The following is a 57,671-nucleotide window of genomic DNA, read 5'->3' on the forward strand; positions in this document are numbered from 1 at the left end:
GAACTGGAAGAAAATTATATTCTGAAGACTTTTCAATGGCTGGTAAAACGGGTACGGCTCGTGTGAAATATGGGAATTATCAAGAGTGGTTAAAAGATAAAAAATACATTTCTTCATTTACAGGTTATTTCCCGGCTGAAAATCCAAAATACTCATGTATTGTAGTAATTCATGAACCTAATACAAAAACAGGTTTTTATGGAGCAGATGTTTCAGGTCCAGTGTTTAAAGATATAGCTCAAAAAATTTATACTACAAATCATATTATAAACGAAATTGAGAATAAAACTCCAGATTTTGAAAATGTTAAAAATGATTTTGAAAAATATTATGCCATTTCTAATAAGGAAATAAAATCAATTCCAAATGTAAAAGGAATGGCGGCTATGGATGCTATTTCTTTACTTGAAAACTTAGGTTTAAAAGTGCGTTTTTCTGGAAATGGAAAAGTAGTATCGCAATCGCTTAATGAAGGAGCAAAATTAGTTAAAGGAGCAACAATCAATATAAAATTATCGTAGTTGAAAGTATTTAAAGACATATTGTACAAAGTAAGTATTAATGCAGTTCATGGAAACACTGAAGTGTTAATTAATGCAATACAATTTGATTCGCGAAAAATTCAACCAAATGATTTGTTTGTGGCTCAAAAAGGATTGGTATTCGACGGACATAAATTTATAGGTAAAGCCATTGAATTGGGAGCTAAAGTAATTGTTTGTGAAGAATTTCCTAAAGTTTTAGAAGAGGCAATAACGTATGTTAAGGTTAAAGATTCTAATGAAGCATTAGCTATAATGGCATCTAACTTTTATGGAAACCCTTCTTCAAAATTAAAATTGATAGGAGTTACGGGTACAAATGGGAAAACAACTATTGCTACTTTATTGTATAAATTATTTCAAAATGCTGGTTTTAAAACCGGATTGTTATCTACGGTAACAATTTTTGTAGACAATCAGCAATTTAATGCAACGCATACAACGCCAGATTCTTTAGCAATTAATAGCTATTTAAATAAAATGGTTGAAGCTGGTGTAGATTATTGTTTTATGGAGGTTAGTTCACATGGAATTCATCAAAAAAGAACGGCTGGTTTACATTTTACTGGTGGTGTTTATACAAACTTAACACATGATCATTTAGATTATCATAACTCGTTTAAAGAATATAGGGATGTAAAAAAATCATTTTTCGACAATTTACCAAAAACCGCATTTTCTTTGGTAAATGTAGATGATAAAAATGGTATGGTAATGCTTCAAAATACAGTATCTAAAAAATACACATATGCTTTAAAAACAATGGCAGACTATAAAGCTAAGATTTTAGAAAATCAGTTTTCTGGATTGTTTTTAAACATAAATAATAATGAAGTTTGTGCAAAATTAATAGGAAGCTTTAATGCTTATAACCTTTTAGCAGTTTATGGAGTTTCGCAATTGTTAGAGTTAGAATCCACTGAGGCATTGACTTTAATAAGTGAATTGGAAAATGTAACAGGGCGGTTTCAGCACTTTAGATCTAAAGAAGGAGTTACTGCAATAATTGATTATGCGCATACGCCTGATGCATTAAAAAATGTATTGGAAACTATTAATGATATAAGAGCAGGAAACGAGCAAGTTATTACTGTTGTAGGTTGTGGCGGAAATAGAGATAAAGCAAAACGCCCGGTTATGGGGCGCATTGCTTCGCAACTTAGTACGCAAGTAATCTTTACTTCTGACAATCCAAGAAATGAGGATTCTGAAACAATTATAAAAGAGATTGAAGAGGGAGTTGATCCTCAAAATTATAGAAAAACACTATCAATTGTAGATAGAGAACAAGCTATAAAGACAGCAACCAAACTGGCAAAAAAAGATGATATTATTTTAATTGCAGGAAAAGGTCACGAAACATATCAAGAAGTTAAAGGAGTACGTACTCATTTTGACGATTACGAAAAAATTTCACAATTATTAAAAGCTATAGAAAAATAAAACAATGTTATATTATTTATTCGAATATTTAGACAAACATTATAATTTGGCAGGGGCAGGGTTGTTTCAATACATAACTTTTCGTTCTGCATTAGCTTTTATTGGTTCATTGTTGTTTTCTACAATTTATGGAAAAAGAGTTATTAATTATTTACAACGTAAGCAAGTTGGAGAATCTGTAAGAGATTTAGGGTTAGATGGTCAAGTTGAAAAAGCTGGTACACCAACTATGGGTGGAATAATAATAATACTTGCAACTCTAATTCCTGTTTTACTATTATCTAAAGTAGACAATGTCTATATTATTATTTTAATAGTTACAACAATTTGGATGGGAACTATAGGTTTTGTTGATGACTATATTAAGATTTTTAGAAAAAATAAAGAAGGTTTAAAAGGAAGGTTTAAAGTATTAGGTCAAATTACTTTAGGAATTTTTGTAGGTGCTATGTTGTATTTTCATCCAGATGTTACTATAAAAGAGCAGTTGCCTAAGCAATATCAATACGAAACAGAAGCAGGTGTGCCGGTGTTGTTTGCTGAAGCTCATAAATCAGCAAAAACAACTATACCTTTTTTAAAAAATAACGAATTAGACTATGCAGTAGTTTTAGATCTTTTTGGTGATGGACTTAGAGATTATGCTTGGATTGTATTTATTCCAATAGTAATTTTTATTATAACTGCAGTTTCAAATGGAGCTAATTTAACAGACGGTATTGATGGATTAGCGGCTGGTTCTTCGGCTATAATTGTACTAACTCTAGGTATTTTTGCTTGGGTTTCTGGAAACATAATTTTCGCAGATTATTTAGATGTAATGTACATTCCAAATTCTGGTGAAATGACCATTTTTATAGCAGCTTTTGTAGGTGCTTTAGTTGGGTTTTTATGGTATAATACCTATCCAGCGCAGGTTTTTATGGGAGATACAGGTAGTTTAACAATAGGAGGGATAATTGCTGTTTTGGCAATTTCAGTTCGTAAAGAGTTATTAATTCCAATTTTAGCAGGCATATTTTTAATTGAAAATTTATCTGTAATAATGCAAGTTGGATTTTTTAAATACACAAAGAAAAAATACGGAGTAGGAAAACGCATATTTAAAATGTCTCCATTACACCATCATTATCAAAAATCGGGATATCATGAAAGTAAAATTGTAACTCGTTTTTGGATTGTAGGTATTATGTTGGCAGTATTAACAATAGTAACATTAAAACTAAGATAACACACATTTGTTTAAATGTAAAAAAAAACAATAGGGTAAATTAAATAATGAATACTAATAGAAATAATAACGAATTTGATGCATCTGTTTTTGGCGGGTACAAACACCTTTTGGTTGTGCTTGGAGCCGGAGAAAGTGGTGTTGGTTCTGCAATTTTAGGAAAGCAGAAGGGATATGAAGTTTTTGTTTCTGATATGGGAAAGATAGCAGGAAAATATAAAAATGTACTTATAGAAAATGAAATTTCTTTTGAAGAAGGAAATCATTCAGAGTCACGAATATTTGATGCAGATGTTGTAATTAAAAGTCCGGGAATACCAGATCATATTTCAATTGTAGCAGCATTAAAACAAAAAAATATTAAAGTTATTTCTGAAATTGAATTTGCTTCAAAATATACCACTGGAACTATAGTGGGAATTACAGGTTCTAATGGTAAAACCACTACAACAATGCTTGTAGATCATATTTTGAAAAATGCAAAATTAAATGTTGGAATGGGAGGTAATATTGGGATTAGTTTTGCGCAACAAATTGCAGAAAACAATTTTGATATACATGCATTGGAATTAAGTAGTTTTCAGTTAGATGGAATTGAGTCTTTTGCACCGCATATAGCAATAATTACAAATATTACACCAGATCATTTAGATAGGTATAATTATAAATTTGAAAACTATGTTGAATCAAAATTTAGAATTACAGAAAATCAGACAGAAAATGATTTTTTAATCTATGACGCAGATGATGAGGTGATTATAAATTGGCTTAAAAATAATAAAGTAAAAGCAACACTTCTTCCGTTTTCAGTAAAAAAGGAATTAGAACAAGGTGTTTTTATAAAAGATAATAAAATACAAATAAAATATAAAACCGAAGAAACAATAATGGAAATATCAACTTTAGCATTAAAAGGAGAACACAATACTAAAAATGCAATGGCAGCTGCCATGACGGCTACATTATTAAAGGTTAGAAAAAATACAATAAGAGAAAGTTTAGAAGATTTTGAAGGTGCTGAACATAGGTTAGAACCTGTACTTAAAATTAACGGCGTTCAATATATAAACGATTCTAAAGCTACAAATGTTAATGCAACATTTTATGCCTTAGATTGTATGCAATCACCAACAGTTTGGATTGTAGGAGGTGTAGATAAAGGAAATGATTATTTAGATTTAATGCCATTGGTTAGAGAAAAGGTTAAGGCAATTGTTTGCCTAGGAGTAGATAATCAAAAAATAAAGCAAACTTTTAATAATGTAGTAGATTTAATTGTTGAAACTGCAGGTGCAGAAGAAGCTGTAAAAGTTGCATATAAAATTGCTGAAAAAGGTGATTCAGTTTTATTATCACCGGCTTGTGCAAGTTTCGATTTATTTAAGAGTTACGAAGATAGAGGTAACCAATTTAAACAAGCGGTTAGAGAATTGTAAATGAAACAAATATTAAAAAATATCGAAGGTGATCGTGCTATTTGGGCAATTGTAGTCTTTATGGCGGTGTTGTCGTTTATGCCTGTTTATAGTGCAAGTACTAATTTGGTATATGTTGCAAACTCAGGAACTACAACGTACCATTTAGTAAAACATGTTGTTTTATTATTTTTCGGTTTTTTAATTATTTATGGAGTTCATAAAATACCATACAGGTATTTTAGTGGAGGGTCTGTTTTAATGCTTCCTTTAGTAATAGTATTGCTAATTTTTACCTTGGCTAAAGGAACTGTAATTGGAGGGGCAAATGCAAGTAGATGGATAACCATACCGTTTATAGGTGTTGGTTTTCAAACATCTACATTAGCAGGTGTTGTTTTAATGATATTTGTTGCGCGGTATTTAGCTAAAAATAAAGAGAAGGCAATTAGTTTTAAAGAGAGTCTTTGGAGATTGTGGTTGCCAGTTGCTATAACATTAGTTTTTATTTTACCTGCAAATTTTTCAACCACAGCTATTATTTTTTCTATGGTATTGCTTTTAACTTTTTTAGGAGGATATCCATTAAAATATTTGGCATCTATTGTGGGTATTGGAATAGTAGCATTTGCATTATTTGTTTTGTTTGCAAAAGCGTTTCCAAATACAATGCACAATAGGGTAGATACTTGGGTGAGTAGAATAGAGAATTTTTCTGATAAAAATGCTGAGGAAGGATACCAAGTTGAAAAAGCTAAAATTGCAATTGCAAGCGGTGGATTACAAGGAAGAGGCCCAGGGAAAAGTGTTCAAAAGAACTTTTTACCACAATCATCATCCGATTTTATATTTGCCATAATTGTTGAAGAATATGGTTTAATATTTGGCGCTCTAACAGTTATATTAATGTATTTATTATTGTTGATAAGAATTTTAGTTGCAGCTAAAAAAGCTACAACAATTTTTGCGACATTATTAATAATTGGCGTAGGTTTGCCAATTATTTTTCAAGCAATTATTAATATGGCTGTAGCTGTAAATTTATTTCCAGTTACAGGACAAACATTGCCGTTAATTAGTAGTGGAGGAACCTCTATTTGGATGACTTGTTTTGCCATTGGTATTATTTTAAGTGTAACTGCTGAAAAAGAAAAAATTATAGATAATGAAACTGAAGAAAACCCTTTAGATATTTTACATGAAGCAATCGATTAACATAATATTAAGTGGAGGTGGCACAGGTGGACATATTTATCCAGCTGTATCTATAGCAAATGAGCTAAAGGAAAAATATCCTGAGGCTAATTTTTTGTTTGTAGGTGCTAAGGATAGAATGGAAATGGAAAAAGTACCTCAAGCTGGATACAAAATAGAAGGATTGTGGATTTCGGGAATTCAAAGAAGTTTGTCTTTAAAGAATTTAGCATTTCCCTTTAAGTTAATAAGTAGTTTATGGAATGCATTTAAAATTATTAGAAAATTTAAACCAACAATTGTAATTGGTACTGGAGGTTTTGCTAGTGGTCCAACTTTATACGCGGCGAGTGTTAAAGGTGTTAAAACTGTAATTCAAGAACAAAATTCGTATCCGGGAATTACAAATAAATTATTAAGCAAAAAAGCAGACAAAATTTGTGTAGCTTATGATGGGTTAGAACGATTTTTTCTTGCTGATAAAATAGTGAAAACAGGAAATCCTGTACGTCAAGATTTATTAGATGTTACTAGCAAAAAAGAAGAAGCAATCAACTTTTTTGGATTAAAATCTAATAAAAAAATATTGGTTGTTATAGGTGGTAGTTTAGGTGCAAGAGCTTTAAACAATTTAATTGAAAAGCAAATTAATTGGTTGGTAGAAAATGAGGTTCAGGTTATATGGCAAACAGGAAAATTATATTATGAAGAATTTAAAAAGTATGACAACCTAGAAGGAGTTCAAACACATGCTTTTTTAAATAGAATGGATTTAACATATGCTGCTGCAGATTTTATTATTAGCAGAGCAGGTGCTGGTTCAATTTCAGAATTATGTATTGTAGGGAAACCGGTTATATTTATTCCTTCTCCTAATGTGGCAGAAGATCATCAAACAAAAAATGCACTTTCTGTAGTTACAAAAGATGCTGCTTTATTGTTAAAAGAATCTGAATTAAATATGTTTCAAAATATGTTTTTAGAACTTAAAAACGATGAGAAGCTACAGCAAAAGTTAAGTGAGAATATAAAAGCGTTGGCCTTGCCTAACGCTACAAAAGATATAGTAAAAGAAATAGAAAAATTAATAAATAGTTAGTTGAATTTAGACAGTATACATAACGTTTATTTTATAGGTATTGGAGGTATCGGTATGAGTGCTATTGCAATTTATTTTAAAAGCAATGGTAAAAATGTTGCTGGTTATGATAAAACACCTACTGAAATTACAAATAATCTTCAAAAAATGGAAATTAACGTTCATTTTGAAGATGCTGTAGATTTAATTGACGATGTTTATACAAACCCTAAAAATACCATTGTAGTTTATACGCCAGCTGTTCCAAAAGTGCATACAGAGTTAAGCTATTTTATAGAGCATAATTTTACCGTTCTAAAACGTTCAGAAATATTAGGAGAAATTACTAAAAATACTAATTGCTTGGCTGTTGCAGGTACGCATGGTAAAACTACAACATCAACAATTTTAGGCCATATTTTACAAGAAGCTAATGTAAGTGCAACTTCTTTTTTAGGTGGAATTTCAGAAAATTACAATTCCAATTTAATTTTAGGAGGTAATGAAGTTTCGGTTGTTGAAGCTGACGAATTTGATCGTTCATTTTTAAAATTATCTCCAAATATTGCCTGCATAACTTCAATGGATGCAGATCATTTAGATATTTATGGAGCTAATGAATCGTTAGAGAATTCATTTAAAGAATTTGCAGATAAAGTTTCAGGTACCTTGTTTGTAAGAAAAGGGATGCCAATTAAAGGGAAAACTTTTGGAATTGAAGAAGATGCAGATTATAATGCTTATAATATTAGAATTGAAAATGGAGCTTATATTTTTAATGTAAAAACACCATTTGAAACTTTTGAAAATATAAAAATATTTATACCAGGAAAACATAATGTGCTAAATGCAGTGGCAGCTTTGGCAATGGCTAATCATTTTGGAGTTTCAATTGAAGTTATTGCTAAAGCTTTACTAACTTTTAAAGGTATAAAAAGGCGTTTTTCGTATAAAATAAATACAGAAAATTTGGTGTTGATTGATGATTATGCACATCACCCAACCGAGATAAATGCAGTAGTAGATGCTGTAAAGGAAATGTATCCAAAACAAAAAGTTTTAGGGGTTTTTCAGCCACATTTATTTAGTAGAACTAGAGATTTTGCTGAGGATTTTGCACAAAGTTTAGCGCGTTTCGATGAATTGATTTTATTAGATATATATCCGGCTAGAGAATTGCCAATAGAAGGTGTTAGTTCTCAGTGGTTATTAACAAAAGTAACTAATAAAAATAAGCAGCTTTCTTCAAAAGAAAATTTAGTAAATGCTATATTAAAATCTAATGCACAAATTATCGTTGTAATTGGAGCAGGAGATATCGGACAATTAATAGAAAATATTAAAAATAGTTTAAGTGAAAATTAATTGGAATTACATAAAAGGCTTTTTACTACTTAGTTTAGTAGTGTTTTTGTATGGGTTTTCACACCATAAACACGCTACTAAAAAAGTACATGATATTGTTGTTGAATTTGAGCAAGGAGACAACCTTTTTATGAATTATGAAATGGTTGATAAATTGTTAATACAAAAAGGAAAACCTGTTCTAAATGAAGCAAAAACTGTTATAGATTTACAAAAACTGGAAACTAATGTGGCGGCACATCCTATGGTTGAAAAAGCAGCTGTTTTTTTAACAGTTGATGGTGTGCTTAAAACTAAAATAAAACAACGTACCCCAATAGCTAGAGTTATTTCTAGTACTACTAGTTATTATATTGATAAACAGGCAAAAATAATGCCTTTATCAGAGAATCATTCAGCTAGAGTTTTATTGGTTTCAGGTGATATTATAGACAAAGATATAGATGAAATTTATCTTTTAGTAACAACAATTTTGAATGATGAATTTTTAAAAAAACAAATTATTGGTGTGCAAAAAATAGAGCAACATCAGTATGTTTTAAAAAGCAGAATTGGAGAACAAGATATTGAAATAGGTACTATTGAAAATTTAGATTCAAAATTTAAAAACCTAAAGTCGTTTTTTAATAAAACAATGGCAGATAGAACAATAGATAAATACACATCAATAAATTTAAAATATAACAACCAGGTGGTTTGTACAAAAAAATAGGGTATGGAACATAACGATATTTCAGTAGGATTAGATATAGGAACAACAAAAATTGTTGCTATGATAGGTCGTAGAAATGAATATGGTAAAATAGAGTTACTTGGAGCCGGAAAAGCAAAGAGTTTAGGTGTGCACCGAGGTGTTGTAAATAACATTACACAAACAATACAATCTATTCAAATGGCTGTAGATGAAGCTATTGCTGTTTCTGGAATTAAAATTGATGAAGCAGTTGTTGGTATTGCAGGTCAACATATTAGAAGCTTGCAGCACAGTGATTATATTACTAGACCTAATGCAGAAGATGTAATAGATGAAGATGATTTAGATAAATTAGAAAAACAAGTTCATAAGCTGGTAATGTTACCAGGTGAAGAAATTATACATGTATTACCTCAAGAATTTAAAGTTGATGGTCAGCCAGAAATTACACAACCAGTTGGTATGTACGGAGGTAGGCTAGAAGCTAATTTTCATGTAGTTGTAGGTCAGGTTTCTTCAATTAGAAATGTAGGTCGTTGTATAAAAAGTGCAGGTCTAAATTTAGCAGGTATTACCTTAGAACCTTTAGCATCAGCCGAAGCTGTTTTAAGTAGTGAAGAGAAAGAAGCTGGTGTTGCGTTAATTGATATAGGAGGAGGAACAACAGATTTAGCAATATTTAAAAATGGAATTATTCGTCATACAGCGGTTATTCCATTTGGAGGTAATGTAATAACAGAAGATATTAAAGAAGGTTGTTCTATTATAGAAAAACAAGCAGAATTATTAAAAACAAAGTTTGGATCTGCTTGGCCAGGAGAAAATAAAGACAATGAAATTGTTTCAATTCCAGGCTTAAGGGGAAGAGAACCAAAAGAGATTACTCTAAAAAACTTGTCAAAAATTATTCATGCACGTGTAGTTGAAATTGTTGAACAAGTATTTTTAGAAATTAAAAATTACGGTCACGAAGAGCCAAAGAAAAAATTAATAGCAGGTATTGTTTTAACTGGTGGAGGTGCAAACCTAAAACATTTAAAACAATTGGTTGAATATATTACTGGTATGGATACCAGAATTGGATATCCTAATGAAAATTTAGCAGGAGATTCTGATGAGATTTTTTCAACACCACAATATGCAACAGCAGTTGGGTTGTTAATGAATGGTTTAAATAGGCTTGATAAAAAAAATATAAAAATAAAACAACAGCAAGCAATTGAAGAAGCAGCTGTTAATGAAGTCGAAAAACAAGAAAAGAAAGAGGTTGTTAAAGAAGTTGAAGAACCCAAAGAACCCAAAAAATCAATTTTTGATAAATGGGGAGATAAGTTTAGAGATTTTTTAGACAATGCCGAGTAACACTATAAAAAGAGTAGAAAAAGAAAAATAACACCAATAAATTAATAAGTATGAGCAGTTCAGATTTTAGCAATATTTCATTCGATTTACCGAAAAATCAATCAAACGTAATAAAAGTAATAGGAGTAGGAGGAGGAGGTAGTAATGCCGTAAACCATATGTACTCACAAGGTATTAACGGAGTTGATTTTGTTATTTGTAATACCGATGCTCAGGCATTACAAAATAGCCCAATTCCAACTAAAATTCAATTAGGTGTTTCACTAACTGAAGGTTTAGGTGCAGGAGCAAATCCAGATGTTGGAGAGCAAGCTGCTTTAGAAAGCATTCAAGAAATAAAAGATATGTTATCTTCTAATTCTAAAATGGTGTTTATTACTGTTGGAATGGGTGGTGGTACAGGAACTGGTGCCGCTCCAATTATTGCAAGAGTAGCGCGTGAATTAGATTTGTTAACTATTGGTGTGGTTACAATTCCTTTTTCTTTTGAAGGTAAAATGCGTAATGATCAAGCTCAAAAAGGTATTGAAAGATTACGTGAGTATGTAGACTCTTTAGTTGTAATAAATAACAATAAATTAAGAGAAGTATATGGAAATTTAGGCTTTAAGGCAGGTTTCTCTAAAGCAGATGAAGTACTATCAACAGCATCTAGAGGAATTGCAGAAGTTATAACACACCACTATACTCAAAATATAGATTTAAAAGATGCAAAAACAGTACTTTCTAATAGCGGTACTGCTATTATGGGATCTGCAACTGCATCTGGAGCTAATAGATCTTTAGAGGCTATTTCAAAAGCATTAGACTCTCCTTTATTAAATGATAATAAAATAACAGGAGCCAAAAATGTACTATTATTAATTGTTTCTGGTGCCGAAGAAATTACAATTGATGAAATAGGAGAAATTAACGATTATATTCAATCTGAAGCAAAATCTAATGTAAATATTATAATGGGTGTTGGTGAAGATGAAAACTTAGGTGACGCTATTGCAGTTACTATAGTTGCAACGGGTTTTAATAAAGACCAACAACATGAAATTTCAAATACAGAAGCTAAAAAAATAATTCATACCTTAGGTGATGAACAAGAAGCTTCATTCGATTTTTCAGAGGATGTAACTGTTAAAACTACCCCAAAAGCTACTGATGAGTCTTTAAATGATTCAGAAGATGTTATAGAAGATAAAGTTGTTTTTGATTTAGGTGAAGAAGATGAAGAAGATGATTTTTCAATTATTCCTACCACTGAATTTATAAAAAATATTGATGTTGTTTGCGAAGAGGTTTCTGCAGATGCAATTGATGATGAAGATTTTGTAATAACTCCTATAAATCCGATAAAAGCTGAAGTTGAAGAAGCTCCTGTAGTTGAAAAAGAACAGCAAATTGAATTTACTTTCGATATGCCAATTCCTCAAAAAACAAAAAAAACAAAAGCAGAAGAAGATCCAAATATTGCTATTAATTCTATAGAAGTTGTAGATCATAAAGTAATTGAGCCTGAGAAAAAAGTTGAAGAAGATGTTTATTTTACCCTTGAAGATTACAGTGAATTAGAGGATAATTTAACAAAAGCCTCAAAGCCAGTTGCTGAAAAAAAGAGCGAAGCAATAAGCGAAGAATTAAACTTAACATTACGCGCAAATGACAAACCTAAAATTGATGTAAACGAAGAAATTGTTGTAGATCATAAAGAAGTATCTCCTTTAGATTTAACAATTTCAGAATTACAAAAAAGAGCAGCGGATAGAAGAGAAAAAATGAAAAATTTTAACTATAAGTTTATTAATAAAGTAAATAAAAATATAGACGAAATAGAAAAAGAACCAGCTTATAAAAGAATGGGAGTTCAATTAGATAGAAGATCACATTCTTCTGAAATTAATCAATCAAGAACAACATTAGATGTTGATGGAAATGATGATTTAAAATTTAGATCTAATAACTCTTTTTTACATGATAATGTAGACTAAAATATACTGCCCAAAGACAGGAGCCCTTAGATTAATTTTCTAAGTTTTAGAACTCGAAATCTTTATAAAAATTAAAGGTTTTCGAGTTCTTTTTTTTATCTTCGTACATCAAAATTAACATTATGAGTTTACAAGAAAATTTAATGGTTAAAATTAAAGAAGCTATGAAATCTAAAGATAAAGTAGCTTTAGAATCTTTAAGAGCCATAAAATCTGAAATACTATTAGCGCAAACTAAAACTGGAGCAACTGAAGATTTAACGGAAGCAGAAGAAATAAAGTTACTTCAAAAATTAGTAAAACAACGAAAAGATAGTGCAACTTTGTACAAAGAACAAGGTAGAGATGATTTAGCAGCTCCTGAGCTAGCACAAGTTGAGATTATTGCTCAATTTTTACCAGAGCAATTAGATCAAGCTGCTTTAAGTAAAATTATTGAAGAAATTATTTCAAAAGTTGGAGCAACGTCTATGAAAGATATGGGTAAAGTAATGGGTGTGGCTTCTAAACAATTAGCAGGTAAAGCTGATGGTAAAGCAATTTCTAATGCTGTAAAACAGTTGTTAGCATAAATTATAATTAGGGCCTCGTGGCGCAACTGAATAGCGCACTGGATTTCGGCTCCAGCGGTTGTAGGTTTGAATCCTACCGAGGTCACTAGAGTTTTTATGTAGCATTATTAAAATAATGTTATAGAATAGCTAAGTTAAAGGTATTGATTTTTGTCAATACCTTTTTTATTTACGAAATAAATTATTGGTTTATTAGAATAATTATTCAATAACACTTTCAATCTTAATAACTAAAAATTTAAAAGTAGGTAGCTTAAATTTTAACAGTGGATTCTCGTATATTTAATTGTCCATTTAAAATAATAGTTTGGGGAATAAAAGTATTGGTACGGTTTTCAATTTGTTCAATTAGTAATTTTGCGGCTTCTCTACCAATATCTAGAGTTGGTTGGGAAACAGAAGTTAATGGAGGATCAATTAAATCTGCTATTTTAGATTCTGTAAAACCAACAAACGCAATGTCGTTTGGTATGTTATAACCATTTTTTTTGAATACTTTCATAGCTCCAATAGCAGATGGATCATTGCAAGCAAAAATAGCATCAGGAATGTTATTATTCTTAATCATGTTTTCAGCAACTCGCATGCCATCTTCAATATTAAAACCAGTAGGTATTATTCTATCTTTTGTAATAGCTATTTTGTGTTTTTTAAAAGCATCTATAAATCCTCTTGACCTTTCATGTGAAAGAGAAAGTGTTCCTGTACCTTTAAGGTGAACAATGTTTTTGTATCCTTGAGTTATTAAATGCTCTGTAGCAAAAAAAGCCCATTTGTAATCATTAAATAATACTTTAGAAGCCTTAAGGTTTTTATTTACACGATTAAAAAGAACAATAGGTAAACCAGATTCTATTAATTTTTGATAATATTCGGTATTACTAGTTTCACTAGAAATGGATAATAAAAGACCTTCTACCATATTATCTTCTAAAGTTTTAACGTTTTTTAGTTCGGTTTCAAAACATTCATTTGATTGAGTTATTAAAACTTGATATCCTTTTTCAAATAAAATTTCTTGAGCTCCAATAATAACTTCAGGAAAGAAATTATTTATAAATTCAGGGACAACAATACCTATATTAAACGATCTTTTTTGAATTAGTTTTTTAGCCATAGGATTAGGGCGATACCCCATTTCTATTGCAGTTTTTAATATAAGTTCTTTAGTTTCTTTTTTTATGTCATATTTATCATTAAAGGCTCTTGAAACTGTAGAAACTGAAATATTCAATCGTTTAGCAACATCTTTTATCGTTATATAGTTCATAGTTTTATTGAATATAATTTAAGAGAAAAATTGATTTTAAAATTGTAGTTTTTCTTTAAAGATATGAATCAAATATAATAAATATACCAATGTGAAAATTATTATGAAGAATTAATTTTCGGGAACACACTAAAATTTTCGGTTAAAATAACTAATAATGTTGTTGCGTTTATATCGCTCATTATAAGTGTTTTATGTGTTTTTTTCTTATTTCATAATAGTTGTTTTTAGGGGTAAATTATAAAAAAAGACGAATATACTTAATTTCCGAAAACGTTATCGGAAATCGATAACGTTTCCGAAAACGTTATCGGTTTTATTTTAAAGACTATTTAATCTTACAAAATATTTAATCTATATTTTTGATTAAACTAAATTAAACTAGACTATTTTGGGAACTATAGATTTTGGCATAATAATTATATTCACAATTCTAATTTTTATTTGTGGTCTTTCTTTTTCCAAATCTGGAAAAAATATGAAATCCTATTTTGCTGCAGGAGGTAATTTGCCTTGGTGGATGAGTGGTTTATCTTTATTTATGAGCTTTTTCTCTGCAGGTACTTTTGTTGTTTGGGGATCCATAGCATACGATAGTGGTTGGGTAGCAGTTACTATTCAGTTAACTATGGCAGCTGCTGGATTTGTAATCGGATTTTTTATTGCTCCAAAATGGCGTAAAACAAAAGCTTTAACGGCTGCAGAATTTATAACAAATAGGTTGGGTTATAATACGCAAAAAGTATATACATATTTATTTTTGGTTATTTCATTATTTACAACTGGAGCTTTTTTATATCCAGTTGCTAAGATAGTAGAAGTATCTACAGGTGTACCAATTACAACTAGTATTATAATTTTAGGTATATTAATTCTTATTTATACAGCTGTAGGTGGTTTATGGGCAGTTATAGTTACAGATGTATTACAGTTTGTTGTTCTTACTGCGGCAGTATTAATTGTGGTTCCATTGTCTTTAAACAAAATTGGAGGAATAAATGATTTTATTGCAAATGCTCCTGTTGGATTCTTTAATTTAGTAAATGAAGAATATTCTTGGGGATTTATTATTGCTTTTGGGTTTTATAATCTTTTTTTTATTGCCGGGAATTGGGCTTATGTGCAAAGATATACTAGTGTTTCAACACCTAAAGAAGCTAAAAAAGTGGGATGGCTTTTTGGAGCTTTATATCTAATAAGCCCGATTATTTGGATGTTACCTCCTATGATTTATCGAGTGTTAAATCCTGATTTAGATGGGCTTGCAAGTGAAGGCGCTTATTTGTTAATGTGTAAAGAGGTTCTGCCTGTTGGAATGTTAGGACTTATGCTTGGTGGAATGATTTTTGCAACTTCTAGTTCTGTAAATACAACTTTAAATATTTCTGCAGGTGTATTGACAAACGATGTTTATAAGCATTTTAGACCAAAAGCGACTACACAACAACTTATAAAAGTAGCAAAACTATCAACAGTAATTTTAGGTTTAATAACAATAGTTGTAGCATTATTAGTACCCTTTTTAGGAGGTGTTGTAGAATTTGTTTTGTCTTTGGCAGCTATTACTGGAGGTGCAATGTTTTTACCTCCATTATGGGCTATGTTTTCAAGCAGGCAAACAGGTAAAACTTCCTTATTTGTAACAATAACAGCATTAATTATTAATAGCTTTTTTAAGTTTATAACACCTGAATTATACAACTTTACCTTGAGTCGAACTTTAGAAATGAGTTTTGGAGTAGGCATACCTATATTATTATTAGCTCTAACAGAATTTTATTTTTTCATTAATAAAAGCGATAAGACAGATTATCTAAAATATATAAAAATTAATGAATTACGGTTGGATTCAACAGAGGAAGATTCAACAAAAGGAAATGCAAAAGGAGGCCGTGTTATTGGTATTGGTGTTGCATCCACAGGTTTATTAATCTTTTTGTTGTCTTTTTTAGCTGAAAATGGAGCATTACTTGTTGGTTGTATGGGATTTATTGTTATGGTTTTAGGGGGATTTATTATTCATAAAAATTTGAAATAAAAAAGTATTTAATAATTAAAGAAATTACTGAATAAGATATGTTAAAAAAGGACTTTGATATTAATTTAAGAAGTAATAAAACAGTTATAGTCACTTCAGATTTCGTTATAGTAGGTGGTGGAATGGCTGGTGTTTGTGCTGCTATTTCTGCTGCAAGAGAAGGTGTGTCTGTAACTTTAATACAAGATAGACCTGTTTTAGGCGGTAATGCGTCTAGTGAGGTTAGATTATGGATTTTGGGTGCAACGTCACATATGGGAAATAATAATAGATGGGCAAGGGAAGGTGGAATTATAGATGAAATACTAGTAGAAAATATGTATCGTAATAAAGAAGGTAATACTTTAATATTGGATACTATATTATTAGAAAAAGTTCTGAATGAAAAGAATATTACGTTATTATTAAATACTTCTGTATATGAGGTTTCTAAATCAAATTCAACTACAATAAGTGGGGTGTCGGCTTTTTGCAGCCAAAATTCAACAACTTATAAAATTAAGGGAAGCCTTTTTTGCGATACTTCTGGAGATGGAATTGTTGGTTTTCAAGCAGGAGCTGCATTTAGAATGGGAGCAGAAACTATAGAGGAATTTGGTGAAAAATTTGCTCCAGATGTAGCTTATGGAGAACTTTTAGGACACACCATATATTTTTATAGTAAAGACGCCGGAAAACCAATAAAATATGTGGCGCCAGAATTTGCATTAAAGGATATTACAAAAATACCAAGATATAAAGATATAAGTGCTAGTTCTCAGGGTTGTAGGTTGTGGTGGTTAGAATATGGAGGTAGAAAAGATACTGTTCATGAGTCTGAGGATATTAAAATGGAATTGTGGAAAGTTGTATATGGAGTTTGGGATTATATAAAAAATTCAGGCAATTTTCCAGATGCAGAAAATCTAACATTAGAGTGGGTTGGTACTATTCCAGGGAAAAGGGAAAGTAGACGTTTTGAAGGTTTGTATATGATGAAGCAACAAGATATTATTGAACAACGCCTTTTTAATGATGCGGTTGCTTTTGGAGGTTGGGCTGTCGATCTGCATCCTGCAGATGGTGTATATGATAGTAAACCAGGGTGTACTCAATACCATTCTAAAGGGATTTATCAAATACCACTAAGATCTCTAATTAGCAAGAATATTACAAATTTATTTATTGGAGGCCGTATTATGAGTGCAACTCATGTTGCTTTTGGTACAACTCGAGTAATGGCTACAACGGCACATAGTGGGCAATCTATTGGGTACGGTGCTGCTCAATGTATTAAAAATAAATTATTGCCTAAAGATTTAATTGAAGATAAGGAAATAGCTCAGTTACAGCAAACCTTAAATTTAAATGGGCAAAGTATTCCTGAAATCCCTATAAATCAAGAGGGTAATTTGGTTAGAAATGCAACTATAACTACATCTAGTTCTTTATGTTTGGATGGTTTTTCTGGTGATAATGGCTGGTGTACTTTAAAAACAGGAGTAGCGCAACTACTACCTTTACAGGCTGGAATCAATTATAAGTATTCATTTTATCTCGCTTCAAAAAAAAATACGTCGATACAAGTTCAACTTAGGGTTTGTAAAAATACGGGCTACTATACACCTGATGTTATTTTAAAGAATATTGAGATTCAGTTACTAGAAGGAGAGCAGGAAGTTAGTTTTTCTTTTGATACCATTTTAGAAGCAAATCAATATGGGTTTATAACTTTTTTAAAGAATGATAGTGTTTCAATACGTACTAGTAAACAGCGTGTTACAGGGGTAATGTCTTTATTTAATGGTGAAAATAAAGCAGTTAACAATAATGGTAAACAAGTACCTCCTGATAATATTGGAATTGATGCATTTGAATTTTGGATTCCACAACGTAGACCTCAGGGACAGAATTTAGCATTTTCAATAAGTCCTGCTTTAGAGGTGTTTAATAAGGATAACCTGTTTAATGGTTTTGTTAGGCCTTATCTTGGTACAAATGCTTGGGCTGCAAACTTTAATGATGAACAGCCTAAAATTACCATAAAATGGGAAAAGATTCAAAATATAAATTCAATCAAATTATTTTTTGATACTGATTATGACCACGCCATGGAGTCTTCTCTTTATGGTCATCCAGAAAATGTAATGCCTTTTTGTGTAAAACACTTTAAAATAAAAGATGAAGAAGGTAATGTAATATTTGAAAAAGTTGATAATCATCAAACAATTGTTACCGTCTTATTATCCGAAACTGTAAAAACAAGTATACTCTATATAGAATTAATTTCTTCTGAGAAAAATATACCCGTGTCATTATTTGAAGTATTTATAGCATAATATATATGAATTTAAAGGGATGTGCTTAATAATTAAAGCATTAACAAAAAATATTATTAACAACTAAATTTAAACATATGAGGAATATTAAATTATTAATCGCCACATTATTGTTTTGCACTTTTGTACGTGCTCAACAAAATACAGTTTCAGGGCTGGTGTTGGATGAATCTAACATGCCAATACCTGGCGCAAATATAATTGCAAAGGGCACAGCCACAGGTACACAAACAGATTTTGATGGAAAGTTTTCTGTAACACTTTTGGATGGTAATGAAATTATTAAAGTATCCTACATAGGATATGTAACTCAAGAAATAAATATAAAAGGAAAAAATGAAATAATAATAATTCTTAAGGAAGATGTTTCACAACTAGAAGAAGTTGTGGTAGTAGGTTATGGAACACAATCTAAAAAGGATATTACTGGATCTGTATCAGTAGTTTCTGGAGACGATATTGCTTCTAGAAGTACTTCTAACGTATCTAATGCATTACAAGGTGCTGTTGCGGGTGTTAGTGTAACCAGAAGTTCTACAGAACCTGGAGCAGGAAATACAATAAAAATTAGGGGAATAACTACTTTACAAGGAGATAGTAGTCCTTTAATTTTGGTAGATGATATCCCAGTTGCAAGTATTAATGATGTAAATGCTGCAGAAATTGAATCAATTTCAATATTAAAAGATGGTGCTGCTGCTGCTATTTATGGGTCAAGAGCAGCTGCTGGTGTTGTTATTATTACTACTAAAAAAGCAAAAACAGGGAGCTTTAAAATTGATTATACAGCTGAGTATGGTATTAATAAACCAACGGAAATTAGAAAAGGTGTTCAAGCGGTACGTTATATGGAAATGTTTAATGAATCTATTTGGAATGATAATAATAATTTGGTTAATGAATTTAGTACCTATGACCCTGAAATAATTGCTAATTATGCGAACCTTCATGCTCAAGATCCAGATAACTATCCAGATACCAATTGGAGAGAGCTAATGCTTAAAAAACAATCAGAAACTACAAGACATAATTTATCGCTTTCTGGAGGAACTGAAAAATTAAAAACGAGTGCAAATTTTGGGTATGAATATCAAAATGCATTATATGTCAATAGAGATTGGAAACGTTATACAGGAAGAATCAATAATGAACTTCAATTGTCTGATAAAATTGGAGCTGTGTTGAATATAGCATTTAAGCAGACAGATGAAGAAGAACCTCTTACGGATCCAACTAATTTAGCTATTAATTATGGTACCATTTATCCAGCATTATGGTCAGATGGAAGAATTGCTGATGGTAAAACTGGATCAAATCCTTATGCAAGTTTGTTATATGCAGGTACGAAAGAAACAAACAATACACTGGTTTATGGTAAATTTGGTTTGTTTTTTAAGCCTATTGAAGATTTGAAAATTTCTATTAATCTAGCTCCTAATTATGAGTTTACGCAATTTAAAAGTTTTCATAAATCAATTCCTTATTGGGGGGCTGATGATCCTGATAAATTACAAACGCCATCTTACATTTTTGGTAGTTCACCATCAGATAGAGATTTGATAGAGTCTAGAACTATAGAAAAAACTTTAACTACACAAGCTCTTGTTGAATATAGCAAACTATTTGGAAATCATAGTATAGAGTCAGTATTTGGTGTTGAAGAGTATTATAAAGAAACCGAAGCTTTAAAAGTAAGAGGAAATGAATTTATTAGTGATGATTATCCATATTTAAGTCAAGCTCCAGTAGACAAAGTGTTTGATAATGGATCTAGTATTTCAGAAGTGGCTTATAGTTCACTTTTTGGAAGAGTTTCTTATGACTTTAATAAAAAGTATTTTCTTCAAGGAACTTTAAGAAGAGATGGATCTTCTAGATTTGGAAAAGATTATAGATGGGGTACATTTCCATCGTTAGCTGCAAGTTGGGTAATTTCAGAAGAGGACTTTATGAAAAATGTTGCACCTGTTGATTTCTTAAAGTTAAGAACATCATATGGTACTTTAGGGAATGATAGACTAGGGAATTATTTATATGCTTCGGTATTACAGTTTTCTGATGTTTTGATTGCTAATGGTAACAATGTTGAATCTGTGCGTTCTGCTGCACAAACCTTTTTTGCTGTTGAAGATATTACTTGGGAAACCACAGTAAGTAAAAACATAGCCATAGATGCTAATATGTTTGATGATAGGCTCTCTTTAACAGCTGAATATTTTCAAAAGGAAACATCAGATATGCTTTTAAGTCTAAATATTCCATCATTAAGTGGGTTTATAGATCCTACTGTAAATGTAGGTGATATGAAAACAACAGGATGGGAAGCTTCTATTGGTTGGAATGATGTAATTGGTGATTTAAAATTTTCTGCTTCGGCCAATATATTTGATTCAAAATCAATTCTAGGTTATGTTTCAGATAAACGTTTATTTAGTAGTAATAAACTGTCTGAAGAAGGTCTAGAATTTCAATCTTGGTACGGATATGAGTCAGATGGTATATACCAAACTCAAGAAGAAGTAGATAATTCAGCGGTAACTTCAGGAGTAGTTTCCCCAGGAGATATAAAATATGTAGATCAGCTTACTGTTGATACTGACAACGATGGTATACCAGATAAAGGAGATGGTGTTATTAATACAGACGATCAAGTAGTTTTAGGAGGTTCTTTACCAAGATACCAGTATGGAGGTAATATTTCTTTAGAATATAAGGGGTTTGATTTAGGAATAATTTTTCAAGGAATAGGAAAACAAAAGTTCTACTTAAATCCAAATACTTATGTAAAAGCTTTTGACGCAGGTAATTCTCCACGTGAACTTGTAGATGGAAATTATTGGAGTGTTTATAATACCACAGAACAAAATACTACAGCAGACTATCCAAGGTTAGGTTTCAAAAACCAAAGTAACAATCTTAGATTTTCTGATTTTTGGCTTAAAAATGGAGCTTATTTAAGACTTAAAAATATTACTCTAGGCTATACTTTACCTAGTGATGTTATTAACAAAATAGGAGTTTCACGACTACGTGTTTATGTTTCAGGAAATGATTTATTTTCTTTTGATAATTTACCAAAAGGTATTGATCCAGAGCAAGTAGGTTCTTACTTGGTAACAAAAACATTTTTATTAGGCTTAAAAGTTAATTTATAAAATATATTAATTATGAAAAAACAGATAAATAATGTTGCAATGTTAATTGCAATTATATTCATAGTATCATCATGTGTTGAACTTGATTTGGATCAACAAGATGCCGCTAGTTCTGAGAATTGGTATCAAACAAGTGAACAATTTAGGCAATCTTTAAACGAAGGATATAGATCAACTTTTTTCCCTTCAGATGGAAATGATGGAGCTTACAACCCAGGTTGGGATGATGATGTAAATTACCGTACCAATTTAGGACCAATTAAATCGGGTACTGTAGATTCAAATTATAGTAGAGCTAAAAATGATTGGACTAATATGTATAAGGCAATTACAAGAATATTAACAGTTCTGGAAAAAATTAAAACTCAAAGCGGTGTTTTATCTTCTGCAGAAGAACAACAATTTGAGGGGGAAGCAAATTTTTTTCTAGGAGTATATTGGACATACTTAATTACGCATTATGGAGATGTACCTTTTTATGATACACCTATTACAATTGATGAATCATTTACAATAGCAAGAACAGATAAAGCTTTTATTCTTCAAAAAATTTATGAATATTTTGATGTGGCATCTCAAAATTTGCCGGTAAGTTATTTATCAGGTTTAGAATATGCTACAAAAGGTGCAGCACTTGCATTTAAGGCAAGAGCTGCTATATATATGGGTGATAATGCAACGGCTGCGATAGCAGCAAAGGCTTGTATGGATTTAAATGCTTACGAATTACATCCTAATTTTGAAGAATTATTTTTATCTTCCACAAAAGAGTCTAAAGAAATAATATTTAAATTACCTAGAAGTGAAGAGTTTTTACAAACTATTAATAGTAATTTTATTCTTTATATGCTTCCTAGGAATGAAGGAGGGTATGGTAGTGTTATTCCAAGTTGGGAATTATTAGCTTCTTTTGAATGTGTAGATGGTTTACCAATAGATGAATCTCCTCTTTTCGATTCCCATAATCCATTTAAAAACAGAGACCCTAGGTTGTTGGCAACTATAGTGCCTTTTGGATCGTTAAAAGATGGTGATGGTCTATCCCCAGACTCTGGAAGTAGACATATGGCTAGAGAGTATAATCCTCACCCAGAACATACTAGAGTTTTTAATTATTTAACAAGTTCTCTAGAAACAAATAAAGATACCAAATCCAATCAAAATTTTTGTAGTTTTAATGGTCTGCTTTTTAAAAAAGGAATTGACAGTGATTGGGCAGATAAAATTGCTGCGAACGATTTAATTTTAATGCGTTATGCAGATGTATTGTTAATGTATGCAGAAGCTAAAATTGAATTAAATGAGATTGATGCATCGGTTTTAAACGCTATTAATGAAGTTAGAGATCGTGCTTATGCAAATTCTAGTTTTTCAAATCCTACAGTAACAACAACAGACCAAGTAAAACTTAGGTATATTGTTAGAAATGAAAGACGTTCTGAATTAGCTGGTGAATGGCTTAGGTATATGGATTTAATACGTTGGAGATTGGCAGATGTTATTATGGATGGTGGCCATACATATGGTTTAGCTCCAATTGCTGCAAATGCAGATCCTAATGTAATACAAGAAAATAGCGATTTAATGGTTAATGTTGTTAATCCAGGTAATTGGTTTTGGGGTTTAACACCGCAAATAGATGAAAATGGGGTGGCAGATTTTATGCCTTTGGTTGATGCTGGATTAGCTCAAATATTAACAACAACATCTTTTCCTTCACATCAATATTTATGGCCAATACCAGATGATGAGAGAAGACTTAATCCTAATTTAACGCAAAATGAAGGTTATTAATTTTTATAATATATTATAGTTTGGTTTATTGAGCCTAAGGGGTTATAAGATTTTTATAACCCCTTAGGTTATTAATTTACAGCCAAATTAAAATATCGCTTATAACTAAATAAAATAAAATAAAATATGGTAAATAGTTTAGCAATTGTTAAAAAATCAATTTTAAGAACTTCTATTTTAATAGCATTTTTATGTTCTATTATAACAAATTTTAGTTATTCCCAAAGCAATCAGAAAATAGCATTAAATGGTAAATGGTCTTTTAAAACAGATCCTTATGCACAAGGAGAATCTTCTGGTTGGACAGCAAAAGAAGTAAATACTGCCTCTTGGGATACCATGGTGGTTCCTGGAAACTGGGATTTGATTAATGAGTATGCTGAATATGTTGGCGATGCATGGTATACTAGAACTTTTTCTATTGACTCATCTTTAGAAAAAGAACAAGTACGTTTGGTTTTTCAATCTGTTTATAACGATGCTAAAGTATGGGTAAATGGGCATTTAGTTGGTGAAAATAATTTAGGGTTTTTACCTTTTCATTTTGATATTACGAAGTATCTAAACCCAGGAAAAGAAAACAGGTTAACCGTATTGGTTAATAATGTTTTTAAAAGTGGAGCTATGTGGAATTGGGGAGGAATAAGAAGACCTGTTTGGTTAGAGTTAACACCTAAAACACGTATTGAATTTCAGCAGATAGATGCTATTCCAGATTTAAAAAAAGGTAATGCTGCATTAAACGTAAAAATAGTTAGTAGTAATTCTAGTGATATTTCTAAAAAGGTAATTTATAATATAAATATTAAAAGTAATGGAAAGGTTGTAGCTAATGGTAAAGTAAAAGCAACAATACCAGCAAATACAAATAAATATATTGTTAATTGGTCTTATAAGTTACCAAAATCTAAAGTGAATTTATGGCATTTTGATTTTCCTAATTTGTATGAATCTACAGTTACTTTATCTGAAAATGAAGAGATTTTACATATAAACTCTGATAGATTTGGTATTCGAAAAATAGAAATAGATGGATTACAATTACTTTTAAATGGAGAAAGTATTCGTCCTGTAGGATTTAATGTGGTTCCAGAAGATAGATTTACAGGTAATACGCTACCTATGGAACGTATTAAAGAAGATGTAGATTTAATGAAAAGTTTGGGTGCAAATATGGCTCGACTGAGTCATGTAAATTTACCAAAAGAATATATAGATTATTTGGATGAAAAAGGAATTTTGATTTTTGAAGAAGTTGGACTTTGGGGAAAAGATGTATTAGTAGATCCTGAACATCCAAAACCAAAAGAATGGTTGCAAAGAATTATTGAAAATAATTATAATCATCCAGCAATTGTGGGGTGGAGTGTGGGTAATGAATTAGGTATGGCTTCTAAAAATCCAAAAGTAAATGCTTATGTAAAAGGTGCTATAGAAATGGCGGAAAAATTAGATCCAAATAGAATAGCAGTTTGTGTGTCTAACTCTGCCAATAATTCACCTAAAGAAGCATCTATGTATGCAGATTTAGCAATGCTAAATGGGTATCAAAATTGGGGTAAAAAAGCCGATGGCACTTGGAAAAACCATAAGAAACCAATTTTTATGTCCGAGTTTGGTAAAGAACTAAATTCTGAAGATCCTAGCTTAGGAGATATTCCTGCTGAAAAAATGATGAATGAGCTACGAAACAAAGAATATGTTTTAGGGGGTTCTTTATGGGCGTTTAACGATTATAGAAGTACGTATCATGGTAAAGAAGGATGGAAAACACCTCCGTCGCAAAATAGAGCTTGGGGAGTTGTAACTTCTTTTAGAGATAAGAAAAAAGGATTTTATAGTATTCAAAAAGAATTTAGTCCTATAAGAAATTTGACTGTATCGAATTTAAATATAGCAGAAGGAAAGGCAAAAGTGACCATTAAGCCAAGAACAAAATTAGACATACCTGCAAATATATTGAGAAACTTTAAAGTACAGTATACTCTTTTTAATTCGGATTTTAAAGCTGTTGGGACAGATACACAAGTGATTAAAACCATTTTTCCTGGAGATAAAGCATTTGATGTTTTTTTAGAATGGAGTGCTAAAGAAAACTTAAGTATGATAGAGGTTAGTTTCTTAGATCCGCAAGGTTATAAAGTTCATACAGACCTTATAAAGTTTCAGGTTCCGAAACAACCTGTTATAACATTTGTAAATACGGCCAACAATGGTATTCGTATTTTTTATGATAAAAGTAAAGATGCAGAAGCGTATTATGTTCGATATGAAAAAGATGGTTTAACCTTTAATACTAAAGCAACAACAAATAATTTTATTGACATTGAGGATAAAAAAATTAAACAAGGTCATGTTTGGAAATATCAACTGATTGCTGTGAATAATAAAGGAGAGAGCATTCCTTCTAAAACAAAAGAACTTACAAAAGATGAAGATGAGTTACCGCCAATTATTTGGAATACAAAACACACTCAAAATGGGGTCTTTATAGCTTACAGCGTAAGTCCTTACGATTATTTATATGAAGTAGTTTATGGCACGAGTTCTAATAAGTATGATCATAAATTAACCACCAAAGTAAAAGGAGTACTTAACATTCCTAATATTAAAAAAGGCACTCCAATTTATTATAAAATGAGAGTTGTCAAACAATGGGGATTTGCTAGTGAGTGGACACAAGAGTTAAAAAGTGAATAATGTTAAAAATGAATTTAAAGGGATTGTGCATTTATTTAGTTTAATTTCTAAATAATAATTATGAAAACAAAAATAAATTTTGTCGTTTTACTTTTTTTGGCACTACTACCAACTATAATGTTAGGTCAATCTAAAAAACCGAACATCATTATTATATTAGCTGATGATATGGGATTTTCTGATTTAGGTTGTATGGGATCTGAAATAGAAACACCTAATCTAGATAAAATGGCAAAGGAAGGGATGCTTTTTACTAACTTTTATAATACATCTAGATGTTGTCCATCTCGTACAAGTTTGCTTACCGGCCAATATCAATGGGATGCAGGAATGGGGTCTATGGATTATACTAAAAGTGATTTACCAGAATATCAGGGGTACATCAATAAAAAATCGGTAACAATTGCAGAGGTTTTAAAAGAAAATGGTTACGATACTTTTATGACAGGTAAATGGCATGTAGGTGATAAAGAAAGAGACATGTGGCCAGATCGCCGTGGATTTAATCAATTTTATGGAATTCCAAAGGGAGGTGGACTTTATTTTTATCCATCTAAATTTTATGAGCGCCCTGTTTTTTGGAATGGGGATAAAGTGCACCCAGATTCTAATTGGTATTCAACGGATGCTTTTACAGATTATTCAATAGATTTTATAAAGGAAAAAAGAAAAAAAGAGAAACCATTTTTTATGTACTTGGCGTATGTTGCTCCACATTTTCCACTTCAAGCAAAAAAAGAGGATATAGAAAAATATAAGGACACTTATAAAGAGGGATATGATGTTATTCGTAAAGCAAGATTTAAAAAGCAGCAAGAAATAGGATTATTTCCAGAAAATAGTAAGATAACAGCACCTGTTTATCCAGATTGGGAATCTGTAAAAAATAAAGATGATGAAGCATTAAAAATGGCAGTTTATGCAGCTGTGGTAGATCGTTTAGACCAAAATATTGGGCGTTTAATGCAAAGTTTAAAAGAGGAAGGTATTGCAGATAATACGGTCGTTTTCTTTTTATCAGATAATGGTGCTGCACAAACAGATTGGAATAAAACTCCAGAAGCCGAAATGGGCTCGAGGGATAGTAATATGGCTTATGGATTTTGGTATAATGTAAGTAATACTCCGTATCGTTTAGGAAAATCTCAAGAGCATGAAGGTGGAATTATAACCCCCTTAGTTATGCATTGGCCAGAAGGTATAAAAAACAAAGGAACAAGAATATCAGAAACAGCTCATATAAACGATTTAATGCCAACATGTCTTGAGTTAGCAGGTGCAAAATATCCTATAAAGTATAAGGAAGTTGAACTTGATCCGTTGGATGGAAAAAGTATTTTACCGCTTTTAAAGGGAGAATTACAAGATAAAAATAGATTCTATTTTTGGGAACATATTGGAAATAAAGCGGTACGCAAAGGAAATTGGAAATTAGTGGCATTACATAAAAAGAAGTGGGAACTCTATAATCTAGAAAACGATCCTTTTGAAATTAATAATCTGATTAATAGTAAACCAAAAAAAGCAGAAACTTTGTTGTTAGCCTATAAAAAATGGTCAAAAAAACATGGTGTACAACCTTGGCCTTTGGATAGATAGAGAAGTTTAGGTGATAAAAAAATAGGGTTGTTGGTGCAGAGATAAATAAATTAAAGAGTGAATAAAATTTTAAGTAGAATGAATTTAATGAAATCAATTTTAGGAAGTTTTTTATTAGTATTGTTTGGTTGTCAATTTTTAATAGCACAACAAATTCAAACAGAAATTAAACCAGCGCAACAATGGTTAGATACCAACGGAAAAGGTATTAATGCTCATGGTGGCGGTGTTATTTTTCATCAAGGTGTTTATTATTGGTATGGAGAGCATAAACTAGAAGGTAAATCGGAAGCTGAATTTGCTGATGGAGGCATACATTGTTATTCTTCTAAAGATTTAATAAACTGGAAAGACGAGGGGCTTGTTTTAAGTGTAGACTATGAAGATGAAAAAAGTGACCTTGCATATGGTTGTATATTAGAAAGACCTAAAGTGGTTTACAATTCTAAAAATAAGGAGTTTGTGGCTTATTTTAAATTGTATTTAAAAGGTGTTGGATATGATAGTAATTATGTTGGAGTAGCTGTAGCTAAAAAACCATTAGGTCCATTTATTTATCATCATAAATTTAGAGGAGGGGGATCGACTAAAGGTTCTGGTGACTTTTCTATGTTTAAAGATGATGAAAAGACTCTTTATCATTTAGCAGTGCGTAAACCTGATAAGGCATTTGTTATTGGGAAGTTAGATGCCGATTACTATTACCCTGATGGCGAATATCAGGTAGCTGAGGGTGTTAAGGTACATACCGAGGCGCCAGCTGTTATCAAAAGAAATGGGATATATCATATGTTAGGATCTGGTTCAAAAGGATGGAATCCTAATCCAGCTCGTTACCATACCACAAATGATTTATTGGGAACATGGACTTATCATGGAAATCCTTGTTATGGTTTTAATGCTGTTGATAATCTTGGTATTGATAAAACTTTTGGAGGACAATCATCTTACATTATTCCTATTCAAGGAATAGAAGATGCTTATATAGCTATGTTCGATATTTGGAGACCAGAAAAACCAATAACAGGTCGATATATTTGGCTTCCTATTAAGTTTTCTAACGAGAAAATGTCAATATTTTGGCGAGATAGTTGGAAACCATCAGATTTAGGTAAATAATTAACTAGTTTAAAAAAGGTTCGTGGTTTAAACCTTTTATATTATAATAAGAAGTAATATCTTGTTTATATAGATAATTAGAATCGAGTAATAAAAAAATAAACATATGAAATTTAAAGTATTGTTAAAGGTTTTAGTGGGTGTATGTATGATGCAAACTGTTGTTCAAAATACAAATGGCCAACAAATAGAATCAGGAAAAGTATGGCTTGATAGTAAAGGTGAAAGAATAAATGCACACGGAGGATGTGTTTTGTTTCATAACGGTATTTACTATTGGTATGGTGAACATAAAGAGGAAGGGCTTTCAGAAAAAGAGCATGCTGATGCAGGAATTCATTGTTATGCATCTAAAAATCTTGTTGATTGGCACGACCAAGGTATGGTATTGCCTTTAACCAAAAATGATAGTTTAAGTGATTTAGCATTCGATAGTAATCAAGACCGGCCAAAGGTTGTCTACAACAAAAAGACTAAAAATTTTGTTTTATTTTTTAAGCTTTATATAAGAGAGCAAGGTACTAAAACTGCTTTTGTAGGTGTAGCTGTTTCTCAGAGTCCATCGGGTCCATTCCAATACATTCATAAATTTCTAGGAGGTAACTCCCCTAATGGAACTGGTGATTTTGCTATGTTTCAAGATGAGAATGATGAGTTGTACCATATAACAGTTAAAAAACCAAATAAGGAATTGGTAATTGGTAAAATGCGAGAGGATTATTTACTACCCGAAGGCAAATATGAATTGTGTAAAGGAATTACCCAACATACAGAAGCCCCTGCTTTATTTAAAAAAGATGGTGTATATCATATGTTGGCATCAGGCAGCACGGGGTGGTCCCCAAACCCTGCTAGATATTTTACAAGTAAATCGCTATACGGCCCATGGGAGTATAAAGGAAACCCCTGTTTAGGGCAAAACCCTAATAACAAATTAGGTCCCGAAAAAACTTTTGGAGGACAATCTACTTTTATTATACCATATAAAGGAAAAGAGGATTCTTTTATAGCATTTTTCGATATTAATAAGCCAGAACATCCATATGATAGTCTGTATATATGGTTGCCAATTGATTTTATAAATGATAAAATGACCATTAGATGGATTGATTCATGGGATTTAGATTATTTTGAATAACAATTTTAATAAATCCTCCTCATAATCATCTATAAAATGACTAAAAAAGGATTGAGTATTTTAATGTTCATTTCAAATAATAACACCTTACATCTTACACAAGCAATTGAACAAATTATTTTTTAATTCATATTTAATATTGAAAACAAAATTGACTCCATTTTAATTAACTCCAAGAGTTATAAAGCAGTGAATAGAATTTGTGGTTTTGTGATTCTTTTATGGTCTTAATTTTAAGGTGAATAGCAATAGTGTAATAAAAGTATTCGACTATACTGCTGTTTTGAATGATGGTATTTATAATGAGGATGAAATGAATGCTACGGTTGCTACTGCTAATATCACCATCCAAAACAAGACGTTTAATGGTTTTCAAAAAAATCTAGTCATTAATGGAGATACATTAGCTGATTCTATAACACCTGTAAGTGGTTCAGTATATAGATTTAAAAATGTTAAAAATGATTTTTTTCTTAGGGGTGATATTCCTACAAAAAAGATGACAGATGCAGGAAGTTTTTGTGAGTTGAAATTATATGAGAATGCTAGCCATCCAATATTTTATTATCGCAAAGGAGTGTCAAATTATTACTACAAGATTTTAAAGGATTCTGAGTTATTTTTAAAAAAACATTCATTTCTATAATCTAAAATTAGATTATAAAAGTTTTAAAATATATATATAAACAATGTTGTTTATTCTTTTAGAATTATATGTGTTGGAAACTAATTAAATAGGTGATACCAAATCTTTTAAGTCTGCAATTGTTTTGGTTGGTTCTTCGCTTTTAAAAACAAAGCTTCCTGCAACAAATGCATCTGCACCAACTTCAGATAATTGCTCAATATTTTGGTCAGTTACACCTCCATCTACCTCTATTAGTGCATCAGAATTACTAAATTGTATTAAAGCTTTTAGTTGTTGTACTTTTTTATAAGTGTTTTCAATAAAACTTTGTCCGCCAAAACCAGGATTTACACTCATTATTAATACCAAATCTAAATCTTTAATTATATCTTCTAAAACAGCTATTGGTGTATGAGGATTTAGAGAAACACCGGCTTTCATTCCTTCAGCTTTTATTGCTTGTACAGTTCTATGTAAATGAGGACATGCTTCGTAATGAACGGTTAAAATATCTGCACCTACTTTTTTAAAATCGGAAATATATTTATCAGGATTTACAATCATTAAATGAACATCCATAGTTTTAGTTGCATGTTTCTTAATAGCACTAATAACAGGCATGCCAAAAGAAATGTTTGGAACAAAAACGCCATCCATAACATCTATATGAAACCAATCGGCTTTACTGTTATTAACCATTTCAATATCGTGTTGTAAGTTTGCAAAATCGGAAGCAAGCATTGAAGGTGCAATGTATTTTTTCATTTTTTTGAAGTTTTTGTTATAGTTGTGCAAATATATAAAAAGGCTGTTTGTTATTTTACTAACAAACAGCCTTTTTTAAACTATAATAATAATTACCAAATTGTAAGTAATTATCCTAAATATGTTTTTAAAATTTTACTTCTAGAAGTGTGTTTTAAACGTCTAATTGCTTTTTCTTTAATTTGACGAACACGTTCACGGGTTAAATCAAAAGTTTCACCAATTTCTTCAAGTGTCATTGGGTGAGCATCACCTAAACCAAAGTATAATTGAACAACATCAGCTTCTCTAGGAGTTAATGTTTCTAGAGCGCGTTCTATTTCAACTTTTAAAGATTCATGTAATAAAGATTTATCTGGATTTGGAGATTCGCCTGTATTTAATACATCGTATAAATTAGAATCTTCACCTTCAATTAAAGGAGCATCCATAGATACGTGACGACCAGAGTTTTTCATAGACTCTTTTACGTCGTTTACTGTCATGTCTAATTTTTTTGCAATTTCTTCAGCAGAAGGAGGTCTTTCGTTCTCTTGCTCAAGAAAAGCATACATTTTATTGATTTTATTAATAGAACCAATTTTATTTAAAGGCAAGCGCACAATACGAGATTGTTCTGCTAATGCTTGTAAAATAGATTGACGAATCCACCAAACAGCGTACGATATAAATTTAAAACCACGTGTTTCATCAAAACGTTTTGCTGCTTTTATTAATCCTAAATTACCTTCATTAATTAAATCTGGTAATGTTAATCCTTGATTTTGGTATTGTTTAGCTACAGATACTACAAAACGTAAATTCGCTTTTGTTAATCTTTCTAAAGCTACTTGGTCTCCTGCCTTAATTCGTTGTGCTAATTCTACCTCCATTTCGGCAGTAATTAAATCAACTTTTCCTATTTCTTGTAAGTATTTATCTAAAGATGCGGTTTCTCTATTAGTAACCTGTTTTGTTATTTTAAGCTGTCTCATTTAAAAACTAAAATTTTTGTGTTTATACATAGCGTACATAATATATACGTTGTATTTTTGAAAATGTTACAAAATAATGCTGATTTAATCTTTTTTTGTGACTTTTTAACATTTATAGTGTCTTAAAACCGTAACCCAATAATAAATTTTTGAAATCAATAAGTGACATAACGTTATTAACAGATAATGAATTGGTGCAGGAGATAGTAAAATCTAATGACTCTCAATTATTTGCTGTTTTGTATGATAGGCATGTGGCTATGGTTTATAATAAGTGCTATGGATTTGCTTCTTCTAAAGAGGAAGCTCAAGATTTAACACATGATGTTTTTATTAAACTTTTTGTTAAATTAAGGTCCTTTAAAGGAACAGCTAAGTTTTCCACTTGGTTGTATTCATTTACATATAATTTTTGTGTAAATTATGTTACACGTAATAATTATAAAAAAAATGAAAAGAATTTTGAAGGAGAAATACCCGATTCTGATGAAGATGATTCTAGTGATGCGTCTATTTTTAGTATGAAATCGGATATGTTAAAAAAAGCATTAGAGTTAATAGAACCAAGTGAGAAGATGATTTTATTAATGAAGTATCAAGATGATTTTTCAATAAAAGAAATTTCAGAATCGTTAGAAATAGGAGAGAGTGCTGTTAAAATGCGATTGAAAAGATCAAAAGAAAAATTAATTAGTGTATATAAAAATCTTAATTGATGGAAAATCCATTTAAGAAAATACTACATAACGAGGAAGTGCCAAAAGCATTGAGAAAGAAAGTAATTAATGATATTTCATTAATTAAGCTTTCTATTGATATGGCCGACCTGTTTGTAGTTAAATATCCTAGTACAATAGGAGAGTTTTTAGATACAGAAAAAAAACCGATTAAAAATATAGAAATTAAAAATTCTAATAAAGACTAATTCTAACCCAAAATAAATTAACAATGAAATTAATAACCCAAATACAAGACGCTGATTATACTTTTGTGCAAAATCTATGGCATCAACTATCTAATGTGATTCCAAAGTTTTTAATGGTCATTGCATTTATAATTTTAGCTTGGATAGTTTTAAAAGTAGTAAATTATATTCTGAAAAAAATATTGAAGTTATCTAAAATAGATTCGTTAACTACAAAATTAAATGAGGCAGAGTTATTTGGTAAAAATGATTACGATATTGTTCCTTCTCAAATTGTATTAAAATTTGTAAAGTATTTAATAATTCTAGTCTTTATTGTTATTGCCTCAGAAAGTCTTGGTTTAACAATGATTTCTGAAGGGATTGCTAGTTTTATAGGTTATTTACCTGTACTTATAAGTGCATTGTTAATTTTTGTTGTAGGTGTTTATTTAGCATCTATAATTAAAAAAGCTGTACAAGATACCCTTAAATCTTTAGAAGTAAATGGTTCTAATTTAGTAGGAAATATTGTTTTTTATGCAATTGTTGTAGTTGTTTCTATTACAGCATTAAATCAGGCTGGTATAGATACCGAAATTATAACTAGTAATTTAACTTTAATTTTGGGATCTGTTTTATTATCGTTTACTATTGCTTTTGGATTAGGAGCAAGAGATGTTGTAACACGTTTATTATTTGGTTTTTATTCACGTAAAAACTTTGAAGTAGGTCAGCATATAAAAACAAAAAATATTGAAGGTAAAATTCAGCAGATTGATAACATTAGTATTACAATTAAAACTACTGAAGGATTGGTTGTTTTACCAATTAAAAAATTTGTAGATCAAAAAGTAGAAATTATGTAAAATATTTTAGTAATTTTTTCTGTAAAATATGGGAATTTGTATTGAAAAAGGAATTAAATATATTAAACTCTAACAAGAATTTAATAACAGAAAACTTTACTAAAAACTATAGTAGAAATGTTTGGGTTAGTCATTTCTATTATAAACAGAGAGTAGAAATCCAACCATCAATTAAAATTGATGATTGGTCTCTTAATCTCAAAATTGATTCTTAGAACTATTAATGGGTTAGTGAATTCTAAGTATTCAATTATTATAGAGAAGCTGTAATTAGTACTTTTCTATTAAAAGAAAGAAGCCAATTTACAACTAAATTTTAATTTAATTGTAGGCTTCTTTTTCTTTTTTATGTAGTTTACTTTGAAGCCAGGCAATTTTGTAACGTTTTTAGCTTGATTTTGTAGATTATGGCTAGAAAACAACTAGCTGAGCTATAAGGTTTTTTTAAAAAAGGGAAGCGATTTAAAGCCACTTCCCCTCTCAAAAAAACTAATTCAAATAATTATTTTCTAAGAGTTATTGCAGCTTGTTTTTTCGCTACAATTATATAGTCTAAATAACAGTTTAATTTATTAAGTTCTTTTTTTAAAGGTATAAGAGTTAATTTGTGTTTAGCTTTTTTATTAATTATATTATAAAAATCTTTCCAAGGGAGTTTATCACTAATTTCAAAAAGCGCTGTTTCTTTCAGGTTTTTATTATAGGGTGTTCTTAAATTTGAACCTTCAAAAATAATAGCTCCAGTTAATAAATTAAATGAAGGTTCATTCTTTAAATATGCAGCAAGCATTTGTTTATCTTTTTTAATTAAGGATTTGTAATAAGCATGGCTCCTACCCATAAGAATAAGAAAGTTTTTAGCATTTGTGTTTTTTATAATTCGTTTTGTATTATCGGCTAAAGCTTGTTCTCTTTCATTATTATAATTTAAAGTTTTATTTTTTATTATTTGTTGTATGAGATTATAGTCTTCAGTCTTTAATAGTTGTTTAAGTATTAATTTATTGCTTTTAAGTGTTTTTTTTACCTTACTCATCCATTCTAAATCTTTTTTAGTTGGATAACCAGAAGTATAAGTATTGTAAAATTCATTTGTTTTTATTTCATCCATAAGTGATGAAATAAATGTTGGTGGATTTTTATATTTATAAAAGACACTAATTAAAGCATAACCCATAGTTCGTGCTCGATCGAAGTCTACCCCAATTACTGTTAAAGTTTTTTTTAACCTTTTATTATAATTGTAAATTGTTCTCCAAGCTTCTAACCAAGGTTGGTATGAGCCACAAAAAATTGTATAGTTCAAGTGTTTTTCATTCCCTGTATTTAAAAACTTATTATAAAAAAAAGCTTCTGAAGGACCACATTCAATTATTAATTTATTAAGATCGTTAGTTCTATTTAGATATTTAACAATTGTAGGGAAAATAGAAGCGGCCACTGCAGAAGCATGATTTTCTCCAAGTATTATAATATTTTTTTCTTCATCTGATTTTAAATGAATTTTAAAATATTTTTTATTGGATACATTTTTATGTTGAGCTAGTGCATTTGTTGTAATTAAAAAGCACAGCAGATAAAAAAACTTCATATTATTATTTACAGTTAATAATTATTAATTTTTTTATCTAAAGCAATATTAAAAATCTTACGAACTTCTGTGCTATTTGATGGTCTAGGGGCATTTGCACTTACTATTTTTCCTTGTGGGTCTAATAAAACAAATCGAGGTATCATAGTAATGTTATAACCGTCATTTATTATTTTTTTATTTTCTGGATCTACCCATAATTGTATACCTTCTAATTTGTGTTTTGTAACATATTCTACCCAATCTTGTTTGTTTTTATCAATAGAGATACTAACAAATTTTATGTTTTTTTCTTTGTATTCTTCTTTTAATTCGTTTAGACTTGGAAATTCAGCAATACAAGGTTTGCACCAAGTAGCCCATAAATCTATATAGGTGTATTTTTTAGAAAATAAATCTACTGAAGCTATTGTGTCTTCTTTAATATCAAATAGGTTTAGAATAGGTGAAGGTTTTCCTGGTAACATTTTTTCTAAATGGCCATATTTTTCTGCCACAATTGCAGCTATATCTGTATAAGGACAATTAGGCCCAAATTGGTTGTAAACTTCTGCTTTAAAATCGGAGCCTAAAGAGTAAGCTAGATAAATATATTTTGCTTTGCCTTCTAGTTCTTGATCTACAAAACTTAGAAATTCAATATCGTTACCTTTTTCTTTTTCTAATGCCAACTTATTTGTAATGTAATAATGTACAAAACGTAAATATGGCAATCCTTTTTCTTCTAAGTTGTTGCTTATTTTTATATCTTTTACAAAATCATAATAGTCATTAGGTAATACAGGAATATGCCCTTTTGTATATCCTTCGTGACTAGAAGGGTAATTCATTTTTCTAATAATTGCTAAATTTTCGTATTCATCTCTATAAATTTCAACTAACTTTTGACTTATCGGATGTGTTTTTTTATAATTTTCTAAATAAATTAATTTAACATTTTTAATACTATCTACTGTTTTAGCATAATCAGCTGCTTCTTTTTCAACAATAAACAAGTAATTGTTGTTTCTTCGTTGTTCGTAAGAGTTAAATGTATAATCTTCTTGATTTACAAACGTACTATTTATAGCGCCAGAACCTTTTAGTTTTAGAGTGTTTTTTATTACATCTTTATCTGAAATTACATCCATTCCAGCATCAATAAAAATACTATCTCCTGGATTTAAAAACAGGTATATATAACGGTTGTTTCCATTACCTTTTATCATAACTCGTCCAAAATCGAGTGTTGCTTTAATAGGTTTTTCTACTGTTATGTCAAAATTAAAATAGCCTGTACTGTCAATGTCAAACTTATTTTTTTTTGTTTTTTTTAGTAAATCGTATTCATCATAGGTTATTAAACCTTGAAATTGATCGTAATCAATTAATTTTCCTTGAATATTTATAGTGTTGTTAACTGTAACTAATGGCTTTTTTTCTGAACAAGAAGTTAGTACCAAGAGCATTATAAAGCTCTTGGTTACTAGAAATCTTAAGATAGTTGTTTTTTTCATTTTATGTTTTTATAAAAAAGTTATTATCTTTGAAATTGACCAATTTCTGGGTTAAGGTCTAGATATTCATAATGTACAGGCCATACAAGTTTTGGATCGTTTGCAGGAATACTTTTTGTTTCAGTGCCTAAAGTATGTTCCACACCTAATTCTAGGCGTTTTATGTCAAATAATCTTAAATCTTTACCATATAATTCACGTCTTCGTTCTAATAAAACTTCATCTAATACATTTTGTTGATTATTATTTAAATCTGCTAACGAAAGGTTTGTATATGATCCAGACATAAAGCGGTGTGTTCTTAACGTGTTAATATCATCTAATGCATTTTGAAGGTTACCTAAACGTGCATTTGCTTCAGCTCTTGTAACATACATTTCTGATGTTGTTATAGGTGTATAGTCAACATTAAAATCATTATCAACAGAATATCGATGCCCTCCATCAGAAAAAACGTATGAAGGCTGGCTGCTTATAAGTTTGCCATTCTCAGTTAAGCCGCTAAACCATAAAGGTCTTCTTAAATCGTAATTAATTGTTGTAGTCGTATCAATAATTTTATAATCACTATACAATTTATTAAAAGAGATGGAATCTAATTGTAAATATTCACGTAAATGCCCTCCTTTAGTAGTTGTTTTATGTAATAGTATTTCTTGATCTGATGTTCTTGATACACCAATTAAATTATCGCTACTAGCATTTCCTGTATAAATTGTGTTATAGTCATATAAAAATGAATTAATTGCTAAACTTTTATCTGCATATAAAGCTGCATTTTCATAATCACCCATATATAAATATGTTCTTGCTAAAATAGCATAAGCAGCTGTTTTAGTTGGTCTATGTATAAATTGTCCAGAAACATTGTCTGGTAAATCATCTACAGAACTAAGTAAATCTTCTAAAATAAAATCGTATACTTTTTTAACAGAAGCTCGTTCTAGACTTGGTAAATCAACTGGGTTTTCAATTAAAGGAACTCCCATATCACTTGACGCTGTAGCTTCATTATAATGTTTTGCATAAATGTTAATTAAAGTAAGGTATGCATATGCGCGGTGTACTTTTGCTTCTGCTGCTAATTGATATTGAAGTCGTAAATTATCATCTGCACGTGGAAGTTCGTCTAAAATATTACTTACCAAGGTGCTAATATAGTAGGCATTTTTCCAAACAACATCTCCAGTTGCTCCATCTGGTAACCAAACTTGAGTTTCAAAAGAGTATAATTGTTTAAGGTGAGATCTTTGATCTATCCATTCTTGCCAAGTTTCACGAGTTACTTGAGAATTATCTGAAACAACATCAACGTACATTGAAGTTTGAGAAAGATTATTAGAATATCGGGTGTCAGCGTTGTCTAAAAGCAATCTAAAATCACTTGTGGTTTTTGCTACAATCTGTCCTTTTGGAAAAGTTTCTAAAAAATCGCTACATGATACTAAACATGCCAACGATACTAATATAATTAATAGTTTTTTCATAATTAAGTATTTGAGTGAGATTATAGGTTTAATTGTAAAGAAAGTGAGTATTCTGGACGATCTCTAATTACGTTGTAATACGCTGAATATAAAGATGAACTATATTTAGGAAATGATGGGTCTATACCTTCTTTGTTTTTTAAGAAAATTGGTCCTAAATTTTTTGCTTGAAATTGAATTCTAGCATTGTTTATACCACCTAATATTTTTGAAGGGATACGGTAAGCAAGACTAATACTTTGTAATCTAATTTGACCAGCATCTAATACATTTTGAGAATTGTATTGAGCAATATAATCGTTTGTTAAAGTTGTAAGATAATTAGATACTTTAGTATCTAAAGAATACATAGAAGCGGTTTCATTATCTGCTCCTGTTTGCCAACGATCTACTAATAAATCTGTATTAAAAGTATGGAATGTACGGTAGCTTGTATAGTTATATAATAAGTTTCTTGGAGGTGAATCTTTTAAAAATTTATTTCCGAAGCTATATAAAAAACGAGCAGAAAGTTCAAAGTTTTTATAAGAAATATTATTAGTCCAAGAACCAAATGTTTTAGGAGAACGTTGACCAACAAATTTAAAAAGTTTGTCTACATCTACACCACTATAGCTAATATCGGATATCTCAGTAATTTCGCCATCTAAATAAACTTGAGGCAATCCATTTTCACTGTATCCAGCCCATTCTGCAACAGCTAAAAAATCTACAGGTTGACCAGCTACTGGGTAAAATTGAGATAAACTTGTTCTAGAAGCAATATTTGCTGAAGTTGATTTTACATTTTGGACTTCATTTTTATTGTACGAAAAATTTAAAAGAGATTTCCATTTAATTTCTTTGTCTATAATTAGTCCGCTAATATCAAATTCCACACCTTTATTAGATATGTCACCTGCATTTAAAGTAGCTTCATCGTAATAAAAACCGTATGTAGGATTTACGGCAATATCTGTTAAAACATCTTCAGATTGTTTGTTGTACAATTCTATTTCACCTTGAAGTCTTTGGCCAAACATAGAAAAATCTGCTCCAATATTATAGGTTTTAGTTTTTTCCCATGTTAAACCTGGGTTTGGTGTAGTTAGTACAGCAGCGTATTGTGTTTGGTTAACAGCATCAACCCATGGAGTACCATTTATGTATGGACTTGCAGATTTGTCAATATGTCCATTCCAACCATAAGAAGTTCTCAAGCGTAATCTATCTACATTATCAACATTAAAGAAAGTCTCTTTATCTAAACTCCAACCTAAACCTAAAGACCATTGTGGTAAGTTGCGGTATGATGGTGTTCTACCATATAAATTAGTTTTATCTAAACGGATACTACCGGTAAAATCGTATTTGTTTTTATAGGTGTAAATTCCATTTCCGTAATAAGATACAAATCTATTGTCTCTACCTTGAAGACGTATACTTGTAGTTGGTTGGGTTGGAATTGGAGGAATGGTTCCTCTCCATTCGTTATCTCCTGTCATTCTAGGATTAACATCATCTTGGTAGTTTAATGCAGTAATTTGAGTTAAAGCTTGTGGATCGTAACCATAAAAACCATATGGTAAACTTTCATAGTAGTCTTTTCTAATTTCAAAACCACCTAATAACTTAATGCTGTGGTCTTCAAAAATACGGTTGTAGCTTGCTTGAACTCTTCCGTCGTTAGATGTAGAAGTTGAACGTCTTTCATATAGCATTCCACCAGCTGGTATTGGAAAAGAACCATCGGTTCTAGCAAATTCGTTTACAGCATTTCTTACATACCAAGTTTCTTCATTCATATAATTACTGTATAATGAATTATTACGTTGGTATTGATAAGAGATGTCAATATTTAAACCTTTTAAAGGAATAAAAGAAACTTTAGCATTTAAACGAAGGTCATTTTTTTCGTCTGTAATATCTCTATTGTCAATGTCTCTTTTTAAATTCCAGTCCCAATCGTAAGGTAAATTATATTGTTCTACAAGATCTCTTCTTTTTTGGGTAGAAACATCATAATAACTATCATCGTAATCATTTTTAATCATTGGTAAATAGTCACCGTTATCATCTAAAATACGTGACATTTGTGGAATATTACTTAACTCTCCAATTGCAACTCCATTTTTGTCTTGCTTTAACATTGAAAAATTCATTCCAAAAGTTATATTAAACCAATCTACAGGTTTAAAAGTGTTGTTGAAGTTTCCAATAATTTGACTATTAGAGTCTCCAACAGCATATTTATTACTTTCAAGACTCATTAATGAAGCGCGTAAGTTGTTGGTTTCATCGCCTTTACTAAAAGAAATATTTACTTTTTGGTTAGTTTCCATACGGTAAAATAAATCCGAAAATTCATCACGAACATCAATTTTAGAAAGATCGCTTAAAAGTTGATTTCCAGTTTGATCTGTAATTTCACCAGCTTTCATTTGTACAAGTACATCTATTACCTCAGGAAACTCATAGCGATCACGGAAAAAGGATTGTAATAAGTTGTCGTAATAGTTGTTGTCTAAAAATAAAGATTTATATATATCTATAGATTCTGCACTTGACGCAAAGGGGATTTCAAATAAATCGGGTTTAGGTTGCACTATATATTCAATAGATACATCTATTTTTGCTTTTTTTGAAGTATTTCCAGCTTTTGTTTTAATAACAATTACCCCATTTGCTGCTTGAGCTCCCCAGATAGAAGCTGCGGCAGCATCTTTTAAAACAGTTAAACTTTCTACATCATCTGGGTTAATTGTAGACCAAGGATCTACACCGTCGGATGAAATTACTGGAAAGCCATCAACAACAATTAAAGGTGAGTTATCTCCTAATGTACTTGCTCCACGTATAACTAAACCGCGGCTTCTTTCTGTTGTAGGGCTTTGATCTGAAGCATAATTAGGTTCAAATAATAACCCAGGTACAATACCTTCAATTTTGTCTTTAACACTTAAACTAGTAATTTTTTGTAATTCTTCACCTGTTACATTGCTAAAAGAACCTGTAGCTCTTTCTTTTGGGATAGAATAATAACCAGTAACAACAACTTCTTCTAAAGTATTGGTTAATTCTCTAAGGGTTATAGTTAAAGGGTCAAAGTTTTCAATTTTTATAGTTTTTTCTATAAAGCCAACATAGGTTAAAATTAATTCATCTCCTATGTTTGCCTTAATTGAAAATATTCCATCTATATTAGAAACAGTACCAGTTGCAGCACCTTTTACAATAATTGTTACACCTAATAGCGGTTCTCCATTTTCATCTGTAACTTTTCCGTTAATAGTTTGTTGAATAATAGGGAGTGTTTTTTCTTTAATAACAATTGTATTGTTTTTAGAAAATTCAAAGTTAAAATCTCCTTCAGATAAACTCATTTCCAATAATTTATTGGCTTCTATTACTCCTTTTTTTACAGCTACTTTTGGGTAGTCTTTAAATAAATCTGAGCGATAAATAAAAGTATATTCGGTTTGGCTTTTAATAATTTTAAAAACCTCATCTACCGTGATTATTTTGTCTGTGTCAATTTCAACTTTTGCGTTTTGGGAAAGAATATCACCTGATGAAAAGCCAAAGACCGTAGTGCAAAACAAAAATAAAAATGATTTCATAAGGTTGAGTAAAAGCTTTTTCTTTGTAAGAAAGAAAAGCGAGTTAGTAAACATATTTTCCATAAATTTGCAAAGTTAGTTAGTTAAACATTGTTTTAATTAATTAAGTCTTAGGGGAGTTTTAGGTTTGTGTTGTGAGAGATGTGAACCTAATTTCCCTTTTTTTATTTAAATTCGTTTTAAATGATTTTTTCAAATTCTAATTTCTAGAACTTAAAATTAGATGTTAAGTTTTCTTCATTTTTAAAGGTGTTTTTTGTTATTATTTTTTTTAATTAAATATAATTGTTCTATCATCTATTTTGTAGTTGATGTTGTTTGTATTTTTAATAGTTGTTAAAATATCTTCTAAAGATTGATTTTTTCTTAAGATTCCATTAAACTCAGTATTTCCTATTTCAATATTTTTAAACTGAACATCAATATCATACCATCTAGATAGTACTCTAGCAATTTTATTAAGTGGCATATGGTCAAAGCTAAAGACACCATCTTTCCAAGAAACTTCATTATAAATGTCTATGTTTTCAATAATAATTGTTTCTGATTTAGGGTTAACAATTGCTTGTTGTTTTGGTTGTAGAATTACTTTGTTGTAATTTGTTTCAACCGCTACTTTACCTTCAACAAGTGTTGTATAAGAAAAAGCTTCGTCTTGGTAGGCTTTAATATTAAATTCGGTACCTAAAACTTCTACATTTTGTGTTTTAGATTGTACTATAAAAGAAGCTCCGTTATTAAGGGTACTTGGAGATACATCAAAATAAGCTTCTCCATAAACTAATTCTACTTTACGAGTTTCTCCTTCAATAAATGTAACTGGGTATTTTAGTTGTGTTTCAGAATTTAACCACACTTTAGTTCTATCTGATAGTTCTAAATAAAATTGACCACCTCTTGGTATTGTAAGGTAATTGTATGCTATTTTAGGTGTTTCTGTTTCTTCTGTTTTTTTGTAGATTAGTTTTTCGCCATTACTTTCTGCATTTGTTGTTTTAATTTCTTTACCTTTTTCTAGATCTATTTCTTCACCATTTTCTAAGGTTAAAATAGCTTTGTCTGAACCAATTTTTATTTCAGTATTTACTATTTTAGATGTTGTACTGATACTGTTTTTATAAAAGATTAAGCTTACAGAAATTAATAGTAAAAGAGAAGCTGCAACTGCAGAATATTTTAAAAAGTTGTTTTTTAGAAGATAAGGAGTCGGTTTTATTCGTTTTTCAATACGATTCCATCCTTTTTCTAGATCAATAATATCTAAATCTTTTGAATAATTTTTGGCTACGTGGTCATAATAGGTTTTGTGTTTTTTAGACTCGTTATACCAAGAGTTGAAAATCACTTTTTCTTGGTCAGTAAGTGTGTTATTCAGATTTTTTATGATTAACTTAAATTCCATTAGTTGCTTTCGTTTAATATTAAGACAACAAAAACTTAATAATGGGTTACATAAAAAATGATTTTTTTTTAATAAAAGATGAAATAAAGTGTTTATTTTTCTTGTAAAAGCCTTTTTTATTGATTTATTTGAAGTAATATAAGGATTGTAGTTATTGACTCTGTAATTTTAAATTTAGCTCTTTTAAGTTGTGTTTTAACCGTGTTTATTGAAATATTAAGTTCTGCAGCTATTTCAGAATATTTATAATTGTGAAGGAATTTTAAACGTACAACCTGTTGCATTTTTTCTGGAAGCGTATCTATAATCTTTAATATTTGATGGTAAACTATTTTTTTTTCATCTTCTGAACTAGAATTAAAAACATGTTCAGTTATTAAATTTATATTAAATTCTAAAAGTTCGAAACTATCAGTAATTTTTATAGATTTTAAAAAGTTTAAACATTTGTTTCTTACCATAGAATACATATAGCCTTTTAACGAAGATTGTATATTTAGGTTTTCAGCATTCTCCCAAATATAAATAAATACTTCTTGTACAATGTCCTCGCTAGAATCTTTATCAAAAAGGTATTTATTAGCATACGAAACTAAATCAGCATAATGCTTGTTAAAAAAGTTTTTGAAAACTTTTTCATTTTTGTTACGTATTTCTATTAGTATAAGATTCATTAAATTTTATTAGGCTTTTATAAGTAACCAAATTTAAGAAAGATATATAAGCTTTATTAAAAACAATTTTAGTTTTATCATATTTCAAAGTAAGAACCTATAAAACAGTGTGTTATGTTTTTTTGAATTTAAGTTTAAATCAATATTATAAATATACAAGTTAAAATAGATGTTATTAAATAATGATTTTATTTTATTTTTAGTTAGAAATTAACATAAAAAAGGCAGTTTAAACCTTGTTCATTAATTTATTGTGGTAAGTTAATGTTATAAAAAAAACCTACAATTAAAGATATTTAATTGTAGGTTTTTATAATTTTTTAATAGAGAAGAATTAATCTCTAGATCTTGGTTTTCTATCATCTCTGCGGTTATCTCTACCACGATTATCTCTGCCTCGATTATTATCTCTTGGAGGTCTTTCTACAAAACCTTCTGGTTTAGGTAAAATAGCTTTTCTAGATACTTTTTCTTTACGAGTTTTAGGATCTTTACCAAAGTATTTTACATCAAAAACATCACCCATATTAACAACATCTGTTACATTATTTGTACGTTCCCAAGCAAGTTCAGAAATGTGCAATAAAACTTCGTTTCCTGGAGCTTCTGTATATTCTACAACTGCACCAAAATCTAACATTTTAATTACTTTAACTTCATAAATACTTCCTACTTCAGGTTTAAATAATAAAGAGTCTATTTTAGCTAAAACACTATCAATACCATCTTGGTTAGTTCCTAAAATTTCAACAATACCTTCTTCAGTTACAGGATCTTCGTTAATAACAATAGTACAACCTGTTTCTTTTTGCATTTCTTGAATTACTTTTCCACCTGGACCAATTAAAGCTCCAATAAATTCGTTAGGAATAACTCTAGAAACCATTTTAGGAGAATGTGGTTTTACATCTTCATTTGGTTGTGCAATTGTATCAGTAATTTTTCCTAAAATATGTAAACGACCTTCACGAGCTTGTTTTAGTGCTTTTACTAAAATTTCGTAAGATAATCCTTTAATTTTAATATCCATTTGGCAAGCTGTAATACCATCTTCAGTACCAGTAACTTTAAAGTCCATATCACCTAAATGATCTTCATCACCTAAAATATCACTTAATACAGCATATTTATCACCATCAGAAATTAATCCCATTGCAATACCAGAAACAGGTTTCTTCATTTTAACACCTGCATCCATTAATGCCATTGTACCAGCACAAACAGTTGCCATTGAAGAAGAACCGTTAGATTCTAATATTTCTGAAACAACTCTTACAGTGTAAGGGCAATCTTCAGGAATCATTCCTTTTAAAGCACGTTGAGCTAAGTTTCCGTGTCCTACTTCTCTACGTGAAGTACCTCTTAAAGGTCTAGCTTCACCAGTTGAGAAAGGAGGGAAGTTATAGTGTAAATAAAAACGTTCTTCCCCTTCGTATGTTGGTGAGTCTAATACATTTGCATCTCTAGAAGTACCTAAAGTAACTGTTGCTAATGCTTGAGTTTCACCACGAGTAAAAATTGAAGAACCGTGTGCTGATGGTAAATAGTCTATTTCACACCAGATAGGGCGAATTTCTGTAGTTTTTCTTCCATCTAAACGTAAACCTTCTTCAAGAGTTAAGTTTCTAATAGCACTTTTTTCAGCTTTACTGTAATATTTAGAAATTAAGTCTCCTTTTTCAGCCAATTCTTCTTCTGAAAATGTAGCTTTAAAAGCTTCTTTTATTTCTGCAAATGCAGCACTACGTTCGTGTTTTGAACTTCCTGCTTTTGCTATATCGTATACTTTTTGGTATGAAAAATCATGCGCTAGTTTTTCTAATTTTTCGTCATTTACTGCTTTTTCATACGTACGTGTTTCTTTTTTTCCAAATGATTCTGCTAATGCAGTTTGTGCAGCACATTGAATTTTAATTGCTTCGTGTGCAAACTTAATAGCATCTGCCATTTCTTCTTCGCTACATTCATTCATTTCACCTTCAACCATCATTACAGAATCTTCAGAAGCACCAACCATCATATCAATATCAGCTTCAGCTAATTGAATTCTACTAGGGTTGATTACGAATTCTCCGTTAATTCTAGCTACTCTTACTTCAGAAATTGGTGTTTCAAAAGGAATATCACTTAACTGAATTGCAGCTGATGCGGCTAAACCAGCTAATGCATCTGGCATAACAGTATCGTCATGAGACATTAATTGTATCATAACTTGTGTTTCTGCGTGATAATCTTTAGGGAATAATGGACGTAATACACGGTCAACTAAACGCATTGTTAATATTTCGCTATCACTTGGTCTAGCTTCTCTTTTAAAGAAACCTCCAGGGTATTTACCTGCAGCAGCATATTTTTCTCTATAATCTACAGTTAATGGCAAGAAATCTACAGCGCTTGCATCGTAATTAGATACAACTGTACCTAATAACATGGTGTTTCCCATTTTAACAACAACAGAACCATGGGCTTGTTTTGCTAATTTTCCGGTTTCGATTGTGATGGTTCTTCCATCTCCTAAATCAATAGTTTGTGTATGTACCTTCGGTATCATAAATAATTTTTTAAATTTTAATTAAACAATTGGTCGTTGTGTTGTGTTTCCCAATGAAAAGTTTAATTTAAGCTTTCTTTGAATAAGAATGTTAAAAAAAAAGAGGCAATAATTTTGCCTCTTTTTTTGTCGAAATTATTTTCTTATTCCTAATTCTTTAATTATCTCACGATATCTTACAATATCAGTTTTAATTAGATAATCAAGTAAATTTCTTCTTTTACCTACTAATTTTACTAATGAGCGCTCAGTATTATAATCTTTACGATTTCTTTTCAAGTGTTCAGTTAAATGGTTAATTCTATAAGTAAATAAGGCAATTTGACCTTCTGAAGAACCAGTATCTGTTGCTGATTCGTTGTGTTTTGCGAAAATTTCCGCTTTTTTCTCTTTTGTTAAGTACATGCTAACATTAATTTTATTAATAATTTTTATGTATTAATACTGCACTATGCAGTTAATAGTTTGCAAAGGTACTATTATTATTTTGAATATTAATTGTTTGAATAAAATTAATTAATATTTAAAGTAACTATTTTCTAATAGGTAAATTTTCTACTAGGTCTATATAAAGATTAATTTGTTGTTTTAAATTTTTACGTTCAATAATTTTATCTAGAAACCCATGTTCTAGTACAAATTCAGATCTTTGAAATCCTGGGGGTAGGTCTTTTCCTGTAGTATCTTTAACCACTCTAGGTCCAGCAAATGCAACTAAAGCATTTGGTTCAGCAAAGTTTACATCGCCTAACATAGCATAAGATGCGGTTGTTCCTCCTGTTGTTGGGTCTGTGCATAATGAAATGTATGGAATGCGAGCTTCTGCAAGTTGTGCAATTTTGGCAGATGTTTTTACCAATTGCATTAACGAGTATGATGCTTCCATCATTCTAGCTCCTCCAGATTTAGAAATCATTAAAAAAGGAACTTTGTTTTTTATTGAATAATCAATTGCGCGAGAAATTTTTTCTCCAACAACACTACCCATTGAACCACCTATAAAAGCGAAATCCATTGCGGCAATTACTAAGTCTTTACCTAAAGATTTTCCAACAGCTGTTCTAATAGCATCTTTAAGTTTTGTTTTTTCGTAAGCTTGTTTTAAGCGTTCTGTATATTTTTTGGTGTCAGTAAATTTTAATGGATCTTTAGAAACCATATTTTTGTCGAACTCTTTGAATTTATTATCATCAAAAAGAATTTCAAAATATTCTGCGCTTCCAACTCTTACGTGGTACCCATCTTCTGGACTCACATAATAATTTTCTTTTAATTCATCGGTATCAACAACTTTACCACTAGGCGTTTTGTACCATAATCCTTTTGGTACATCTTTCTTATCTTCCGTTGCTGTTTGAATTCCCTTATCTTTTCTTTTAAACCAAGATGACATAGTTATATTGTTTTATGTTGAGAAATAGTGCTGCAAATTACTAAAAAAAAACAAAGAGAACATATTTTTATATGTTCTCTTTGAATATTTAAAGTGTTAACCTAGATTTTATAAGGTATCTATACAGTTTAAATCTTTAAAAGCTTGTTTTAAACGTGTTTTAAAAGTTTCTTCACCTTTACGTAACCAACCACGAGGATCGTAGTATTTTTTGTTAGGTTTATCAGCTCCATCAGGATTTCCTATTTGTGTTCTTAAATAGTCGATTTTATCATTCATATAATCTCTAATTCCTTCAGTAAAAGCAAATTGAAGATCTGTGTCGATATTCATTTTAACAACACCATATCCAATAGCTTCTCTAATTTCTTCTAATGAAGAACCAGAACCTCCGTGGAATACAAAATCTACAGGGTTAGGTTGTGTTCCATTTTTCTTTTCGATATATTTTTGAGAATTATCTAAGATTTTTGGTGTTAATTTTACGTTTCCTGGTTTGTATACACCGTGAACATTTCCAAATGAAGCAGCAATTGTAAAGTTGTTACTTACTTTTTTAAGTTCATCATAAGCGTATGCAACTTCTTCAGGTTGTGTATATAATTTTGATGCATCAACATCAGAGTTATCTACACCGTCTTCTTCACCACCTGTAATACCTAATTCAATTTCTAAGGTCATTCCCATTTTAGCCATACGTGCTAAGTAGGTTTTACAAATTTCAATGTTTTCTTCGATTGGTTCTTCAGATAAATCAATCATATGAGAACTAAATAATGGTTTACCAGTTTCTTTAAAAAATTGTTCACCTGCATCTAATAATCCATCAATCCAAGGTAATAATTTTTTAGCACAGTGGTCTGTGTGTAAAATTACTGGCACTCCATAGGCTTCTGCTAATGTGTGTATGTGTTTTGCTCCTGCAATACCACCAGCAATAGCTGATTTTTGATTTTCATTAGATAATCCTTTACCTGCATTAAATTGTGCTCCTCCGTTAGAGAATTGAATAATTACAGGAGAATTTAATTCTTTTGCAGTTTCTAAAACACTGTTAATTGTGTTAGATCCTGTAACATTTACAGCTGGTAATGCGAATTTTTTTGATTTTGCTAATTTAAAAATCTCTTGCACTTCGCTTCCTGTTGCAACTCCGGGTTTAATTGTATGACTCATAATAATATAGTTATATTAATTGTGTTTAATTTGATTATAACAAAATTAAGGATTTCTACCTATTAAATAGGCTTAGAACTGAAAAAAAACGAAAACGAAATAGTTTTTTTGTTAAAATGGGTAGCTAATTCCAAAATTATAGACATTGTTTTTAAAATTATAATTTTGAAACCATTTATTGCCAGTTGTATTGTATGGTTCGTATGTTTTAAAGCCTAAATCTAAACGTAATAAAATAAAGCTTAAATCGTATCTAATTCCAAATCCAGAACCTATTGCAATATCTTTTAAAGAGTTAAAATCATTGAATTTTGCATCTGCTTCAGTTAAATCAGAATCTGTAATATCCCAAATATTACCTGCATCTATAAATAATGCTCCTTTTATACTATTAATTATTTTAAATCGGTATTCTAAACTGCTAATAAATTTTAAATTTCCAATATTGTATTCCAATCCGGTTTTAGTAGATCCAGGACCTAAATCGTAAATTTTCCAAGCTCTTAGATCGTTTGGGCCTCCAATAAAATAACTTCTACTAAATGGTATGGAGTTAGAATTGTTATAGGGTAGGGCAACGCCTAAAAAACTTCTAAAAGCAATTACGTTCTCTAAGGATATATTCCAGAATTTTTTATACTCTAAATCTATTTTAGCATATTGTGCAATTGGAGTATTAAATAGTGTTTTTACATTGTTTTGATCTGTTTGTTTTGAAAGTTGAGTTAGTAGCGTGCCAGATGATGCTAAACGAGCTTTAAAATAGGAGAAATCGGTATCCTTATAATTTTCACTATTGTTGTAGGTAAATGTATATGCCATTGATGGTATTACTACATCTTCTGTAATAATATTATATCTAGCTTCAATGTTTTTAGCTGTTTTGTATTGTGTTTCGTTAGATGTTTCAAAAGCATCATCAATATAATTATGAATAAATGATATTGCCGAATTCTCTGTTAGTTCTACATTAGGAAAATAGGCTTCTTGTATTTCTGCTAAATCATCATATTCAGAAGTGTAAATGTCAAAATAAGATTCAATATTTAAATTCTTTATAAATTGACCATTAAGTAATTCGAAACTATGTGTTTTAGTAGTTGTAGATTTCCAAGTATAATCTATTATACCAGTAAATTTTTGTTTATCTAATCCAATGTTTTTTTGCAGACTTGTACCTAAAGTAAAAATTGTTTGTGGTTCCATACTTTTAGGTATAATTTTCTTGAAATTATACGGAAATAAAAAACGAGGTAATTCTAAATTTATATCGGCTCCAACTTCCCAAGCGTTTAATAAATTATCATTATCAGCAGCGTCTTTAGAGTCTAAAAAAGAACCTTGTACAGAAAATCTTAATATTTCAGCTCCTTTAAAAACATTTAAATTAGAGAATGAAATTTTTTCTGAAATACCAAAACGTCTTACGTTAGATCGCGTAAGTTCTGTACTTGTACCTATTGAGTATTTTTTTAAAGGAGATAAATAGATGGAAGCTTCTAAAAAATCATCTTCTAGTTCTGTATATTTTATATTTATAGTTTTAAAATTATTTAAACGTCTTAAATTTTTACGTGTTAATTCTCTAGTTTTATCTTTATAAATTGTATTTGGCTCTATAAAAATACTTTCTAAAAGTAATTTTGGATTGTATTTAAGTTTTTTTTGTGACAAAAATAAATACCCATTATAATTTAAACTGTCTTTTATAGGTTCGTCTTTTGTGTTATATGAATAGTCTGTATAAATATTTATATTTTTAATTTTTTGAACTATAAAAGGAACATTAGCAATACTATCATTAATTATTAAGTCTATATTAGATTTGTAATTTGCAGTATCTGCTTCTATTAATATTGCATTTTTATTAAAGCGATAAATTCCAGAATTTCTATAGAGTTCATTAATTCTGTTTTGTTCTTCAAAAAAGAGGGTATACTTAAATTGTTTTCCTTTTTCTAAAAAAGATTTACCCTTGTTAGCAGTGTAAATAGAATCTAAAACTTTAGATGTTATATTTGTAGTTATAGTATCTAGTGTATAAGGTTTACCTGTGTTTATATTGTAGTTTATTACAACTTTGTTACGTTTACTTTTTATTTCTTCAAAATCAACTTTTGCATTAAAATAACCTTCATTATAGTAATGTAACATTAGGTTATTGCTAGTTTGAGCTGCTTTTTTTTTGTCAAAAATTACTGGAGATTCACCATTATTTAAAAACCATTGATGAGATCCTTTTTTAAAATTATGCAAACCCTTAGTTTGTTTTTCTGAAAATATAGCTGTTATAAATTTTGAAGTATTTGGGTGTTCAATTTTCCATTGTTCATAATCAGTTTCAAAATTTTTATTTCCAATATTGTAAAAATGAAGTGGAAAAGGCATTCCTAAAACCAATTGATTGGGGCGTTGTACAATATAATCTGTTATTTCTGTATCAACATTTTTTTTAGAATTTACATAAACTGAATTTTTGGTAAGCAAATATTCGTCATCCGAAACATACTTTAAAGTGTTACAAGAAGAAAAACTTAAAGTTACGCTTATTAAAATTAGTAATATTATAAAATTGTTTTTCAAAAATAAGAGTTTAAATTTGTTCAAATGTAAAACTTTTCGGAGTATTACCCAATTACTATTTTATATATAAAAATAAATGAGTTTAAGTAAAAATCAACTAAAGTTAATAACGAGCTTACGTAAAAAAAAGTACCGAGTAACAAGTAATTTATTTATTGCTGAAGGTATTAAGGTGGTAAATGAATTTTTAGAATCAGATTTTGAGTTAGAACGTTTGTTTTGTGTTGATGCATCTCATTTTAAAAATTGCGAAAATGTAACTTTAATTTCTGAAGCTGATTTAAAAAAAGCAAGTAGCTTATCAACACCAAATAATGTAATTGCAATATTTAAAATACCAGTTACTAATTTTATAGAAAATGAAGGTTTAGTGTTAGCTTTAGATGAAGTTAATGATCCAGGAAATTTAGGTACAATTATTAGATTGTGTGATTGGTTTGGTATAGATCAACTTATTTGTTCTAAAGATACTGTTGATTGTTACAATGCAAAAGTGGTACAAGCTTCTATGGGTTCTTTAACAAGGGTTGCTGTTTTTTATACAGATTTAAAAGTTTATTTAAAAAGTACTAAAAAAGCTAAATATGCTACTTTAATGGATGGCGAAAACGTGTATAAAACTACTTTACCTAAAGAAGCTGTTTTAGTTATGGGAAATGAAGCAAATGGAATTAGTACACCTATTTTAAATTTATTAGATAATGCTATTTCAATACCTAGATTTGGAAATTTACAACAAACAGAAAGTTTAAATGTTGCCACTGCAACAGCTATTTTATTAAGCGAATTTAAAAGAACTAATTAATGAAATGCCAATTTTAAAAACACACCTCTTGTTCCAAAATAATCTACATTTCCAGTCCATGGGCTATAGCCATTAGATTCATTATCTCTAACAAGTTCATCATTTATGGCGAAAACACCTCTAATTGATGGTGAAAAAATAAAATAAGGAAGGTAAAAATCTACACCAAAACCAATTTCATAAGTAAAATTATGTTTTTTCATTCTAAATTCAGTATCAAAATTATCAGCTGGATTGTCTTCATTACTAGAAAAATTATAATCGTACGAAACTCCTCCAATTAAATAAGGTCGAATATTGTACAGTCTGTCTGTACTCAGTTTTACAAGTAATGGAATTCTTAAGTACGTAGCATTTACATCTCTAATACTATCTTGAGGGGTAATTAAAGTTTGATTTCTAAAATGCAAGGTTTTAGTATTGCTAGAAAGTCCAGGTTCTAATCTAAGGTTAATGTTTTTATGCAGCCTTAAATCTCCAATTAATCCAACATTAAATCCTGTGGAAGGTTTTGAAGTAATAAAAGTATCTTCGTTTAAGTATGAAATTTTAAAATCTTTTTGATTCAGACCTAAATAGAATCCCCAAAAAATGGTTTGTTTATCCCAGTTTTGTTTGTAGATAACTTTATCTTTTTTTTGAGCATATAAAGAAGTAATACCAAAAATAAAAATAAATATCAGAGCCGTTTTTTTCATGTGTCTATCTTATTGTTTTAGAGGTTACATGCTGTTTGCTATTAGTCATTTCGTTAGAAGATAAACTTTTTAAGCATGCTCGTTTCATAAACTATTTCTTTGCTATATAAATTGAAGCCACTCCAAATGTTTGTGGTTTGTTTTCAATATCTATAAACCCAATTTTATCTAAAATATTGTTGAAAGCTTTTCCGTAAGGAAAAGCAGCTGCAGAATCAGATAAGTATTTGTATGCTGTTTTATCTTTTGAAAATAGTTTTCCTATAAGAGGTAATATGTATTTTGCGTATATTTTATAGCCTTGTTTGTAAGGTGTTTTGGTTGGAATAGAGGTTTCTAAAACAACAAAAGTCCCGTTTGGTTTTAAAACACGGTAAATTTCAGATAGACCTTTTTCTAAATTCTCAAAATTACGAACTCCAAAAGCAACGGTAATTGCATCAAAATAATCGGTTTCAAAAGGAATATTCTCAGAATCTCCAAAAACCATTTCAATTTGATTGTTTAGCTCTAATTTCTCAATTTTTTTACGCCCAACATTTAACATGCCTTCAGAAATATCTAAACCAATTATTTTAGAAGCACTTGTTTCGGCTAAATTAATTGCTAAATCACCAGTTCCAGTTGCTATATCTAATATTTTATCCGGATTAGTAGCTCCAATTATTTTAACAACTTTTTTACGCCATTTAATATCGATTCCAAAAGAAATAACTCGGTTTAAACCATCATATTCATTAGAAATGGTGTCAAACATTTGAGCAACTTGTTCCTTTTTACCTAAGTCGGAATCTTTGTAAGGATTAATTTTATTTGCCATTGGTTATTGATTTATAGCTACAACTTGTTCTATTTGTCCAGGAATTAACTGTTTTAACATATTTTCAATACCATTTTTTAAAGTAATTGTAGAAGAAGGGCAACCACTACAAGCGCCTTGTAAAATAACATTTACAGTTTTAGTGTTTTCTTCGTACGATTGAAATAAAATATTACCTCCATCGGCAGCAACGGCAGGTTTAATATGTTCATCTAAAATTGCAATAATTTGTTTAGATACATCATCTAAGTCTTCTAGTTGAACACTTTCATTTTGTTTATTTGCTGTCGGTTGTTTGCTTTCGTTTACAATAGTTTTACCATTTGCAACAAATTCTTTTATAAAACTTCTAATTTCATTTGTTATTTCACTCCATTCAACAACATCAAACTTTGTAATTGAAACATAATTTTCTGAAATAAATATTTCTTTTACAAATGGAAAGTTATATAGTTCTGTTGCTAAAGGTGAATTTTTAGCTTCTTCAATATTTTTGTATTCTAAGTCAGACGCTACAAGTTTTTTATTTGCAACAAATTTTAAAACACTTGGGTTTGGTGTTACTTCAGAATATATTTCAACAGGAACTTTTTTTGTAGTAGTTGTTTCTTCCAAAACAAGTACTCCGCCAGGACTATTTAAATAATTTTCTATTTGTTCTTTAACTTCTTCTTGAACATCGGCCCAATCTACAATTGAAAAACGCTCTAATGCTATAAAATTTGCAGAAATTAAAACACGTTTAATAAATGGTAAATGAAATAATTGTTGTGCTAAAGGAGAGTTTTTAGCTTCGTCTATATTGTTAAATTGATAACTACCACTAATTAAAATTGTATTTGCTGTAAATTTAAGTATAGTATCGTTTGTAGTTTTCTCAATTTTTAAGGTAACTGTATCCATTTTTTTAAGTATTTGTGCAAAAGTACTAAAACAATTTTAGGTAATTGCGTAAAATTAAAAAACGCCTCCTTTTACAGAGACGTTTGTAGTTATATGTAATTAAAATTAAATATTTAAAACTAAGGTAATGGTAAATTTAGAAGTGTCGATATCTAATTCAGCTGCATTTATGTTTTCGTATTGTGGATAAAAATTATAAGGAGCAGTATTGTTATCTTTTTGGTACGATGCATCTATTTTTCCACCTCTAAAAGCAAAGCCTGCTCCTAAAGAAAACCCTTCAACTGCGTCGGAGTCTAAAGCATTTTTATAAGGGCTTTTTTCAAAATGATAACCACCTCTTACAGAAAATCTATCAAAACGCCATTCTGTACCCATTCTTAATTCACCTACAGCTTCTAAATCTGTGTCGAAAACTTTATTTTCTTCAGTAAATTCATTGTACCCATTCATATTTAACTTTATGTTGCTATAATTTTTGTAGATATAGTCAATACTTATTAAACCTTTTTTATCAAAAATATAGGCAAAACTACCTGTTAATTTACTAGGTGTTTTTAATCTGTAATCAAAAGCATTATAGCCAGAATAATCAGTTATTAGTTGGTCTGTATTACTGTAATAGATTTCTAAATCTGAATCTAAATAATCTTCAGAAAGGTTGTACCAAACAGGTGATTGATAAGCTAAACCTAATCTTAAGTCGTCAGTAGCTTTAGCTATTACACCGAAATTAAAAGAAAAACCTTCTCCGTAGGTATGAAGTTCTTGTATTAAAGATGCGTCTAGGTAATTTTCATTACCATCAGTATTGTATTCTTCTAATAAAACACGTTGAGAATTATTGATGTCATACGTACTAAAAGAAGCACCTAAATATAATTTATTATCTAATTCTGATGCAAATGTAAATGTGTATTTGTCGTTTTTACCTTTGCTGAAATTTTCAAAATATTGGCCATCTGACCCTAAGTATTGGATAGTTTCATCATTATCATCATTAATCCAAGTTGGGTAATTATTATTACCATTAGCAAACCATTGTGTTTCAAAATCGTTGGCAATACTATAATTAAATCCTATTGCTACTTTTCCCCAATCAGAGTTTTTTGAGTAACTTTTAAAAACAAATACACCACCAACTTGTGATAAATTTGTAATGTCATTTTCTGAAAATTCATTATTTCCGTAATAATTTACATTTGTATCTGTATTGTTAAAATTTAATGAGATGGCAAATTCACTATTTAAAAAAACTGCAGCACCTGCAGGATTTGTTTCAATGGCAGATAAATCTCCTCCCAATGCTCCAAAAGCCCCACTCATTGCATTATATCTAGCTGTTCCATTAATGGTTTCTTTTGAAAACAATACACCAATATCATTATACCCTAAAGTTTGAGCATTTGACATATAGGTGATACTGAAAAGCATTGCTGCTAAAAATAATTTTTTCATAATATTTAAATAATTATTTATTTTAAAATTTAATTTCTTCTAGATGAACCCCTTGAAGAACTTCTAGAAGAGGTTGCAGACGACCTTGTAGAAGATGAAGATCTAGAATATGTACTACTACTACTATTTGAGTTAGAAGAACTAGATGATCTACTATAATTAGTATTGTTAGAAGAGCTGCTTCTAGAAGGAGTGTAACTTCTAGATGATCTAGTTGTACTTGTTGCTCTAGTAGATTTTGTACGACCACTACTATAATCTGATACAGTACCTTTTATAGATTTAGGAGTGTAATTAATAACGCTGCTTCTATTAGTTGAATACCTACTTGTAGAAGGTGTGTATGAAGAACTCCTTCTTGTAATTGTTGAAGATTGTCTTGTTGGACTGGTAACGCTTCTTGTTGAAGTACTTCTTTGAGTAGTACTTGAATTGGCATTACTATTTCTGCTAGCAGAGTTTGTTCTGTTGGTAGTGCTTGTTGTTCTTCTAGTTGTACTATTTGTATTTCTTGAAGTATTAGCTGTAGTTCGTCTACTTACAGTAGCATTAGATGAGCTTGTTCTTCTAGAAACTGAATTGTTAGAATTTCTTTTTCCGTAAGAATTATATCTTTTATAATTATTGTTAGCGAAGCGATTATTGTATGAGTAATAGTTGTTGTATCTATTATATCTAAAAGGGTAATAATAGTACCCGCCATAATATGGATAATAACCATAAGAGTAATAGTCTCCATAATAACCATTGTATAACCAAGGGTTGTATGTTCTCCAAGGGCTGTAGTAATTATAATAATAAGGATAATAGTTATAAGAATAGTTGTAATAAAATGGATTATGCCAATAGTAACCAGCACTTGCATAACCAGCGTCAACATTAATAGTTA

General features: G+C 30.0%; 43 protein-coding genes and 1 tRNA gene (2 of these 44 only partly in view). 25 read left to right on the top strand and 19 right to left on the bottom strand.

What is annotated here, in order from left to right; genetic code table 11:
- The 12 genes from MKD41_RS14800 to MKD41_RS14855 form a co-directional block, all read left to right on the top strand.
- On the top strand, positions 1–521 hold the end of the coding sequence (locus MKD41_RS14800; RefSeq protein WP_240243118.1) for a penicillin-binding protein. 1,471 nt of this gene lie to the left of the window's left edge; only the last 521 of its 1,992 coding nucleotides appear in the window; its start codon lies beyond the left edge, outside the window; it ends in the stop codon at positions 519–521.
- Complete coding sequence (locus MKD41_RS14805; RefSeq protein WP_240243119.1) at positions 522–1,985, top strand: UDP-N-acetylmuramoyl-L-alanyl-D-glutamate--2,6-diaminopimelate ligase; 1,464 nt, start codon at positions 522–524, stop codon at positions 1,983–1,985.
- Positions 1,986–1,989: 4 nt separating this feature from the next.
- The gene (gene mraY, locus MKD41_RS14810) at positions 1,990–3,216 is read left to right on the top strand and encodes a phospho-N-acetylmuramoyl-pentapeptide-transferase (RefSeq protein WP_240243120.1); all 1,227 of its coding nucleotides are present in this window, start codon (positions 1,990–1,992) and stop codon (positions 3,214–3,216) included.
- Between the two features lie 47 nt (positions 3,217–3,263).
- On the top strand, positions 3,264–4,652 hold the full coding sequence (gene murD / locus MKD41_RS14815) for a UDP-N-acetylmuramoyl-L-alanine--D-glutamate ligase (RefSeq protein ID WP_240243121.1): 1,389 nt from the start codon (positions 3,264–3,266) through the stop codon (positions 4,650–4,652).
- Positions 4,653–5,846, top strand: coding sequence for an FtsW/RodA/SpoVE family cell cycle protein (locus MKD41_RS14820; protein ID WP_240243122.1), 1,194 nt, complete (start codon positions 4,653–4,655; stop codon positions 5,844–5,846).
- The gene (murG, locus tag MKD41_RS14825) at positions 5,830–6,924 is read left to right on the top strand and encodes an undecaprenyldiphospho-muramoylpentapeptide beta-N-acetylglucosaminyltransferase (protein ID WP_240243123.1); all 1,095 of its coding nucleotides are present in this window, start codon (positions 5,830–5,832) and stop codon (positions 6,922–6,924) included. Before MKD41_RS14820 ends, murG begins: the two co-directional genes overlap by 17 nt.
- Positions 6,925–8,268: a UDP-N-acetylmuramate--L-alanine ligase gene (murC, locus tag MKD41_RS14830; protein WP_240243124.1), complete on the top strand. Its 1,344-nt coding sequence runs from the start codon at positions 6,925–6,927 to the stop codon at positions 8,266–8,268.
- Entirely contained in the window at positions 8,258–8,980 is a 723-nt protein-coding gene (locus MKD41_RS14835) for a cell division protein FtsQ/DivIB (protein ID WP_240243125.1), read from the top strand. The genes murC and MKD41_RS14835 overlap by 11 nt, the downstream gene beginning before the upstream one ends.
- 3 nt (positions 8,981–8,983) lie before the next feature.
- Complete coding sequence (gene ftsA / locus MKD41_RS14840) at positions 8,984–10,324, top strand: cell division protein FtsA (RefSeq protein ID WP_240243126.1); 1,341 nt, start codon at positions 8,984–8,986, stop codon at positions 10,322–10,324.
- 50 nt (positions 10,325–10,374) lie between these two features.
- Complete coding sequence (gene ftsZ / locus MKD41_RS14845) at positions 10,375–12,303, top strand: cell division protein FtsZ (RefSeq protein WP_240243127.1); 1,929 nt, start codon at positions 10,375–10,377, stop codon at positions 12,301–12,303.
- A 122-nt stretch (positions 12,304–12,425) separates the two neighbouring features.
- Positions 12,426–12,875 (top strand): GatB/YqeY domain-containing protein, encoded by a 450-nt coding sequence (locus MKD41_RS14850; RefSeq protein WP_240243128.1) that lies wholly within the window; start codon positions 12,426–12,428, stop codon positions 12,873–12,875.
- A gap of 11 nt (positions 12,876–12,886) precedes the next feature.
- Positions 12,887–12,960 (top strand) — tRNA-Arg (locus MKD41_RS14855).
- Positions 12,961–13,128: 168 nt separating this feature from the next.
- Here MKD41_RS14855 and MKD41_RS14860 read toward each other — a convergent pair.
- Entirely contained in the window at positions 13,129–14,145 is a 1,017-nt protein-coding gene (locus MKD41_RS14860) for a LacI family DNA-binding transcriptional regulator (protein WP_240243129.1), read from the bottom strand.
- 478 nt (positions 14,146–14,623) lie between these two features.
- Here MKD41_RS14860 and MKD41_RS14865 point away from each other — a divergent pair, with 478 nt between their 5' ends.
- The 9 genes from MKD41_RS14865 to MKD41_RS14905 all read left to right on the top strand — a co-directional run bounded on the left by MKD41_RS14865 (position 14,624) and on the right by MKD41_RS14905 (position 30,652).
- The gene (locus MKD41_RS14865; protein WP_240243130.1) at positions 14,624–16,183 is read left to right on the top strand and encodes a sodium:solute symporter family protein; all 1,560 of its coding nucleotides are present in this window, start codon (positions 14,624–14,626) and stop codon (positions 16,181–16,183) included.
- A gap of 38 nt (positions 16,184–16,221) precedes the next feature.
- On the top strand, positions 16,222–18,501 hold the full coding sequence (locus MKD41_RS14870) for an FAD-dependent oxidoreductase (protein ID WP_240243131.1): 2,280 nt from the start codon (positions 16,222–16,224) through the stop codon (positions 18,499–18,501).
- 77 nt (positions 18,502–18,578) lie between these two features.
- Positions 18,579–21,656: a SusC/RagA family TonB-linked outer membrane protein gene (locus MKD41_RS14875; RefSeq protein WP_240243132.1), complete on the top strand. Its 3,078-nt coding sequence runs from the start codon at positions 18,579–18,581 to the stop codon at positions 21,654–21,656.
- Between the two features lie 12 nt (positions 21,657–21,668).
- Entirely contained in the window at positions 21,669–23,450 is a 1,782-nt protein-coding gene (locus MKD41_RS14880) for a RagB/SusD family nutrient uptake outer membrane protein (RefSeq protein WP_240243133.1), read from the top strand.
- A 126-nt stretch (positions 23,451–23,576) separates the two neighbouring features.
- Entirely contained in the window at positions 23,577–26,150 is a 2,574-nt protein-coding gene (locus MKD41_RS14885) for a glycoside hydrolase family 2 protein (RefSeq protein ID WP_240243134.1), read from the top strand.
- A gap of 60 nt (positions 26,151–26,210) precedes the next feature.
- Entirely contained in the window at positions 26,211–27,749 is a 1,539-nt protein-coding gene (locus MKD41_RS14890) for an arylsulfatase (protein WP_240243135.1), read from the top strand.
- Positions 27,750–27,827: 78 nt separating this feature from the next.
- The gene (locus MKD41_RS14895; protein ID WP_240243136.1) at positions 27,828–28,868 is read left to right on the top strand and encodes a family 43 glycosylhydrolase; all 1,041 of its coding nucleotides are present in this window, start codon (positions 27,828–27,830) and stop codon (positions 28,866–28,868) included.
- Positions 28,869–28,974: 106 nt separating this feature from the next.
- Positions 28,975–30,006, top strand: a complete 1,032-nt coding sequence (locus MKD41_RS14900; protein WP_240243137.1) for a family 43 glycosylhydrolase — start codon at positions 28,975–28,977, stop codon at positions 30,004–30,006.
- A 238-nt stretch (positions 30,007–30,244) separates the two neighbouring features.
- On the top strand, positions 30,245–30,652 hold the full coding sequence (locus MKD41_RS14905; protein ID WP_240243138.1) for a hypothetical protein: 408 nt from the start codon (positions 30,245–30,247) through the stop codon (positions 30,650–30,652).
- An 84-nt stretch (positions 30,653–30,736) separates the two neighbouring features.
- Here MKD41_RS14905 and rpe read toward each other — a convergent pair whose 3' ends face one another.
- Both rpe and MKD41_RS14915 read right to left on the bottom strand, forming a co-directional pair.
- On the bottom strand, positions 30,737–31,399 hold the full coding sequence (rpe, locus tag MKD41_RS14910; RefSeq protein WP_240243139.1) for a ribulose-phosphate 3-epimerase: 663 nt from the start codon (positions 31,397–31,399) through the stop codon (positions 30,737–30,739).
- 110 nt (positions 31,400–31,509) lie between these two features.
- The gene (locus tag MKD41_RS14915; RefSeq protein WP_115877674.1) at positions 31,510–32,373 is read right to left on the bottom strand and encodes a sigma-70 family RNA polymerase sigma factor; all 864 of its coding nucleotides are present in this window, start codon (positions 32,371–32,373) and stop codon (positions 31,510–31,512) included.
- 149 nt (positions 32,374–32,522) lie between these two features.
- Between MKD41_RS14915 and MKD41_RS14920 the strand changes: the two genes are divergently transcribed.
- The 3 genes from MKD41_RS14920 to MKD41_RS14930 are packed head-to-tail and all read left to right on the top strand — an operon-like array spanning position 32,523 to position 34,146.
- Positions 32,523–33,089 (top strand): RNA polymerase sigma factor, encoded by a 567-nt coding sequence (locus tag MKD41_RS14920; protein ID WP_240243140.1) that lies wholly within the window; start codon positions 32,523–32,525, stop codon positions 33,087–33,089.
- A complete protein-coding gene (locus tag MKD41_RS14925) occupies positions 33,089–33,298 on the top strand; it encodes a hypothetical protein (RefSeq protein ID WP_240243141.1) in 210 nt (69 codons plus the stop codon). The genes MKD41_RS14920 and MKD41_RS14925 overlap by 1 nt, the downstream gene beginning before the upstream one ends.
- A 23-nt stretch (positions 33,299–33,321) precedes the next feature.
- Positions 33,322–34,146, top strand: a complete 825-nt coding sequence (locus tag MKD41_RS14930) for a mechanosensitive ion channel family protein (protein ID WP_240243142.1) — start codon at positions 33,322–33,324, stop codon at positions 34,144–34,146.
- Positions 34,147–34,648: 502 nt separating this feature from the next.
- Here MKD41_RS14930 and MKD41_RS14935 read toward each other — a convergent pair.
- The 11 genes from MKD41_RS14935 to tamL all read right to left on the bottom strand — a co-directional run bounded on the left by MKD41_RS14935 (position 34,649) and on the right by tamL (position 52,098).
- Positions 34,649–35,737: a hypothetical protein gene (locus MKD41_RS14935; protein ID WP_240243143.1), complete on the bottom strand. Its 1,089-nt coding sequence runs from the start codon at positions 35,735–35,737 to the stop codon at positions 34,649–34,651.
- A 14-nt stretch (positions 35,738–35,751) separates the two neighbouring features.
- On the bottom strand, positions 35,752–37,185 hold the full coding sequence (locus MKD41_RS14940; protein WP_240243144.1) for a TlpA family protein disulfide reductase: 1,434 nt from the start codon (positions 37,183–37,185) through the stop codon (positions 35,752–35,754).
- Positions 37,186–37,256: 71 nt separating this feature from the next.
- Positions 37,257–38,720, bottom strand: coding sequence for a RagB/SusD family nutrient uptake outer membrane protein (locus MKD41_RS14945; RefSeq protein WP_240243145.1), 1,464 nt, complete (start codon positions 38,718–38,720; stop codon positions 37,257–37,259).
- 20 nt (positions 38,721–38,740) lie between these two features.
- Positions 38,741–42,319 carry a SusC/RagA family TonB-linked outer membrane protein gene (locus MKD41_RS14950; RefSeq protein WP_240243146.1) on the bottom strand — a complete coding sequence of 1,193 codons (3,579 nt, stop codon included), beginning with the start codon at positions 42,317–42,319 and terminating at the stop codon, positions 38,741–38,743.
- A gap of 271 nt (positions 42,320–42,590) precedes the next feature.
- Positions 42,591–43,721 (bottom strand): FecR family protein, encoded by a 1,131-nt coding sequence (locus MKD41_RS14955; protein WP_240243147.1) that lies wholly within the window; start codon positions 43,719–43,721, stop codon positions 42,591–42,593.
- 116 nt (positions 43,722–43,837) lie between these two features.
- Positions 43,838–44,395, bottom strand: a complete 558-nt coding sequence (locus MKD41_RS14960) for an RNA polymerase sigma factor (RefSeq protein WP_240243148.1) — start codon at positions 44,393–44,395, stop codon at positions 43,838–43,840.
- Positions 44,396–44,729: 334 nt separating this feature from the next.
- Complete coding sequence (locus tag MKD41_RS14965) at positions 44,730–46,946, bottom strand: polyribonucleotide nucleotidyltransferase (RefSeq protein WP_240243149.1); 2,217 nt, start codon at positions 46,944–46,946, stop codon at positions 44,730–44,732.
- Positions 46,947–47,081: 135 nt separating this feature from the next.
- On the bottom strand, positions 47,082–47,351 hold the full coding sequence (gene rpsO / locus MKD41_RS14970; RefSeq protein ID WP_240243150.1) for a 30S ribosomal protein S15: 270 nt from the start codon (positions 47,349–47,351) through the stop codon (positions 47,082–47,084).
- 127 nt (positions 47,352–47,478) lie between these two features.
- A complete protein-coding gene (gene accD / locus MKD41_RS14975) occupies positions 47,479–48,339 on the bottom strand; it encodes an acetyl-CoA carboxylase, carboxyltransferase subunit beta (RefSeq protein ID WP_240243151.1) in 861 nt (286 codons plus the stop codon).
- A 108-nt stretch (positions 48,340–48,447) separates the two neighbouring features.
- Complete coding sequence (gene fbaA / locus MKD41_RS14980; RefSeq protein ID WP_240243152.1) at positions 48,448–49,515, bottom strand: class II fructose-bisphosphate aldolase; 1,068 nt, start codon at positions 49,513–49,515, stop codon at positions 48,448–48,450.
- Between the two features lie 111 nt (positions 49,516–49,626).
- Entirely contained in the window at positions 49,627–52,098 is a 2,472-nt protein-coding gene (tamL, locus tag MKD41_RS14985; RefSeq protein ID WP_240243153.1) for a translocation and assembly module lipoprotein TamL, read from the bottom strand.
- Between the two features lie 76 nt (positions 52,099–52,174).
- On the opposite strand from tamL, the gene MKD41_RS14990 reads away from it, so the two are divergent.
- Positions 52,175–52,903: a TrmH family RNA methyltransferase gene (locus MKD41_RS14990; protein ID WP_240243154.1), complete on the top strand. Its 729-nt coding sequence runs from the start codon at positions 52,175–52,177 to the stop codon at positions 52,901–52,903.
- Here the strand turns inward: MKD41_RS14990 and porT are convergent.
- From porT to MKD41_RS15015, 5 genes are all read right to left on the bottom strand, one after another.
- A complete protein-coding gene (gene porT / locus MKD41_RS14995; protein ID WP_240243155.1) occupies positions 52,900–53,601 on the bottom strand; it encodes a type IX secretion/gliding motility protein PorT/SprT in 702 nt (233 codons plus the stop codon). The two genes, MKD41_RS14990 and porT, sit on opposite strands and share 4 nt — an antisense overlap.
- 91 nt (positions 53,602–53,692) lie before the next feature.
- Positions 53,693–54,421, bottom strand: a complete 729-nt coding sequence (gene ubiE, locus MKD41_RS15000) for a bifunctional demethylmenaquinone methyltransferase/2-methoxy-6-polyprenyl-1,4-benzoquinol methylase UbiE (RefSeq protein ID WP_240243156.1) — start codon at positions 54,419–54,421, stop codon at positions 53,693–53,695.
- Between the two features lie 3 nt (positions 54,422–54,424).
- Entirely contained in the window at positions 54,425–55,324 is a 900-nt protein-coding gene (locus tag MKD41_RS15005) for a NifU family protein (protein ID WP_240243157.1), read from the bottom strand.
- Positions 55,325–55,429: 105 nt separating this feature from the next.
- Positions 55,430–56,782: an OmpP1/FadL family transporter gene (locus MKD41_RS15010; protein WP_240243158.1), complete on the bottom strand. Its 1,353-nt coding sequence runs from the start codon at positions 56,780–56,782 to the stop codon at positions 55,430–55,432.
- Positions 56,783–56,811: 29 nt separating this feature from the next.
- Positions 56,812–57,671, bottom strand: partial view of a hypothetical protein gene (locus tag MKD41_RS15015; protein WP_240243159.1) — the 3' portion only. It continues 328 nt past the right edge of the window; the window shows 860 of its 1,188 coding nt (coding positions 329–1,188); the start codon falls outside the window, past its right edge; it ends in the stop codon at positions 56,812–56,814.

It is taken from the genome of Lutibacter sp. A64 (assembly GCF_022429565.1).
GTDB lineage: Bacteria > Bacteroidota > Bacteroidia > Flavobacteriales > Flavobacteriaceae > Lutibacter.

Excerpts from the sequence above, each read along its gene's own strand:
- mraY (WP_240243120.1), top strand. The coding sequence starts at position 1,990 with ATGTTATATTATTTATTCGAATATTTAGACAAACATTATAATTTGGCA.
- murD (WP_240243121.1), top strand. The coding sequence starts at position 3,264 with ATGAATACTAATAGAAATAATAACGAATTTGATGCATCTGTTTTTGGC.
- MKD41_RS14820 (WP_240243122.1), top strand. The coding sequence starts at position 4,653 with ATGAAACAAATATTAAAAAATATCGAAGGTGATCGTGCTATTTGGGCA.
- murG (WP_240243123.1), top strand. The coding sequence starts at position 5,830 with ATGAAGCAATCGATTAACATAATATTAAGTGGAGGTGGCACAGGTGGA.
- ftsA (WP_240243126.1), top strand. The coding sequence starts at position 8,984 with ATGGAACATAACGATATTTCAGTAGGATTAGATATAGGAACAACAAAA.
- ftsZ (WP_240243127.1), top strand. The coding sequence starts at position 10,375 with ATGAGCAGTTCAGATTTTAGCAATATTTCATTCGATTTACCGAAAAAT.
- MKD41_RS14850 (WP_240243128.1), top strand. The coding sequence starts at position 12,426 with ATGAGTTTACAAGAAAATTTAATGGTTAAAATTAAAGAAGCTATGAAA.
- MKD41_RS14860 (WP_240243129.1), bottom strand. The coding sequence starts at position 14,145 with ATGAACTATATAACGATAAAAGATGTTGCTAAACGATTGAATATTTCA.
- MKD41_RS14865 (WP_240243130.1), top strand. The coding sequence starts at position 14,624 with ATGAAATCCTATTTTGCTGCAGGAGGTAATTTGCCTTGGTGGATGAGT.
- MKD41_RS14870 (WP_240243131.1), top strand. The coding sequence starts at position 16,222 with ATGTTAAAAAAGGACTTTGATATTAATTTAAGAAGTAATAAAACAGTT.
- MKD41_RS14875 (WP_240243132.1), top strand. The coding sequence starts at position 18,579 with ATGAGGAATATTAAATTATTAATCGCCACATTATTGTTTTGCACTTTT.
- MKD41_RS14880 (WP_240243133.1), top strand. The coding sequence starts at position 21,669 with ATGAAAAAACAGATAAATAATGTTGCAATGTTAATTGCAATTATATTC.
- MKD41_RS14885 (WP_240243134.1), top strand. The coding sequence starts at position 23,577 with ATGGTAAATAGTTTAGCAATTGTTAAAAAATCAATTTTAAGAACTTCT.
- MKD41_RS14890 (WP_240243135.1), top strand. The coding sequence starts at position 26,211 with ATGAAAACAAAAATAAATTTTGTCGTTTTACTTTTTTTGGCACTACTA.
- MKD41_RS14895 (WP_240243136.1), top strand. The coding sequence starts at position 27,828 with ATGAATTTAATGAAATCAATTTTAGGAAGTTTTTTATTAGTATTGTTT.
- MKD41_RS14900 (WP_240243137.1), top strand. The coding sequence starts at position 28,975 with ATGAAATTTAAAGTATTGTTAAAGGTTTTAGTGGGTGTATGTATGATG.
- rpe (WP_240243139.1), bottom strand. The coding sequence starts at position 31,399 with ATGAAAAAATACATTGCACCTTCAATGCTTGCTTCCGATTTTGCAAAC.
- MKD41_RS14915 (WP_115877674.1), bottom strand. The coding sequence starts at position 32,373 with ATGAGACAGCTTAAAATAACAAAACAGGTTACTAATAGAGAAACCGCA.
- MKD41_RS14925 (WP_240243141.1), top strand. The coding sequence starts at position 33,089 with ATGGAAAATCCATTTAAGAAAATACTACATAACGAGGAAGTGCCAAAA.
- MKD41_RS14930 (WP_240243142.1), top strand. The coding sequence starts at position 33,322 with ATGAAATTAATAACCCAAATACAAGACGCTGATTATACTTTTGTGCAA.
- MKD41_RS14935 (WP_240243143.1), bottom strand. The coding sequence starts at position 35,737 with ATGAAGTTTTTTTATCTGCTGTGCTTTTTAATTACAACAAATGCACTA.
- MKD41_RS14940 (WP_240243144.1), bottom strand. The coding sequence starts at position 37,185 with ATGCTCTTGGTACTAACTTCTTGTTCAGAAAAAAAGCCATTAGTTACA.
- MKD41_RS14945 (WP_240243145.1), bottom strand. The coding sequence starts at position 38,720 with ATGAAAAAACTATTAATTATATTAGTATCGTTGGCATGTTTAGTATCA.
- MKD41_RS14950 (WP_240243146.1), bottom strand. The coding sequence starts at position 42,319 with ATGAAATCATTTTTATTTTTGTTTTGCACTACGGTCTTTGGCTTTTCA.
- MKD41_RS14955 (WP_240243147.1), bottom strand. The coding sequence starts at position 43,721 with ATGGAATTTAAGTTAATCATAAAAAATCTGAATAACACACTTACTGAC.
- MKD41_RS14960 (WP_240243148.1), bottom strand. The coding sequence starts at position 44,395 with ATGAATCTTATACTAATAGAAATACGTAACAAAAATGAAAAAGTTTTC.
- MKD41_RS14965 (WP_240243149.1), bottom strand. The coding sequence starts at position 46,946 with ATGATACCGAAGGTACATACACAAACTATTGATTTAGGAGATGGAAGA.
- rpsO (WP_240243150.1), bottom strand. The coding sequence starts at position 47,351 with ATGTACTTAACAAAAGAGAAAAAAGCGGAAATTTTCGCAAAACACAAC.
- accD (WP_240243151.1), bottom strand. The coding sequence starts at position 48,339 with ATGTCATCTTGGTTTAAAAGAAAAGATAAGGGAATTCAAACAGCAACG.
- fbaA (WP_240243152.1), bottom strand. The coding sequence starts at position 49,515 with ATGAGTCATACAATTAAACCCGGAGTTGCAACAGGAAGCGAAGTGCAA.
- MKD41_RS14990 (WP_240243154.1), top strand. The coding sequence starts at position 52,175 with ATGAGTTTAAGTAAAAATCAACTAAAGTTAATAACGAGCTTACGTAAA.
- porT (WP_240243155.1), bottom strand. The coding sequence starts at position 53,601 with ATGAAAAAAACGGCTCTGATATTTATTTTTATTTTTGGTATTACTTCT.
- ubiE (WP_240243156.1), bottom strand. The coding sequence starts at position 54,421 with ATGGCAAATAAAATTAATCCTTACAAAGATTCCGACTTAGGTAAAAAG.
- MKD41_RS15005 (WP_240243157.1), bottom strand. The coding sequence starts at position 55,324 with ATGGATACAGTTACCTTAAAAATTGAGAAAACTACAAACGATACTATA.
- MKD41_RS15010 (WP_240243158.1), bottom strand. The coding sequence starts at position 56,782 with ATGAAAAAATTATTTTTAGCAGCAATGCTTTTCAGTATCACCTATATG.